Annotated in this window: 47 protein-coding genes (1 of these 47 only partly in view); 12 read left to right on the top strand and 35 right to left on the bottom strand. The window is 71.8% G+C overall.

All coding sequences use genetic code 11. From position 1 onward, the window contains the following. The 4 genes in view from ABD205_RS04935 to ABD205_RS04920 are tightly spaced (at most 8 nt apart) and all read right to left on the bottom strand, a layout consistent with a single transcriptional unit that may run on beyond the window. Positions 1-756: the 5' portion of an acyl-CoA dehydrogenase family protein gene (locus ABD205_RS04935; protein WP_344043000.1), read on the bottom strand. Its footprint begins 384 nt before the window's first position; only the first 756 of its 1,140 coding nucleotides appear in the window; the start codon lies at positions 754-756; its stop codon lies off the left edge, out of view. After that, a complete protein-coding gene (locus ABD205_RS04930) occupies positions 753-2,480 on the bottom strand; it encodes an acyclic terpene utilization AtuA family protein (protein ID WP_344042998.1) in 1,728 nt (575 codons plus the stop codon). The genes ABD205_RS04935 and ABD205_RS04930 overlap by 4 nt, the downstream gene beginning before the upstream one ends. A gap of 8 nt (positions 2,481-2,488) precedes the next feature. Continuing rightward, the gene (locus tag ABD205_RS04925; protein WP_344042996.1) at positions 2,489-3,277 is read right to left on the bottom strand and encodes a TIGR03084 family metal-binding protein; all 789 of its coding nucleotides are present in this window, start codon (positions 3,275-3,277) and stop codon (positions 2,489-2,491) included. Next, the gene (locus ABD205_RS04920) at positions 3,274-3,876 is read right to left on the bottom strand and encodes a TetR/AcrR family transcriptional regulator (protein WP_344042994.1); all 603 of its coding nucleotides are present in this window, start codon (positions 3,874-3,876) and stop codon (positions 3,274-3,276) included. Before ABD205_RS04920 ends, ABD205_RS04925 begins: the two co-directional genes overlap by 4 nt. Positions 3,877-4,034: 158 nt before the next feature. Here ABD205_RS04920 and ABD205_RS04915 point away from each other — a divergent pair, with 158 nt between their 5' ends. Genes ABD205_RS04915 through ABD205_RS04905 form a run of 3 tightly spaced genes read left to right on the top strand, consistent with a single transcriptional unit; the run spans position 4,035 to position 6,375 of the window. Beyond that, a complete protein-coding gene (locus ABD205_RS04915) occupies positions 4,035-4,352 on the top strand; it encodes an STAS domain-containing protein (protein WP_344042992.1) in 318 nt (105 codons plus the stop codon). Then, complete coding sequence (locus ABD205_RS04910; protein WP_344042990.1) at positions 4,349-6,001, top strand: PP2C family protein-serine/threonine phosphatase; 1,653 nt, start codon at positions 4,349-4,351, stop codon at positions 5,999-6,001. Before ABD205_RS04915 ends, ABD205_RS04910 begins: the two co-directional genes overlap by 4 nt. Continuing rightward, on the top strand, positions 5,998-6,375 hold the full coding sequence (locus ABD205_RS04905; RefSeq protein ID WP_344042988.1) for an ATP-binding protein: 378 nt from the start codon (positions 5,998-6,000) through the stop codon (positions 6,373-6,375). Before ABD205_RS04910 ends, ABD205_RS04905 begins: the two co-directional genes overlap by 4 nt. Before the next feature lie 18 nt (positions 6,376-6,393). Here the strand turns inward: ABD205_RS04905 and ABD205_RS04900 are convergent, their stop codons facing one another. From ABD205_RS04900 to ABD205_RS04855, 10 genes are all read right to left on the bottom strand, one after another. Next, on the bottom strand, positions 6,394-8,628 hold the full coding sequence (locus ABD205_RS04900; protein WP_344042986.1) for an SCO7613 C-terminal domain-containing membrane protein: 2,235 nt from the start codon (positions 8,626-8,628) through the stop codon (positions 6,394-6,396). A 78-nt stretch (positions 8,629-8,706) separates the two neighbouring features. Next, positions 8,707-11,397: an FtsX-like permease family protein gene (locus tag ABD205_RS04895; RefSeq protein WP_344042984.1), complete on the bottom strand. Its 2,691-nt coding sequence runs from the start codon at positions 11,395-11,397 to the stop codon at positions 8,707-8,709. Next, the gene (locus ABD205_RS04890; RefSeq protein WP_344042982.1) at positions 11,394-12,098 is read right to left on the bottom strand and encodes an ABC transporter ATP-binding protein; all 705 of its coding nucleotides are present in this window, start codon (positions 12,096-12,098) and stop codon (positions 11,394-11,396) included. Before ABD205_RS04890 ends, ABD205_RS04895 begins: the two co-directional genes overlap by 4 nt. Further along, a complete protein-coding gene (locus ABD205_RS04885; protein ID WP_344042980.1) occupies positions 12,095-12,241 on the bottom strand; it encodes a hypothetical protein in 147 nt (48 codons plus the stop codon). The genes ABD205_RS04890 and ABD205_RS04885 overlap by 4 nt, the downstream gene beginning before the upstream one ends. Continuing rightward, complete coding sequence (locus tag ABD205_RS04880; protein WP_344042978.1) at positions 12,238-12,768, bottom strand: PadR family transcriptional regulator; 531 nt, start codon at positions 12,766-12,768, stop codon at positions 12,238-12,240. The genes ABD205_RS04885 and ABD205_RS04880 overlap by 4 nt, the downstream gene beginning before the upstream one ends. A gap of 89 nt (positions 12,769-12,857) precedes the next feature. Next, entirely contained in the window at positions 12,858-14,408 is a 1,551-nt protein-coding gene (locus ABD205_RS04875; protein WP_344042976.1) for a hypothetical protein, read from the bottom strand. Next, positions 14,383-15,105: an ABC transporter ATP-binding protein gene (locus tag ABD205_RS04870; RefSeq protein ID WP_344042974.1), complete on the bottom strand. Its 723-nt coding sequence runs from the start codon at positions 15,103-15,105 to the stop codon at positions 14,383-14,385. Before ABD205_RS04870 ends, ABD205_RS04875 begins: the two co-directional genes overlap by 26 nt. A gap of 271 nt (positions 15,106-15,376) precedes the next feature. After that, positions 15,377-17,557, bottom strand: a complete 2,181-nt coding sequence (locus tag ABD205_RS04865; protein WP_344042972.1) for a 3-hydroxyacyl-CoA dehydrogenase NAD-binding domain-containing protein — start codon at positions 17,555-17,557, stop codon at positions 15,377-15,379. Positions 17,558-17,573: 16 nt separating this feature from the next. After that, entirely contained in the window at positions 17,574-18,785 is a 1,212-nt protein-coding gene (locus tag ABD205_RS04860; RefSeq protein ID WP_344042969.1) for an acetyl-CoA C-acetyltransferase, read from the bottom strand. 48 nt (positions 18,786-18,833) lie between these two features. Next, positions 18,834-19,967 carry an acyl-CoA dehydrogenase family protein gene (locus ABD205_RS04855; RefSeq protein ID WP_344042967.1) on the bottom strand — a complete coding sequence of 378 codons (1,134 nt, stop codon included), beginning with the start codon at positions 19,965-19,967 and terminating at the stop codon, positions 18,834-18,836. Positions 19,968-20,134: 167 nt separating this feature from the next. Here ABD205_RS04855 and ABD205_RS04850 point away from each other — a divergent pair, with 167 nt between their 5' ends. After that, positions 20,135-20,773: a TetR/AcrR family transcriptional regulator gene (locus ABD205_RS04850; protein WP_344042965.1), complete on the top strand. Its 639-nt coding sequence runs from the start codon at positions 20,135-20,137 to the stop codon at positions 20,771-20,773. Positions 20,774-20,836: 63 nt separating this feature from the next. On the opposite strand, the gene ABD205_RS04845 is transcribed toward ABD205_RS04850, so the two are convergent. The 3 genes from ABD205_RS04845 to ABD205_RS04835 all read right to left on the bottom strand — a co-directional run bounded on the left by ABD205_RS04845 (position 20,837) and on the right by ABD205_RS04835 (position 25,141). Continuing rightward, positions 20,837-22,147, bottom strand: a complete 1,311-nt coding sequence (locus ABD205_RS04845) for a DEAD/DEAH box helicase (RefSeq protein ID WP_344042963.1) — start codon at positions 22,145-22,147, stop codon at positions 20,837-20,839. Positions 22,148-22,339: 192 nt separating this feature from the next. Next, positions 22,340-23,875, bottom strand: coding sequence for a flavin-containing monooxygenase (locus ABD205_RS04840; RefSeq protein ID WP_344042961.1), 1,536 nt, complete (start codon positions 23,873-23,875; stop codon positions 22,340-22,342). Positions 23,876-23,977: 102 nt separating this feature from the next. Beyond that, positions 23,978-25,141: a CaiB/BaiF CoA transferase family protein gene (locus ABD205_RS04835; protein ID WP_344042959.1), complete on the bottom strand. Its 1,164-nt coding sequence runs from the start codon at positions 25,139-25,141 to the stop codon at positions 23,978-23,980. A gap of 85 nt (positions 25,142-25,226) precedes the next feature. On the opposite strand from ABD205_RS04835, the gene ABD205_RS04830 reads away from it, so the two are divergent. Further along, positions 25,227-28,559, top strand: a complete 3,333-nt coding sequence (locus ABD205_RS04830; protein ID WP_344042957.1) for an ATP-binding protein — start codon at positions 25,227-25,229, stop codon at positions 28,557-28,559. Between the two features lie 3 nt (positions 28,560-28,562). On the opposite strand, the gene ABD205_RS04825 is transcribed toward ABD205_RS04830, so the two are convergent. From ABD205_RS04825 to ABD205_RS04810, 4 genes are all read right to left on the bottom strand, one after another. After that, positions 28,563-29,306: an amino acid ABC transporter ATP-binding protein gene (locus tag ABD205_RS04825; RefSeq protein ID WP_425572777.1), complete on the bottom strand. Its 744-nt coding sequence runs from the start codon at positions 29,304-29,306 to the stop codon at positions 28,563-28,565. After that, entirely contained in the window at positions 29,303-30,160 is an 858-nt protein-coding gene (locus ABD205_RS04820; protein ID WP_344042955.1) for an amino acid ABC transporter permease, read from the bottom strand. Before ABD205_RS04820 ends, ABD205_RS04825 begins: the two co-directional genes overlap by 4 nt. Positions 30,161-30,167: 7 nt before the next feature. Then, entirely contained in the window at positions 30,168-31,049 is an 882-nt protein-coding gene (locus ABD205_RS04815) for an ABC transporter substrate-binding protein (protein WP_344042953.1), read from the bottom strand. Positions 31,050-31,210: 161 nt separating this feature from the next. Then, positions 31,211-33,313: an MMPL family transporter gene (locus tag ABD205_RS04810; RefSeq protein WP_344042951.1), complete on the bottom strand. Its 2,103-nt coding sequence runs from the start codon at positions 33,311-33,313 to the stop codon at positions 31,211-31,213. A 149-nt stretch (positions 33,314-33,462) separates the two neighbouring features. On the opposite strand from ABD205_RS04810, the gene ABD205_RS04805 reads away from it, so the two are divergent. After that, positions 33,463-35,502: an FAD-dependent oxidoreductase gene (locus ABD205_RS04805; protein WP_344042949.1), complete on the top strand. Its 2,040-nt coding sequence runs from the start codon at positions 33,463-33,465 to the stop codon at positions 35,500-35,502. 4 nt (positions 35,503-35,506) lie between these two features. Here ABD205_RS04805 and ABD205_RS04800 read toward each other — a convergent pair whose 3' ends face one another. Next, the gene (locus ABD205_RS04800; RefSeq protein ID WP_344042947.1) at positions 35,507-36,850 is read right to left on the bottom strand and encodes a GH1 family beta-glucosidase; all 1,344 of its coding nucleotides are present in this window, start codon (positions 36,848-36,850) and stop codon (positions 35,507-35,509) included. A gap of 15 nt (positions 36,851-36,865) precedes the next feature. On the opposite strand from ABD205_RS04800, the gene ABD205_RS04795 reads away from it, so the two are divergent. After that, entirely contained in the window at positions 36,866-37,549 is a 684-nt protein-coding gene (locus ABD205_RS04795) for a pirin family protein (protein WP_344042945.1), read from the top strand. A 56-nt stretch (positions 37,550-37,605) separates the two neighbouring features. Beyond that, positions 37,606-38,607, top strand: a complete 1,002-nt coding sequence (locus tag ABD205_RS04790; RefSeq protein ID WP_344042943.1) for a LuxR C-terminal-related transcriptional regulator — start codon at positions 37,606-37,608, stop codon at positions 38,605-38,607. A gap of 973 nt (positions 38,608-39,580) precedes the next feature. On the opposite strand, the gene ABD205_RS04785 is transcribed toward ABD205_RS04790, so the two are convergent. From ABD205_RS04785 to ABD205_RS04770, 4 genes are all read right to left on the bottom strand, one after another. Continuing rightward, positions 39,581-41,038, bottom strand: coding sequence for an NAD-dependent succinate-semialdehyde dehydrogenase (locus ABD205_RS04785; RefSeq protein WP_344042941.1), 1,458 nt, complete (start codon positions 41,036-41,038; stop codon positions 39,581-39,583). A gap of 336 nt (positions 41,039-41,374) precedes the next feature. Further along, a complete protein-coding gene (locus tag ABD205_RS04780) occupies positions 41,375-43,111 on the bottom strand; it encodes a DEAD/DEAH box helicase (RefSeq protein ID WP_344042938.1) in 1,737 nt (578 codons plus the stop codon). A gap of 117 nt (positions 43,112-43,228) precedes the next feature. Continuing rightward, a complete protein-coding gene (glmS, locus tag ABD205_RS04775) occupies positions 43,229-45,064 on the bottom strand; it encodes a glutamine--fructose-6-phosphate transaminase (isomerizing) (protein ID WP_344042936.1) in 1,836 nt (611 codons plus the stop codon). Positions 45,065-45,076: 12 nt separating this feature from the next. After that, positions 45,077-45,337: a hypothetical protein gene (locus ABD205_RS04770; protein WP_344042934.1), complete on the bottom strand. Its 261-nt coding sequence runs from the start codon at positions 45,335-45,337 to the stop codon at positions 45,077-45,079. A 557-nt stretch (positions 45,338-45,894) separates the two neighbouring features. Here ABD205_RS04770 and ABD205_RS04765 point away from each other — a divergent pair. Together ABD205_RS04765 and ABD205_RS04760 are read left to right on the top strand one after the other, a co-directional pair. Then, a complete protein-coding gene (locus ABD205_RS04765; RefSeq protein WP_344042932.1) occupies positions 45,895-46,479 on the top strand; it encodes a YceI family protein in 585 nt (194 codons plus the stop codon). Positions 46,480-46,587: 108 nt separating this feature from the next. Then, positions 46,588-47,520: a GNAT family N-acetyltransferase gene (locus ABD205_RS04760; RefSeq protein WP_344042930.1), complete on the top strand. Its 933-nt coding sequence runs from the start codon at positions 46,588-46,590 to the stop codon at positions 47,518-47,520. A 123-nt stretch (positions 47,521-47,643) separates the two neighbouring features. Here ABD205_RS04760 and mctP read toward each other — a convergent pair whose 3' ends face one another. The 8 genes from mctP to ABD205_RS04720 all read right to left on the bottom strand — a co-directional run bounded on the left by mctP (position 47,644) and on the right by ABD205_RS04720 (position 54,741). Further along, positions 47,644-49,272 (bottom strand): monocarboxylate uptake permease MctP, encoded by a 1,629-nt coding sequence (gene mctP, locus ABD205_RS04755; protein WP_344042928.1) that lies wholly within the window; start codon positions 49,270-49,272, stop codon positions 47,644-47,646. Then, on the bottom strand, positions 49,269-49,535 hold the full coding sequence (locus ABD205_RS04750; protein WP_344042926.1) for a DUF3311 domain-containing protein: 267 nt from the start codon (positions 49,533-49,535) through the stop codon (positions 49,269-49,271). Before ABD205_RS04750 ends, mctP begins: the two co-directional genes overlap by 4 nt. 88 nt (positions 49,536-49,623) lie before the next feature. Then, the gene (locus ABD205_RS04745; protein ID WP_344042924.1) at positions 49,624-50,010 is read right to left on the bottom strand and encodes a DUF1707 SHOCT-like domain-containing protein; all 387 of its coding nucleotides are present in this window, start codon (positions 50,008-50,010) and stop codon (positions 49,624-49,626) included. Next, the gene (locus ABD205_RS04740; protein WP_344042922.1) at positions 50,007-50,687 is read right to left on the bottom strand and encodes a PadR family transcriptional regulator; all 681 of its coding nucleotides are present in this window, start codon (positions 50,685-50,687) and stop codon (positions 50,007-50,009) included. The genes ABD205_RS04745 and ABD205_RS04740 overlap by 4 nt, the downstream gene beginning before the upstream one ends. Before the next feature lie 123 nt (positions 50,688-50,810). Continuing rightward, positions 50,811-52,718, bottom strand: coding sequence for a M3 family metallopeptidase (locus ABD205_RS04735; protein WP_344042920.1), 1,908 nt, complete (start codon positions 52,716-52,718; stop codon positions 50,811-50,813). Between the two features lie 49 nt (positions 52,719-52,767). Beyond that, complete coding sequence (locus tag ABD205_RS04730; RefSeq protein ID WP_344042918.1) at positions 52,768-53,988, bottom strand: RNA polymerase sigma factor; 1,221 nt, start codon at positions 53,986-53,988, stop codon at positions 52,768-52,770. 11 nt (positions 53,989-53,999) lie between these two features. Beyond that, positions 54,000-54,368: a YciI family protein gene (locus tag ABD205_RS04725; protein WP_344042916.1), complete on the bottom strand. Its 369-nt coding sequence runs from the start codon at positions 54,366-54,368 to the stop codon at positions 54,000-54,002. A gap of 1 nt (position 54,369) precedes the next feature. Continuing rightward, positions 54,370-54,741, bottom strand: coding sequence for a YciI family protein (locus ABD205_RS04720; RefSeq protein WP_344042915.1), 372 nt, complete (start codon positions 54,739-54,741; stop codon positions 54,370-54,372). A gap of 209 nt (positions 54,742-54,950) precedes the next feature. On the opposite strand from ABD205_RS04720, the gene ABD205_RS04715 reads away from it, so the two are divergent. Beyond that, positions 54,951-56,222 carry an MFS transporter gene (locus ABD205_RS04715; RefSeq protein ID WP_344042913.1) on the top strand — a complete coding sequence of 424 codons (1,272 nt, stop codon included), beginning with the start codon at positions 54,951-54,953 and terminating at the stop codon, positions 56,220-56,222. On the opposite strand, the gene ABD205_RS04710 is transcribed toward ABD205_RS04715, so the two are convergent. Next, the gene (locus tag ABD205_RS04710) at positions 56,198-56,698 is read right to left on the bottom strand and encodes a mycothiol transferase (RefSeq protein WP_344042911.1); all 501 of its coding nucleotides are present in this window, start codon (positions 56,696-56,698) and stop codon (positions 56,198-56,200) included. The genes ABD205_RS04715 and ABD205_RS04710 overlap by 25 nt on opposite strands. A gap of 30 nt (positions 56,699-56,728) precedes the next feature. Here ABD205_RS04710 and ABD205_RS04705 point away from each other — a divergent pair. Then, the coding region (locus tag ABD205_RS04705) for a TIGR03557 family F420-dependent LLM class oxidoreductase (protein ID WP_344042909.1) at positions 56,729-57,671 on the top strand (943 nt) is incomplete at its 3' end.

Raw genomic sequence — 57,671 nt, 5'->3', positions numbered from 1 at the left:
CCGCGCGGCGATGCCGTAGCCGTGCACCGCAAGGCCGATCCGCTCGGTCACGAACGCCTCGGCGATGTAGCCGAAGCCCGCGTTCTCCTCCCCGACCAGGTTCTCGACGGGGACGCGCACGTCGGCGAAGCCGAGCTCGGCGGTGTCGGAGCAGTGCCAGCCCATCTTGCGCAGCGACCGGTCGACGGTGAAGCCCGGCGTGCCCTTGTCGACGACGAGCAGGCTGATGCCACCGGCGCCACCACCGCCCGTCCGGACGGCGGTCGTGACGAAGTCGGCCCGCACGCCGCTGGTGATGAACGTCTTCGACCCGTTGACGACGTAGTGGTCGCCGTCGCGGACCGCGCGGGTGGTCAGGTGCGCGACGTCCGACCCGCCGCCGGGCTCGGTGACGGCGAGCGAGCCGATGGCCTCACCGGCGAGGGTCGGCCGGACGTAGCGGTCGACCAGCTCCGCCGACCCGTGGGCGGCGATGTGCGGCAGCGCGATGCCGTGGGTGAACAGCGCTGCCATCAGACCGGAGGAGGCGCCCTCGGCGTACATGCCCTCGTTCATGGCGACGACGTCGGCGAACGTGCCGCCCTCGCCGCCGACGGACTCCGGGAAGCCGAGACCGAGCAGGCCCTGCTTCGCGGCCTTCCCGTGCAGCTCGCGCGGGACCTCGCCGGCGTCCTCCCACTCCTGCAGGTGGGGGAAGACCTCACGGCGGGTGAACTCGGCGCCCAGGTCGCGCAGCTCGTTGCGGGGATCGTTCACAGCAGCTCTCCCTGCACGTGGACCATCCGGCTGCGGACCCACTCACCGAGGGCCTTCGCCTGCGGGTCGAACCGCCGACCCTCGGCCACGCCGGCGCCCAGCAGCCCGTGGATGACGACGTTGACGCCGCCGAGGTTCGGCAGCGGGTAGACCTCGATGTCGAGGTCGGCGGCCTCCGGGACCAGCTCGGCGACCTTGCGCGGGGTGATCAGCTTGGTCAGCCAGGTGACGCGCGCGTCGTAGGACTCGCTCGGCACGTCGCGCTCGACCCACAACCCGAGATTGGCGTCGCCGCCCTTGTCCCCCGAGCGGGCGTGCACGAACGTCCCGAGCGGGAGCCGCCGGTTGAGCGAGTCGGTCGGCGCCGGGTAGGGCGACGGGCGCTGGCCGGCCCGGTCGACGGGCTCGGCGTACGCCGGCGGGTCCGCGATCTGCTCCCGCGAGCCGTCCGCGTGGGTCACGGTGTGGGCGACGGCGCCGCGGTCGACGTACTCCGCGCGGTAGGCGCCGTACGGCGTGGGCCGGGACGGCGGTGCCGTGACGTGGAAGCCCGGGTACGACGCCAGGGCCAACCCGATGAGCGGCTCGGTGAAGGGCTTGCCCAGCGGGTCGGGCGTGGGCGCCCACGCGGTCAGCCGCAGCAGGCAGGCCGCGCCCTCCTCGGTCGGGGAGTCCGGCTCCGGCGCGCGGTACGTCGACCAGACGTGCTCGATGCCGTCCAGCGACGGTGCCACCTGGTCCTTGAGCCATGCGGCCTTGTCGTCGATGTCGAGGCCGGTCAGCACGAAGTCGGCCGTGTTGCGGAAGCCGCCGAGCTCGTTGACCGCCACCTTCAGCCGCGCGGGCGGCGGGGTGCCGCGCACGCCCGTGATCGCGACGCGGTCGGGCCCCTCCTGGGTGAGGGTGATCGACGTGAGGTCGGTCGTGACGTCGGGACCGAGGTAGGAGACGCCCTGGATCTCGTACATCAGCTGGGCCGTCACCGTGTCGACCGTGACCGCGCCGCCGCTGCCCCCGTGATCGGCCCCGTGATCCGCCCCGTGATCGGCCCCGTGCTTGGTGATGACCGCCGTGCCGTCCTCGGCGATCTCGGCGATCGGGAAGCCCAGCGGCCGGCTCCTGTCCAGTCGCGTGAAGCCGCTGAAGTTGCCCCCGGTCGCCTGCGTGCCGCACTCCAGGACGTGCCCGGCGACGACCGCGGCCGCCAGCCGGTCCCAGTCGTCGGCGGCCCAGCCGAAGTGGGCGACCGCCGGCCCGACGACGAGCGACGCGTCGGTGACCCGGCCGGTCACGACGACGTCCGCGCCGGCGGCCAGCGCGCGGGCGATGCCGAAGCCGCCGAGGTAGGCGTTGGCGGTGAGGGCGCCGGGCACCTCGACGCGGTCGCCGTCGACGTACGCGATCCTGGCGTCGATGCCGAGCCCCTGCGCGATCTCCCGCAGCCGCTCGGCGAGCCCGGCCGGGTTGAGGCCGCCGGCGTTGCTGACGATCCGCACGCCCTTCTCGAGCGCCAGGCCCAGGCACTCCTCGGCCTGGCGGACGAACGTCTTGGCGTAGCCCAGCGAGGCGTCCTTGAGCTGCTCGCGCCCGAGGATGAGCATGGTGAGCTCGGCGAGGTAGTCACCGGTCAGGTAGTCCAGCGGTCCGCCCTCGAGCTGCTCGCGCATCGCGGAGAGCCGGTCGCCGTAGAAGCCGGAGCAGTTGCCGATCCTGACGCTGTTCACAGCGCTGTTCACAGTGCCGCCCGCCCGGGTCCGGGCGGGCCGGCGAAGGCCTGGGCGATGTCGAGCCAGCGCTCGGCATCAGGGCCGACGGCTTCGAGCGCCGTGTCGGAGCGGTGGATGCGCTGCGTGACCAGCCGCGCGAAGTCGTACGCCGCCCCGGTGACGCTCTGCGCCGCGTCCTCCGGCCCCCACGACCAGACGTCGCCGCCCGGGGAGACGAGGTCGATGCGGAACTCCCCTGCCGGTGGCTCCAGGCCGTGCGAGCGGAACGCCCAGTCGCGGGTGCGGATGCCGAGGTGGCAGACGTGTCGGATGCCGTCGGTGACGACGGGCCGGATGCCGAGCGCCTCGTAGACGTCCAACGCGTGCGCCCACGTCTCCATGAAGCGGGCGGTGGCCATCGAGGCCGCCGACATCGGCGGCCCGAACCACGGCAGCTTGCCGTCGACCTCCCTGAGCGCGTCGGCCAGTCCGGCACGCGCCGCGTCCCAGCGGGCCACGAGGTCCTCGGGGAGGGCTTCGGCGATCGCGTGGGCACCCTTGTCGACGAAGCCGTCGGGGTCCTCGAGCGCGCCGAGCACGAGCGCGTCCCACTCCTCCTTGTCGCCGCGGGCCGCGCGGGCGGCGAGGACGGCGGCCTCGTCGGTCCAGGTCAGGTGCGCGATCTGGGTCGCCACGTCCCAGCCCTCCGCAGGTGTCGGCGTGTGCCATCCCGCGTCGTCCAGGGGCGCGACCGCAGCGCGGAGCCGGTCGCTCTCCGCCCCGAGGTCCTTCAGCAGGTCGTCGAGCATCGTCATGCCAGTTGCTCCTCCAGGATCTCGGCCCACCGGTCGAGGATCCTCATCCGTCGCCGCGTGTCGTCGGTGATGGTGCTGGCCAGGCCGAGGCCGCGGACCAGGTCGAGCGTCGCCTGCACCAGCTCGCGTACGCCGGGCAACGACTCGTCCGCGCCCAGCAGCTCGACGGTCAGCCGGTGGGTGTCGCGCCCGACCCGCTGCTCCAGGGGCGCCACCTCGGCGAGCAGGTCGGCGTCCGTCCGGGCGGCGACCCAGAGCTCGAGCGCGGCGGTGAAGACCGGGGACGTGAAGTGGTCGGCGAGCATCTCGAGCACGGCCCTGGTGCGCCTCGTGCCACCGGGCAGTCGTGAGGCCGCCGCCGCGAGCTCGTCACCCCGGACGTTCGTGACGTGCTCGACGGCGGCGAAGACCAGGTCGTTCTTCGACGGGAAGTGGTGCAGCTGCGCACCGCGACTCACGCCGGCCCGCTCGGACACCAGCGTGGTCGTCGTGCCGGCGAAGCCACGCTCCACCAGCAGCTCCACGCATGCCTCGAGCAGCCGCGCCCGCATGGCGCGGCTGCGCTCCTCCTGCGGCACGCGGGCGGTCGTCTGGGTCACCCGCCCAGACTGGCGGAAACAACAACAAACAGTCAAGCCTGTCTGTTTATCGGTCCGACTTCCCCTGGCGCGTTGAAGGCCGAAGATCTCCCACGCAGGCGCCCCTGACGCTAGGTTTCTTCCACTCTCCCTTCACGCTCGGAAACAGGGTAAAAGGCATGGCTGCGTTCGTGACCACGACCAGCCAGGACAGTGCACCCGTCCTGGCGGTCTCCGGCGACCTCGACATCTCCGGGGTGGACGAGTTCCTGGCGCACGCCGACCGTCTGCTCGCCCTCGACGCGGACGCGATCGAGGTCGACCTCTCCGGCGTGACGTTCATCGACTCCAGCGGCCTTGGCGCACTCGTGCGACTGCACAACACGGCGGCCGACGCCGGCAGGGAGCTGCGGCTCACGAACGTCCCCCGTCCCGTCACGCGCATCCTCGAGCTGACCGGGCTGACAGATCTCTTCGCAGAGCGGCCGGAGAGTTGACCGAGCCGGCGGTCCGCACAGCGGCCGAGACCCACGGGCCGCGCCAGGTGGTGCGCAACCCGAGGTGGATCGGGGCACTCATCGCCGTCGTCGGCATCCTCCTCACCGGCGTGGCGAGCTGGACCACGGCACGGGTCGACGAGAACAGCGAGGAGCGACTGCTCTCCCAGCAGACCAAGCAGGCGGCCGCGGTGCTGTCGACGGCCATCCTCCTGGTCGAGGAGCCGTTGAGCACCGCCCTGACGCTTCAGAAGGAGGGCGGCCCGGCGGCCGGCAGCGCGGCGTTCACGCGGTTCATGACGTCGTACGTCGGCACCGGCAAGCCCTTCGTCTCCGCGTCACTGTGGCAGCGTCAGGGCGACGGGGTGGTGCCGCTCGCGACCACGGGCGTGGCCCCGGCGCTCGCTCCGAGCAGCGCCGCTGCGCACGCCTACGTGCTGCGTGCGCTCGACTCCAAGACGACCGTCACCCAGCGGGTCTCCGCCGGGGCCCAGAGCCGCATCGCCTGGGCCAAGGCGGACCCGAAGACCGGCCTCGCCGTCTACGCCGAGCGAGCCATCCCGGCCGACCGGCGTTCGCCGGTCGACCGCAACTCGGCGTTCGCCAGCCTGCACTACGCCATCTACATCGGGCCGCACATCACCGACGCCGCGCTCTCGACCACCGACGTCGACCCGGCCTCGCTTCCGCTGGGAGGCACCACCGCACGCGCAGCGATCCCGTTCGGCGACACGGTCCTGACCCTGGTGACCACGCCGCACGCCCACCTCGGATCGCCGCTGAGCAGGTGGCTCCCGCTGCTGATCCTGGTGTGCGGCCTGCTCCTCACGCTCATCGCGACCATCGCCGGCCTGTGGCTGGTCCGCGGACGCCGCGAGGCCGAGCAGGACGCCTCGACGATCACGACCCTCTACGAGCAGGTCGAGTCGCTGTACGGGCAGCAGCGCGACCTCTTCGAGCGGCTGCAGCGCGCACTGCTGCCGCACGCACACCCGGACATGCCCGAGCTCGAGTTCGCCTCCAAGTACGTCGCCGGGGCGCACGGCATCGAGATCGGCGGCGACTGGTTCAGCGTCGTCGCACTCGACGAGCACCGCTTCGCCTTCGTCGTCGGCGACGTCTCCGGCCGCGGTGTGGACACCGTCGCCGTGATGGCGCAGGCCCGTTTCACGATCCGCGCCTACCTGCTCGACGGCCAGCAGCCGGCCGCCGCCCTCGAGAAGTGCTCGCGACAGTTCGACATCGCCACGGATGGGCACCTGACGACCGTGATCGCGGGCATCGGTGACGTACGCACCGGCGAGGTGACCATCGCGAACGCCGGTCACCCGGCGCCGCTGCTGCTCAACGGAGACGTCCGGCCCGTCCAGGCTCCACCCGGCCGACCGCTGGGCACCGGCCCGGCGCTCTACCGGCAGACCACCTTCCACCTGTCGCCGGGCGCGACGATGTTCTGCTTCACCGACGGGCTCGTCGAGCGCCGCGGAGAGGACATCGACGTCGGGCTCGGTCGGCTCGCGACCACCCTGCTCGAGGCGGACGGCCGGTCGGTCGACGAGCTGGTGTCCTACGCCGTCACGACACTGCGCAACCCGGACGCGTCGGACGACATCGCCGCGCTCGCTATCCGACGGGTGGACGTGCGATGAGGATCGAGTTCCCCGGTGACCTCCGCGCCCCGGCTGCGGCACGTCGGTTCGTCGACGCCCCGCTCCGCGACCTCCTCGACCGCACCACGAGGCCCACGGCCGAGGACGTCGTCCTGGTCGTGAGCGAGCTGGTCACCAACGCCGTACGCGCCAGCGCCGACGTCATCAGCCTCTCGCTGCGCGTCGACGAGGAGCGGGTCGAGATCGAGATCTCCGACGACGCGGCCGGCTGGCCGACACCCCGCGAGGCCGACTGGGAGGACCCCACCGGCCGCGGCCTGGCGATCGTCGACGAGCTCTCCGACCGGTGGCACACCACCGAGCTCTACCCCGGCAAGCGGATCACCGTCACGTGGTTCCGCAACGCGGGCTGAGCGGTCGGCCCGGAATCGTCAGCCCAGCGCTGAGAACCAGGCCGTGCTCCGGCGTCCGGCCACCACGGCCTGCTCCCAGGAGACGCCCACGGCCAGGAGAAGGGCGCCGGCGGCGCCGATGGTGACCCAGCCGGGCACGTACGACAGGTAGGGCCCGCCCTCCGTGACGGCCACGAGGCAGAGCGCCGCCGTGCCCGCCAGGACCGGCGCCTTCAACCGCGCGACGAACCCGCCGACGACGCACACGAGTCCCGCCGCGACGACGAGGACGACACGCAGGACGCCGCCGTCCGTCACCCCGACCAGCGTGCTCGGGCCGAGCGCGACCGCGAGCGCCGGTCCCATCGTCAGCATCGAGCCGGCCACCCGCCCTTCACGCCGGGCCTGGAGGTGGGTCGCGGCGCCGACGAGGCCGAGCAGCGCGGCCAGCGGAAGGGTGTACGCCTCCACGACCGTCACCCCGCCCTGACCGAGCAGCGTCCAGGTCCCGGCTGTGCTCAGCGCGGAGCCCAGGTAGGCGAAGCCGAGCCGGTGACGCTGGCCGGCGTACACGAAGACGAGGACGGCGGCCGCGTAGCACGCCAGTGCCGTCAGGTCCGCCCGGCTCGGGCCGACCTCGGCGGCGGCCGGCATCGCCTGGTCGCATGCCGCCACGAAGTAGCCCGCCGCCGCCACCAGTGCGACACGGTCGAGCACGGCGCGGTTGAGCACGGCGCCGACACCCGCACGCCCCGACGACAGGAGCCACTCGAGCGGGCGCGCGGCACGCACGGCGGCGACCGCCACCACCATCTCGAAGGACATGAGGAGCAGCAGGACGCCGAAGGCCACGACAGCCGGTGCCTCCCGCAGCGCGGACCAGGCCGTCACGGCCACCGCCGCCTGGACGGCCAGCACCCACTCGGCCCTGCGGAACAGTCCGAGCCCCCAGCCGCTCACGGCCAGCAGCGCGGCCGCAGGCAGCACGGGCGCCCACCACCACACGGTCACCGTCTCGTCGGTGAGGACCGCGGCGGTCGACTGTTCGGCGGCGTACGCCACCGCCACCCACAGGACCACCTGGATCCAGAGGAGGCAGACGGTGAGGGAGACGCGCCACGTCGAGTCCGCACGCCAGGAGCGCAGCAGTGCGATGCAAGCCCCGGCCACGACGAGCGAGGCCGCGGTGTTGAGCTCGTACGGCGCCTCGAGCACCAGTGCCGGCGCCAGGATCCCGGCCGTCGTCGCCAGGGCGGCGGGCATCACGCGGACGTCCGGCACCCAGCGGCTCGCCGCGGCGGCGCCGAGCAGCAGTGCGGCGGCGACGTAGCGATCGACCGTCGGCTGGCCGCCGTCGTAGGCCAGTGCGACACCCAGGACGACGAACAGCGCCGTCGCCGCGAGAGCGACCAGTCCGGCCAACGCCGCGGCCACCCGGGCGCATGTCCGCCGGGCGGAGAGCCAGGCCACCAGCGCGCCGGCGCCGAGGACGACACCGGCGATCCCGACGCAGACCTGCAGCGTCAGGCCCGGCTCGTCGAAGGCGCCCAGGTCGAGCGCGCTCAGCGCGAACCACGGGGCGGCGGAGAGCGCGGCCGATGCGGCCGGCAGGTACGTCCACACGCCACGGTCGTCCGGACCCGACGGCACGGCCCGGTCGAACCCGACGAAGAGGCAGCCGCAGACGACGAGGGCGACGGCCCAGTACCAGTCGAACGGGACCCGGTCGAGGCCGGCGAGCCCGCGCGCATGTGCAGCGTTCGCACCGACGAGGGTGAGACCGACGGCGATGACGGCCGCGGCCTCCGCCGCCGCCGGGAGCGCGCGCCGGGCCGCGAGCCTGCTCGCGGTGACCGCCGCCGCGGTGAGCGCGACCAGGATCGCCGCCTGCCCGACGAGGCCGACCACCAGCCAGACGACGACGGTGAACAGTGCTGCGGCCGAGATCAGCAGGAGGGCGCCGAGACCCAGGATGACCTGCTGGCCCGAGAGCGAGCGGCGGTGCCACTCGGGGTCGGCGGCGGGCCCCGGCACCGGGTAGCGCGGGTAGGGGGCGGGTGCCGCCGAGCCCTGCTCGCGAAGACGCGCGAGCAGCTCGACGCGCTCCGCACGCAGGGCGGTGAGCTGCTGGTCGACCTGCCACAGGCGGCCGGCCACCGGGCCGGTGAGGCTGAGACCGCAGGCGGGGCACGCGTGCCCCGGAGCAGGGACCGTCCGTCCGCAGGAGGGGCACGGCACCGGCGCGTACGTCGTGGGCTCGCTCTGACTGTTCACAGGATCACCGTGGCCTGTCGCGACCCCGGTCCGCATGAGCACACCTACTCATCCGGCCCTGCCGAACGTCCGAGACCGCTACGTCAGCCGAGACACCATGGGCAGCCGCGACCGGGTGAGGAGCGCCACCACCAGCGCGGTCAGGATCGGCAGCCCCACGACGACCACGGCGATCATCAGCCACGGGATCTCGATGAACGGGCCCGCACCCAGCTCGGTGCACCCCGAGACCCCGCAGGTGGCGCCGCTGTTGGCCGTGAGTGGGTAGGTGACCGCGATGCCGGGCACGAAACCGACCAGCATGCCGAGCACCGCTCCCACGAAGCCGACCACGAACGTGTACGCCGCCCCGACGCCGCGTCTCGTCCTCGGTGCCGCCCCGACGGCCGCCAGCGTGGCGAGGTCGGGCCGCGCGTCGGAGAGCGCCAGGAACGTGGCCGTGAGGGTGCCGCCGAGCATGAGGATCGCTCCCAGGGCGGCGAGCACCCACTTGAGGATCGCGTCGGCGGCGGGCGCCTGGTAGCCGCGCTCGACGTAGATGCCCGCGGGCGAGGACAGGTCCTGCAGGGCGGCGTCGAGGTCCTTCTCCTGCGCCTTCGACAGGTGAGGGCCACCGACCGCGAGGGCGACGGTCTCCGGGTGGAGACCCACGCGCTCGGCCACCGCGCTCGGCAGCACCGCGCGGGCGGGGACGGCGAGGTTCGGGTCGACGTACACGAGCGTCGCCGGCACGGTCGCCGAGTGCTGGTCGGTCACGGTGCCCTGGTCGTCGGACTTCTGGACCTGCACCTCGACCTTGTCCAGCGCGGTCCGGGTCCGGTCGCTGGTGAACACCACGGCCCGCCCGGCGCCGAGCGCGTCGGCCAGACCGGCGGTCGGGACGGAGGCCTCCAGCTGACGCGGGAGCGCGCCGTCCGAGATCAGGATGTCGGTGCCGAGCGCCGAGCCCGAGCTGCCGGGGCCGATCCAGTCGTCGTCGGTGCTGGCTCCCGGTGCCATGAACTCCACGTCCACCCAGCCTGCCCCGGGGCCGGCCTGCTCAGAGCCGACGACGGGCGTCAGGCTCGCTCGTGGGGCGCTCTCGCGCACCAGGGCTTCGACCCGGTCCCAGTCGACCGGGGACGTCGTGCCGGCGTCGAACGAGTAGTCGTTCATCGACGTGACGACGGCGTCACCCATGAGAAGCCGCGGCTGGTAGGTCTCGCGGTTCTGCTTGGCGTCGCTCGACGTGGAGATGCCGAGGGCGACGACGCCGGCGACGGTCGCGGCCACTGCGGCGACAGCGGGCGTCGTGCGCGTCCGGTGCCGGACGGCGTCGCGCGCGGCGAAGCGGACCGGCAGCGGCAGGCGCCCGGCGAGCCGGGCGACCAGCCCGACCACGACGGGGACCAGCAGCACCATGCCGAGCACGCAGACGACGGCCGACCAGGCCACCAACAGGTCGCCGCGGCCGTGGGCGCCGGCGACCGCCATCAGCACGCCGATCGCGAACAGCACCACGCCGAGGACGGGGAAGGCTCGCACCGGCTTCGCATCGCCGCGCCGGCCGGCGAGGACGGCGACGACGTTCTGCCGGGACGCGATCCAGGCCGGCACCAGGCAGGCCACGAGGGCGCTGACCAGACCGAACGCGGCGACGGCGGCCAGGTGCGGCCACGGGACGTCGAACGGCCCGAGCCAGTCCCCGCTGAAGCGCTGGACCAGCGGCTGGAGCAGCCAGGCCGCGCCGATCCCCGCGACGACACCGACGACCGCGGAGGAGACGCCGAGCAGCACCCCACCGGCCAGGATGACGCGCCGCGACTGGGTCGGCGTACCCCCCGAGGCGACCAGGAGCGCCAGCGAACGCTGCTGCTTGCGCGCGCCGACCGCGAAGGCGGGGCCGGCGAGCAGGACGACCTCGATGAGCGCCATCACGATGATCAGAGCGGCGATCTGCACCGTCGTGTTGTCGACGCCGCGGTCGACGGCGTTCGGGTCGGGGTAGTCGCCGGCGTGGGTCGCGAGGTAGCGGTCGGTGACCAGCACCCCGATCGCGTTGAGCTGCTGGACCTGCGACCACGTGATGGGGGCACCGTCGACGAGCCAGGCCGGGCCGGCCTCGCCCAGCGAGGCCGCCGACGACGCCGGGAACGCTCCCGGGAGGCCGAGGACCGTCTCGGTGCTGCGCGTGGTCGCGTCGCGGAACATGCCGACGATCGTGTACGCCGTCGTCGCCCCGTTGTGCCCGACGACGGTGAGGGTGTCGTCGACGCCGCGGTCGCGGACCGCCTGGTTGACGACGACCTCGTCGGTGGAGGTCGGCCAGCGGCCGGACTCGAGGCGATACAGCCCGCGGGCGAGCGGAGCCGCCGCGTCGACCTGGTGGGCGACCACCACCTCGCGCCCGTGTGACGTCTCGGCGAGCACCTCGGAGCGCTGGGGTGCGGGGACGCTCGCGCGGTGCCCGATCACCCGCTCGACGTCGGCCAGCGTCGCCGCGTGCGGCAGCTCCGCCCCGGTCGAGCCCCAGGACGTGAGCGGGTCGCCACCCTGCTGGATGGGAGCCGACGTCGCCTCCAGCTCGGCGGTCGCGTCCGTGCCCAGCCGCCGGCTGATGCCCTCGCTCGTCGAGACGGTCGTGGTCTGGATGAGGATGTCGGCCGTCACGACGGCCAGGACCGGGAGGGTCACCATGACGAGCGCGATGATCGCGCGCGCCCGGTGCTTGAGGAGATCGCGCCGGGCGAGCCGGAGCGCGAGCCGCCAGCTCGTGACGTAGCCGCTCACGACCTCACCGCCAGCGGCTCGCCGGCCTCGTCGACGACCGCGCCGTCGCGCAGGAACACCACGCGGTCGGCCCATGCCGCGTGCCGGGGCTCGTGCGTGACGAGGACGCCCGCGGCGCCGGCGTCGCACCGGGCGCGCAGCAGTTGGAGGATGTCCTCCCCGGTGACGGAGTCGAGCGCGCCGGTCGGCTCGTCGGCGAGGATCAGCCGACGCTCGCCCACGATGGCCCGCGCGATCGCGACGCGCTGCTGCTGACCGCCCGACATCTCGTCGGGGAACCGGTCCGCCAGGTCGAGGATGCCGAGCTCGTCGAGCGCTGTCGCGGCAGCCGCGCGGGCGGATCGCGCCGCGACACCGTCGAGCTCGAGCGGCAGGCTGACGTTCTCGCCGGCCGTGAGCGCCGGGATGAGGTTGAAGTCCTGGAACACGTAGCCGATCGCCGTACGGCGCAGGCGGGCGCGGGCCGCGTTGCCCACCGCGGTGACGTCGGTGCCCTCGACCAGCACGCTGCCGGACGTCGGCAGGTCGAGACCGCCGGCCAGCGTGAGCAGCGTGGACTTGCCCGAGCCCGACGGGCCCATCACGGCGACCAGCTCGCCGGCGTACGCCTCGAAGGAGACCTCGCGCAGGGCGTGGACCGCGAGCTCTCCCGAGCCGTGGATGCGGGAGACGTGGTCGAGGTGGAGCACGGGGGCGTTCATCGGTCGGACTCCTCGGTGTCGGCGGTGGGTGCTGGACGGGTCAGGCGGGCAGGTCGGTGCAGTCGCTCGCGGGCCTGCTCGAGCCAGCGCCGCTCAGCGCGCAGCAGGCGGTCGACGTCGCGGGGCGCGAGCCGGTCGCTCATGGCGCACCGCCCTCGGGCTGCGCGGCCACGCGTCGCAGCCGGGCGTCGCAGTGGTCGAGCCAGCGGACCTCGGCCTCCGCCGCGAAGATGAGCGAGTCGAGGACGAGGCCGTAGGCGAGGTCGGCCGTCCCGCGCTTGAGCCGGTTGTAGCCCTGCAGGGCGGTCATCGTGGCGGCCCGCTGGCGCTGGATCACGGCACCGGCGTCGAGCCCGGGTGCGCTGACGGCGAGGGCCACCTTGATCGCGAGCTCGTCGCGCGCCGGCTGGCTGCGCGGCACGGCGCCGCCGAACCACTCGGTCAGCTCGCCGTGGCCGGCCTCGGTCAGCTTGTAGATCTGATGGCCGTCGTCGTCGGTGTCGCCGCCCTCGACGAGCCCGTCACGCTCCAGGCGGGACAGGGTCGTGTAGACCTGCCCGATGTTGAGCGGCCACGTCGACGCGGTGCGCTCCTCGAACGCGGCCCGGAGCTGGTAGCCGTACATCGGCTCCTCGTCCAGGAGCGCGAGCAGCGCGTGCTTGACGGACATTCCTCACCTCTCGCCGGTTGTATACCGAGTATGCACATACTCAGTATGGTGCGCAAGCATCGAGCGCGACCGCGTGTCGCGAGCGGGTCTCAGCCCGCGACGGTCATCACGACGCGCGCCCTGGCGGCGGGCTCGACCCAGCCGTCGCGGGCGCCCAGCAGCCTGAGCACCGACCACGCGACGAACGGCGACGCGACCAGGATCGAGAGCGGCCAGGCATCCACCTGCGCGAGGCCGGAGAAGACCAGGCTGGTGATGGTCGTGCTCGCGGCGAGCTTCGTGGAGTAGCCGACCATCGCCAGCGGCGGAGCGGGGGTCGCGCGAGCCGAGCGCAGGTCCACGGCGTACGGCGATCGCAGCGACCACCGCATCGAGGCGCTGAGCACCTGCAGCACCACCACGAGCCACGTGCAGAGCAGCGCCGAGAGCTCGGCGGCGGTCGGCACACCGGCCCGGAGGACGGCGAGAGCCAGCGTGATCCCGGAGGCGACGACGAGGAACTCGAGCAGCACCCACGCGCGTGCGGCGAAGACCGTCGCGGGAGTCACCGGCAGCGACTCCCGCCAGAGCGCGCCGCGCGTCTCGAGGCTCCACGCGTTGACGCCGAAGAGCAGCGCACCGCCCGAGGCGACCAGACCCGGCAGGATCGTGAGCTGGTTCCACGGCAGGTTGCCGGCGAGCGAGACGAGGCCGGGGCCGACCGCCAGCACGGCGAGGCCGCGGCGCATCGGCACCGCCCGCCAGACCGACGCCCGGTCGACCCGCAGCAGCGCCGCGAAGTCGGAAGACGTCGTCGGGCGCGCCCGGTAGCGCCCGCTCTCCACCCGCAGCTCCTCGCGCGGCTGCAGGCGAGCGGTCAGGTGCGCCGGCAGCGCGCCGACCGCGACGGCCACGAGGAAGACGGCGACGATGACGACCAGGGTCAGCGCCCAGCGCCAGCCGAAGCCGCTGAGCAGGCCGACCACCAGCCAGCGAGTGGGCAGCGCGTCCAGGGCGTTGCCCAGGTGGTTCGTCAGCTGCAGGGCGGCCACCGTGGCGAGACCGGCCAGGCCGACCACGCGCACGACGGCGAGGCCGTACGCCGTCCGGCGCAGCGCCTCGACCACCCACGCGACGACCTGTCCGATCGCCGTCGCGGCCAGCACCCACAGGAACGCACCGACCACGACGGGGACCGATCCGCCGGAGCCGCGCGCGTAGGCCGCGGAGCCGAGGAGCAGCCAGCACTGGAGGAGCCACGCGATGTTGAGCGGCGCCAGCAGGAGGGCACCGAGGTGGTCGGTCGTCGGGCTCACCGGGTAGGCGACCATCTGGTCGCGCGGCACCAGCTCCCGGCCGCCGCCGGACGCGACGGCCGAGGCCAGCGTGAGCATCAGGAAGCCGGCGAAGGCCGTCGGCATCAGCAGCAGCAGGTTGAAGGCGTAGTCGCCGCTGCCGGCGCCGGGGAGGTACGCCGGCACGACCGCCGCCCCGAGGGTGATGAGGACGAAGACGGTCGCTCCGATGACGGTGCGGCGCCGGCGTACGGTGCTGGCGCGCAGGTGCAGCACGTGGCCGACGTCCTGGACCGCCCACCACTCGTCGCGCAGGCGCGCGCGCAGCCGGGATCGCAGGTCAGTCGAGGAGGCCGCGGTAGGCACGTGCCCCCTCCTCGCCGGCCATCTCGTGCGCGGTCACGGTCGCGACGCGGGCGCCGCCGCGCAGCACCAGCACCGAGGAGCACGCCTCGATGGCCAGCTCGCGCAGGTGGGTCGAGACGAGCACGCACGCGCCGCGCGCGCGAGCGTCGTTGACGACGTCGAGGGTCGCGTCGACGCCGATCGGGTCGACGCCGTCGAAGGGCTCGTCGAGGAGCAGCACATCGGGCTCGTGGAACGCCGCGAGCACGACCGACAGCCGTCGGCCCATGCCGTGCGAGAACCCGCTCGTGACCCGGTGCGCGACGTCGCCGAGCTCGAAGCGCTCCAGCAGGTCGCGGGCGCGGTCCTCCCAGCCCGGGCCCATCCGCCGCAGCTTCGCGGAGAGCTGCAGGTGCTCCCACGGGGTCGCCCTCGGCACGAGTCCGCCGACGTCGGGGCAGTAGCCCACGGAACGCTTGACCGCGATCGGCTCGGCACGTACGTCGTGACCGGCGACCAGCACGCGACCCTGGGTCGGCGGCACGACACCGGCGACGACCCGCATCGTGGTGGACTTGCCGGCACCGTTCCTGCCCAGCAGGGCGGTGCTGTGGCCGGCGTACGCCACGAGGTCGACGCCGTTGACCGCCTCCACCTCGCCGAAGCGCACATGGAGGCCCTGCACGTCCACGACAGGCCGGGGGACTTGCTCGCTCACTGCCCGATCCTCCCCGCCGCACCGCTGCTGGCGCCAGGGTCGCACGGCCCGATGTCCCCGGGCGAGGTGGGCTACCCCGCCTGACCGAAAGGACGAGTCCCGAGATCCGGGTTGTGGCTCGCCCAGATCCGGGTTGTGGCTTGCCGAGATCCGGGTTCTGGCCCGCCGAGATCCGGGTCGCGGCCCGCCGAACATGGCCGTGGCCCCCGCCAGCCGTGCTGGCGAGGGCCACAACCCGGATCTGGGCGGACCACAACCCGGATCTCGGCGGTCAGGCGGGGAAGGACTCGCCCTTCGCCGCCATGTCGCGGAGGTACTGCGTCGGGCGCAGCTGCTCGCCGTACGTGTCGGCGAGCTCGTCACCGCGCCTGATGAACGCCTCGAGCCCGATGGACCCGTCGGCGGCCTCGTAGCCGGTCATGAACTGGGCGGCTCCACCGGTGGCCGGCGGGAAGCCGATGCCGAAGATCGAGCCGATGTTCGCGTGGGCGGCCGAGGTCAGGACGCCCTCCTCGAAGCACTTCGCGGTCTCGATCGCCTCGCGGAAGAGCATCCGCTCGCGGGCGTCCTCGATGGGGATCTGCTGCTCGGCCACCGGGAAGATCTCGCCGAGACCGGCCCAGATCGAGCCACGCTTGCCGTCGACGTACTCGTAGAAGCCCGCGCCCTTGAGCTTGCTCGGACGGCCCGCCTCGATCATCGCGCCGCACACCTGCTCGGTCACGGTGAGCTCCTCGATGCCGGCCGCGTCGCGCGTGGTCCGAGCGATCTTGACCATGAGCTCCATGTTGAGCTCGTCGGCGATCTGGAGCGGGCCGACCGGGAAGCCGGCCGAGGTCGCGGCGCGCTCGAGGGAGTACGGCGCGAAGCCCTCCTGGAGCAGCGCCAGGCCCTCCTCGATCTGGGTGCCGATGACGCGCGACGTGTAGAAGCCACGCGCGTCGTTGACGACGATCGGCGTCTTCTTGATGGCGAGCACGATGTCGTACGCCTTGGCGAGCGCCTCGTCCGAGGTCTCGGCACCGCGGATGATCTCGACGAGCGGCATCTTGTCGACGGGCGAGAAGAAGTGCAGGCCGATGAAGTCGGCGGGACGGTCGACCCCCTTCGCCAGGTCCGTGATCGGCAGCGTCGAGGTGTTGGAGCACAGCAGCGCGCCGGGAGCGAGATGCGGTGCGATCTCCGCGAACACGTTCTGCTTCAGCGAGACGTCCTCGAACACCGCCTCGACGACGAGGTCGGCACCGGCGGCGTCGGCCGGGTCGGACGTCGCGGTGATCCGGCCGAGGATCTCGTCGGCCTTCTCCTGCGTGAGCTTGCCGCGGGAGACGCCCTTGTCGTTGAGGGTGGCGGTGTACGCCCGCCCCTTCTCCGCCGCCTCGGCCGACACGTCCTTGAGCACGACCTCCACGCCCGCACGGGCCAGCACGTAGGCGATTCCGGCACCCATCATGCCGGCGCCCAGCACGACGGCCTTCGTCGGCCGGTAGGTGTCGAAGCCGTCCGGACGCAGCGCGCCGGAGTTGATCGAGCCGAGGTCGAAGAAGAAGGCCTGGATCATGTTCTTCGACTGCTGGCCGGTGACCAGGTGGGTGAAGTAGCGCGACTCGATGCGCGACGCGGTGTCGAAGTCGACCTGGGCGCCCTCGACGGCCGCGGACAGGATCGCCTTGGGAGCGCGCATGTCGGACTGCTTGAGCTGGCGGCGCAGGATCGGCGGGAACGCCGGGAGGAACGCGGCCAGGGCGGGCGAGGTCGGCTTGCCGCCCGGCATCTTGTAGCCCGGCTTGTCCCACGGCTGCTGCGACGCCTCGGGGTTGGCCTTGATCCACGCCTTCGCGGCCGGGATGAGCTCGTCCTGGGTCGCGACGACGTCGTCGACGAGGCCCTTCTCCTTCGCGCCCGCGACCTTGAAGCGGGTGCCCTGGCCGAGGATGTCGGTGAGCGCGGTCATGATGCCGAACATGCGGACCGTGCGGGTCACGCCGCCACCGCCGGGCAGCAGTCCGAGGGTGACCTCGGGCAGGCCGATCTCGTAACGGCCGTCGACCGCGATCCGGTGGTTGGTGGCGAGCGCGATCTCGAGCCCACCGCCGAGAGCGGCGCCGTTGATGGCGGCGACGACCGGCTTCGGGAAGGTCTCGAGTCGGCGCAGGGTCGCCTTGATGCCCTCGACCTCGGCGAACAGCTCGGCGGCATCCTCCTGGCGGATGGGCAGCATCCGCTTGAGGTCACCGCCGGCGAAGAAGGTCTTCTTCGCCGAGGTGACCACGACGCCGGTGACACGGTGCTCGTCCTCGGCCTGCTCGGCGTAGAGGCGGTCGACCGCAGCCTTCATCGAGCTCGCGTAGAGCTCGTTCATGGTGTTGGCGGACTGGTTGGGGTCGTCGAGGGTCAGGGTGACGATGCCGTCCGCGTCGATGTCGTAGGTGACGGCGCTGATGTCAGTCATGTGGGTTCCTTGGTGGTCAGACGAGCTCGACGATGGTGGCGATCCCCATGCCGCCGCCGACGCAGAGCGTGGCGAGGCCGCGGCGCTTGCCCTGGCGCTGCAGCTCGTCGACGAGGGTGCCCAGGATGATGGCGCCGGTGGCACCGAGCGGGTGGCCCATGGCGATCGCGCCACCGTTGACGTTCGTGACGTCGTGGCTGATGCCCATGTCCTTCATGAAGCGCATCGCGACGGCCGCGAACGCCTCATTGATCTCCCACAGGTCGATGTCCTCGACACCCAGACCCGCCCTGGCGAGCGCCTTGCGCGCTGCGGGGGCCGGGCCGGTCAGCATGATCGTCGGGTCGGCGCCGGAGACGGCCGCCGAGACGATCTTGGCCTTCGGGGTGAGGCCGAGGTCCTGGCCGACCTGCTCGGTGCCGATGAGCATCAGCGCCGAGCCGTCGACGATCCCGGAGGAGTTGCCCGCGTGGTGGACGTGGTCGATCTTCTCGATCCAGTGGTACTTCGACAGGGCGACGTCGTCGAAGCCGGCCTCCTGGCCGTGCTGGAGGAACGACGGCTTCAGGCCGGCGAGGCTCTCGGTCGTCGTACCCGGTCGGATGAGCTCGTCGCGGTCCAGGACGACCTGGCCGTTGACATCGACGACGGGGATGACGGCGTCCTTGAAGTAGCCCGCCTCCCAGGCGGCCGCGGCACGGCGGTGCGACTCCGCGGCGTACGCGTCGACGTCGGTGCGGCTGAAGCCCTCGATCGTCGCGATCAGGTCGGCGCCGATGCCCTGCGGCACGAAGTCGGTCTCCAGCGCGGTCGCGGGGTCCATCGCCCAGGCGCCGCCGTCGGAGCCCATCGGCACCCGGCTCATCGACTCGACGCCGCCGGCGAGGATGAGGTCCTCGAACCCGCCGCGGACGCGGGAGGCCGCCTGGTTGACGGCCTCGAGGCCGGAGGCGCAGAAGCGGTTGAGCTGTACGCCGGCGGTCGTCTCGGGCAGGCCGGCCTTGAGCGCGGCCGCCTTGGCGATGTCGCCGCCCTGGTCGCCGATCGGGCTGACCACGCCGAGCACGACGTCGTCGATGCGGGACGTGTCGAGCGAGGGGTTGCGCTTGCGCAGCTCGTCGATGAGGCCGACGACGAGGTCGATCGGCTTCGTCTCGTGCAGCCCGCCGCTCGCCTTGCCGCGGCCGCGCGGGGTGCGCAGGTGGTCGTAGATGAATGCTTCAGCCATCAGATTTCCTGTCCGGGTGATGAGGTGCAGCGAGGGGATGGATCGGGGTCAGGCGGGTGCGGCGAGGGAGCGCGAGATGATCTCCTTCATGATCTCGCTGGTCCCCGCGTAGATCTGTGAGACCCGGAGGTCGGCCCAGGCGCGGGCGATCGGGTACTCGTTCATGTAGCCGTAGCCGCCGTGCAGCTGCAGGCACTTGTCGGCGACCTTCTGGGCACGCTCCGAGCACCAGAGCTTCACCATCGCGACGGTGGGGATGTCGAGCTCCCTGTCGAGGTGCAGGCCGATGCACTCGTCGAGGAACGAGCGGGCGACGCGCGCCTCGGTGGCGATCTCGGCCATCTTGAACTTGGTGTTCTGGAAGGCCCAGATCGGCCGGTTGAAGGCGTGCCGCTCGTGCACGTAGCGCAGCGTCTCGTCGAAGCACATCTCCATCGCGGCCACGTTGGCGACGGCGACGAGGAGTCGCTCCTGCGGCAGCTGCTCCATCAGCTGGACGAAGCCCTGACCCTCCTCGGCGCCGAGCAGGTTGGCGACGGGGATGCGGACGTCCTCGTAGATGAGCTCGGAGGTGTCCTGGCCCTTCATCCCGATCTTGTCGAGCACCTTCCCGCGGGAGAAGCCGGGGGTGTCGGTCGGGACGATGACCAGGGAGATGCCGGAGGCGGCCTGCTCGGGGTTGGTCTTCACGACGGTCACGACGACGTCGGCCTGCGAGCCGTTGGTGATGAAGATCTTGGTGCCGTTGACGACGTACTCGTCGCCCTCGCGGATCGCTCGGGTCGTGACGTTCTGCAGGTCGGACCCGGTGCCGGGCTCGGTCATCGCGATCGCGCCGACGACCTCGCCGCTGGCCATCTTGGGCAGCCAGTGGAGCTTCTGCTCCTCGGTGCCGTAGGCGAGGATGTAGTGGGCGACGATGCCGTTGTGGAGCGAGACGCCCCACGAGCTGTCGGTCGCCCGGGCCTGCTCCTCGATGAGGATCGCCTCGTGGGCGAACGTGCCGCCGCCACCGCCGTACTCCTCCGGGATGGAGAGGCACAGCAGACCGACCTCGCCGGCCTTGTTCCACAGGTCGCGGTCGACATGCTTGTTCGCGATGTACTTGTCGACGTTCGGCTTGATCTCCTTCTCGCAGAACGTGCGGGCGAGATCGCGGAAGTCGTCGAGGTCCTGGTCCATCCAGGGTGATCGACGTGGCGGCATCAGTTCCTCCGGTCCGGACGGCACGCCGGTGGACACCGGGAGCCTGGTGGTACAACCTGTACCAGGTACAAGGTGTACCACCGGCGCCCGGACGGCGACAAGAGGACACCCGGTAGCGTGATGCCGCTCACAGGAGGCACGACATGGCTCAGACGCCACGGACAGGCACGGCGCGGCGCGACGCCCTCGTCGCCGCCGCCGTCTCGTGCATCGAGGAGCTCGGGCCCGGCGTCGGCATGGCGCAGATCGCCGAGCGGGCCGGTGTCCCGCGGCCGCACGTCTACCGCGTGATCGCGAGCAAGGAGGAGCTGGACGCCGAGGTCGGCCGGCTCGCCGCGGACAGCTTCTTGGAGCAGGTCCGGCCGGCAGTGGCACATCCGGCGAACCTGCGCGACACCGCGCACGACGCCGTCGAGGCCGCCGTCGCCTGGGCTGCCGAGCACCCGCACCTCTACCGCTTCCTCGCCGCACGCCAGCACGCGCGCGCGGCGAGCGGGCCGCGCCAGGGCCGCGGTCGGTTCCTCGAGATGCTGGTCGCCTCGAGCAGCGAGTACCTCCGCCGCAACGGCGGCGACGTCCCGGCCATCCCCGCGGCCGACGGGGTGTACGCCGGCATCATGGGCCTGATCGACGCCAGCATCATCTGGTGGCTCGACCACCAGGACGAGACGCAGCAGCAGGTCGTCGAGCGCGTCGCCCGTCAGGTCACGCTGATCCAGCAGGACCTGCTGGCGCAGCTGGGGATCAGCGCGGACGACTACGCGGTGTTCGGCGCGCTCTAGTCAGCGAGCCTCGAGTGTCTCGGCCACCCAGGGGTGGCCGAGACACTCAACGGTCGGAGCAGGTCAGCCGCGGCGGCGGCGCTGGCCCGAGCTGCCGGAGCGGGCAGGGGCGCCGGCCGAGCGCGAGCCCGTACGCCGACGGGCCGGCGCGCCGGAGCGCGGCCGTCCGGCCGGGGCGGCCTCGATCGTCTCGGCGACGTACCCGCCGTCGATGAAGGTCCGCTTGCCCGGCGCGAGCTGGGCGAGGACGGGGTGACGCGCGTCCTGGATGCGGGTGATGGTGGGCTTGATGCCCGCGGCGCGGGTCAGCGCGCGGACGTCCTTGACCTGCTCGTCGAGCATCAGCGTGATGACCGTGCCCGCGGCACCGGCCCGCGCGGTGCGGCCGGAGCGGTGCAGGTAGGCCTTGTGCTCGGCCGGCGGGTCGGCGTGGACGACGAGCGCGACGTCGTCGACGTGGATGCCGCGCGCGGCGATGTCCGTGGCGACGAGCGTGCTGGCCTTGCCCGAGTGGAACGCCTCGAGGTTGCGCGTGCGAGCGCCCTGCGAGAGGTTGCCGTGCAGCTCGACGGCCGGGGCGCCCGACTTGTTGAGCTGCCGGGCGAGCGCCTTGGCGCCGTGCTTGGTGCGGGCGAAGACGACCGTGCGGCCGGGTGCGCTGGCGAGGTCGACGAGGACCGCCAGACGGTGCTCGCGGTTGAGGTGCAGCACGTGGTGGTCCATCGCGGAGACCGGCGACTGCGCCGAGTCGGCCTCGTGCGTGACCGGCTTGACGAGGAACTGCTTGACGAGCACGTCGATGCCCTGGTCGAGGGTCGCGGAGAACAGCAGGCGCTGGCTGCCGCGCGGGGTCTTCTGCAGCAGGCGGCGCACGGCCGGCAGGAAGCCGAGGTCGGCCATGTGGTCGGCCTCGTCGAGGACGGTGATCTGGACCGCGGAGAGGTCGGCGTGACCCTGGCTGATCAGGTCCTCGAGCCGGCCGGGGCAGGCGAGCACGATGTCGGCGCCGTTGCGCAGGCCCTGGACCTGCGGGTTCTGCCCGACGCCGCCGAAGACCGTCTGCACGGTGAGTCCGGCCTCGGAGGCGAACGGGTCGAGCGCCTCCTTGATCTGGGCGACGAGCTCGCGCGTCGGGGCGAGGATCAGCGCGCGGGGCTTGCGCGCGGTGGCCCGGGGCCCGTCGAGCAGGCGGGTGACGAGCGGCAGGAGGAACGCGTACGTCTTGCCGGAGCCGGTGCGGCCGCGGCCGAGCACGTCACGGCCGGCGAGGCTGTCGGGCAGCGTCGCGGCCTGGATGGGGGTCGGGGTGGTGATGCCGCGCTGCTCGAGCAGTGCGGACAGGCGTGCGGGCACGCCCAGGTCGGTGAACGACAAGGGTTTCTCAACTCTCGCGGGGTTGTCTCGCCAGAGGAAGGAAGCGGCCACGAAACGGGCCGAAGCAGGCGGGCCGGGGCAAGACTGGAACGGCCACCGCCACGTCAGAGACTACGCGGCCGGGCCGCCGTACGACGATTCCGCGCGGGACGTCATGCGCGGTGGCTGTCATAGCAGCCACCTCGTATGACGTCAGCCGAAGGTCAGGTGGTCGTCGTCGTACTCGCCGGACGCGAGCACCTTGAGGTCGGCCAGGTAGTTCTGCTTCGCCTCGAACGGGAAGCTGTCGCCCTGCTTCGGCATGTGGGGTGCGCCGCGCAGCAGGTAGCCCGACTTCATGTCCATCAGCGGACGCGAGCCCGGCACGTCGGGCTCCGCGACGACGAAGCGGTGGGCGCCGCGACGGTCCATCTCGGCGATCAGCCCGCTGAACCACGACGAGACCAGGTCGGCCTTGAGCGTCCACGAAGCGTTGATGTAGCCGATGGTGAACGCGAAGTTCGGCACCCCGGCGAGCAGCGCCCCGCGGTAGGCCGTGGTGTTGCCCGGCGAGAGCGGCTCACCGTCGACGGTGACGTCGATGCCTCCGAAGATCTTGACGTTGAGCCCGGTCGCGCTGACGATGACGTCCGCCTCGAGCGACCCGCCGGACTCCAGCTCGACCCCGGTGCGCGTGATCGTCCGGATCCGGTCGGTGACGATGTCGGCCCGGCGCTCGCGCAGCACCTTCCACAGGTCGCCGTCGGGGACGGCGCAGAGCCGCTGGTCCCAGGGGTCGTACGGCGGGGTGAGGTGCTGGTCGACGTACGCCTCTGCCTCCGCCTTGGTGAAGCCGGCGCCCCCGTCGCGCGCGGTCAGCGAGGCGATCTGGTGGTTGCGGATGATCTTCTTCGCCATCCGCGGAGCACGCTGGACGAGGTGGTAGACGCCGACGCTCAGGCCGATGTTCTCCCAGCGCAGCGCTTCGTAGTAGGACGCGGCGCGCAGCTTCTTGAACGGTAGGCGCGCGCGGAACGGCACCCGTCGCAGGCCCTGTCCGAGCGGGTCCTTCCCGGGTCGGGACAGGATGTACGACGGCGTCCGCTGCAGCATCGTCACGTGCTCGGCCCCCGACTCGGCGAGCGCGGGCACCAGCGTCACGGCCGTGGCGCCGGATCCGATGACGACGATCCGCTTGCCGGTGTGGTCGAGGTCCTCGGGCCAGAACTGCGGGTGGATGAACGTGCCCTCGAAGTCGGCTGCGCCCGGGAACTCGGGCTGGAAGCCCTGCTCGTAGTCGTAGTAGCCGGTGCAGCTCCACAGGAACTGCGCGGTCAGCGTGACCGGCAGCCCGTCGCTCTCGGCCTGGATGGTCCACGTGTCGGTGCCGCTGTCCCACGCGACCGACCGCACCCGGTGGCCGTAGCGGATCAGCTTGTCGACACCCTCGTCGGCGGCCACCGACTCGAGGTAGTCCTTGATCAGCGGGCCGTCGGCGAGCGTGTTCGTCGACTCCCACGGCCGCCACTTGTAGGCGAACGTGAACATGTCGGAGTCGGACCGGATCCCCGGGTAGCGGAAGAGGTCCCACGTGCCACCGAGGTGGTCGCGCTGCTCGAGCACGACGATCGTCCTGTCCGGGTGCGCACGGCGCAGGTGGGCGGCGGCGTCGATGCCGGAGAGGCCGGCTCCGATGATGACGACGTCGGCGTGCTCGGTGCCGGACGGTGCGGAGGGCGTGGCGACCATGCGCACAAACTACCTGCTCGCGGCTGTTAGTGCGACACCTGTATCAGTAACAATGATCGTCGCCCGGCGCCACCGCAGAGGCGTCGCGCGGCCCGCCGCTCCTCAGGCCTGGACCGCGACGCCGTCCGCGATGAGGGCGTCCACGCCCTCGATGCCCCACGCCGCAAGGGCGTCTCGGGTGTGCGCGCCGGGCACTGCGGCGGGCGGGGCGCCGAGCGTGGCCGCCGTACGGCTGAAGCGGGGAGCGGGCGCCGGCTGGAGTCTCCCCTCGTGCTCGACCAGCGTGCCGCGCGCGGCGAGGTGCGGGTGGTCGGCGGCCTCGGTCATGGTGACGATCGGCGCGACGCACGCGTCCGTGCCCTCGAAGGTCTCCGCCCACGCGGCCATCGTCCGGCTCGCGAAGGCGGCGGCCAGCGTCTCGCGCATCTCGGCGAACCGCGCGACGTCGTACTGCTCCGGCATCGCCCGATCGCCGAGGTACGGCGCCAGCCGCTCGCAGAGCTCGCCGTAGAACTTGCCCTCCAGCGGGCCGACCGCGACGTGCCGACCGTCGGAGGTCCCGTAGACGTCGTAGAACGGGATCCCGCCGTCCAGGAGCCCGCCCGCCCGTCGGTCGGGGTGGTGCGCTCCCGCCGCGATCTGTCCGTAGGCCATGGTCTGCAGGTGCGCCGTGCCGTCGACGATCGCCGCGTCGACGACCTGCCCCGCGCCACTCGCGCGCGCCTCGAGGAGGGCGGCCAGGATCCCGATGACGAGGTACGTCGACCCGCCGCCGAAGTCGCCGAGCAGGTTCATCGGGAAGTGCGGACGGGCGGGGTCCTGCCCGAGGCCGAACAGCGCACCCGCCGTCGCGATGTAGGTGATGTCGTGGCCGGCCGCCTCGGCCAGCGGGCCGCTCTGCCCCCAGCCCGTCATCCGCGCGTACACCAGTCGCGGGTTGCGGCCGCGGCAGGCGTCGGGCCCCAGCCCGAGCCGCTCGGCGACGCCGGGTCGCATCCCCTCGACGAGCACGTCGGCGGTCTCGACGAGCCGCAGCACCGTCTCCACCGCCTCCGGACGCTTGAGGTCGAGCGCGACACTCGGCCGACCGCGCGTGGTCAGGTCGTCCGGGCCGCCGCCGAGCCCACCCCCGCCCGGCCTCTCGACGCGGATGACGTCGGCACCCAGGTCCGCCAGGATCTGGCAGCCGTGCGGCCCCGGCCCGATGCCGGCGATCTCGACGACGCGGACGCCCTTCAGCGGGCCTGTGCCCTCTCCCAGCTGCATGCCCGCCATGGTGACAGAGCGCGACGGAGCACGACGGAGGCGGTGTTTCGGGACGCCGGGCGTCCGGCGCGCTTAGGATCCCCGCGTGGAGGTCGGCGTCCTCGGCCCCGTGGAGGCTCGACTCGGCGACCACCTTCTCGATCTGGGCACACCCAAGCAGCGCGCGGTGCTGACCGTGCTCGCGCTGGAGCGCCGTCGCGCCGTCTCCGTCGACACGATCGTCGACCTCCTGTGGGGCGACCACCCGCCGCCGGGCGTGACGGCGACGCTGCAGGCCTACATCTCCGGACTGCGACGTGTCCTCGAGCCGCAGCGCGAACGCCGGGCACCCGCCACGGTGCTGGTGACGGTCGCGCCCGGCTACGCGCTCCAGGTCGACGAGACGGTCCTCGACGCCGGCCGCTTCGAGCGTGCCGTCAACGAGGAGGACCAGCGGCTGCGGGACCCCGGCTCCCTGTCGACGGACGAGCTCACCGCCGCGCTGGAGCGTCTCGACCGGGCGCTCGCGCTCTGGCGGGGGACGGCCTACGCCGAGCTGGAGGACGCACCCGCCGCCGTCGCCGAACGTGGGCGCCTGGAGGAGCTGCGGCTGGCGGCTCTCGAGCAGCGTGTCTCGGTCTCGCTCGCGCTCGGGCGCCACGCGACGCTGACCGGCGAGCTGGAGGCGCTCACGGCGACGTATCCCCTGCGCGAGCGGCTGTGGGGCATGCGCGCCGTCGCCCTGTTCCGCTCGGGCCGGCAGGCGGAGGCGCTCGACGCGATCTCGACGGTCCGCACCCTGCTCGACGAGGAGCTCGGGCTCGAGCCCTCGCGCGAGCTGCGTGAGCTGCAGACCGCCCTGCTGCGCCAGGACGACTCGCTGCTCTGGAAGCCACCGGCCGGGCGCGTCGGGGTGCCGCGGCAGAGGACGGAGCCGGCGCCCGCACCACCGACCGCGCCTCCGGCTCCGAGCTCACCGGCCGCGCCCGCAGCGTGGCGGATCGTCGGCCGGGAGCGCGAGCTCGCGACGTTGACCGGGGCGCTGTCGAGCGCGACGGCCGGCGTGCCCAGCTTCGCGGTGCTCACCGGTGACGCCGGGATCGGCAAGAGCCGGCTCGCCGGCGAGATCGTCGAGCTCGCCCGCACGCTGGGCGCCCGCGTGCTCACCGGACGCGGGTCGCAGGACGACGGCGCGCCTCCGCTGTGGCCGTGGTCGACGGTCCTCGAGGGCCTCGGGGAGCCGTTGCCCGAGATCGACGTGCGTGACGACGACGGCAGCCAGTTCCGGGTGTGGGAGCAGATCACCCGGTCCGTACGCCGGGCGGCGGCCGCCCAGCCCACCGTGCTGTGGCTCGACGACCTGCACTGGGCGGACTCCTCCAGCCTGCGCGTGCTCCGGCTCCTGGTGGAGACGGCCGAGGCGGAGCGGCTGCTGCTGCTCTCCACCTGGCGGCGTCAGTCCGAGGCCGGCCCCGCGCTGGCCGACCTGGCCGAGGCCCTCGCCCGCAGGCACGCGGCGCGGCTGGAGCTCGGCGGCCTCAGCGCCGAGGAGTCGGCCGAGGTGTTCGCCGAGGTCGGCGGCACGGCGCCGTCGCCCGCCCAGGCCGAGGCGATCCGAGCACGCACGTCCGGCAACCCGTTCTTCCTCGTCGAGTACGCCCGGCTCGCCGGCGCCCGCGGCGACATCGAGCGGTTGCTCCAGGAGAGCCCGCCGACGGCCGTCCAGGAGGTCATCGCCCGTCGGATGGCCCGGCTGCCGGTGGCGACCGTGGCTGCGCTGCGCACCGGCGCCGTCATCGGGCAGGCTTTCGACACCGCCACGCTGGCGCGGGCGACCGGCGTCGACGAGGACGACCTGCTCGACGTCATCGACCCCGCGCAGGCCGCCGGGCTGGTGGCCGAGCAGGGCGTCGACCGCTACGCCTTCGAGCACGCACTGGTCCGAGACGTGCTCTACACCGGCCTGACGGCATCGCGCCGGGCCCGCGAGCACGCGAGGATCGCCGCCGCGATGGAGCAGGCGGGCGGCCGGGAGACGGAGCTGGCGATGCACTGGCTCGCCGCCGGGCCGGCGTACGCCACCAAGGCACGGGTGGCCTGCCTCGAGGCCGCCGAGGTCGCCCGCCGGCTGCAGGCGCGTGAGGATCGTGCGGTGCTGCTCGAGTCGGCGATCGGGCTGATGGGCAGCGACGCGTCGGCGACGGCGGAGGACCGGTACGACGCGCTGATGCAGCTGGCCGACGCCTACCGGTGGCTGGTCCGCTGGAACGAGCTCGCCGCGACGGTCGTCAAGGCGATCGAGGTCGCGCGGCAGATCGACGACCCGGTCCGGCTGGCCCGCGCGTCCGCGAGCCTGACCGAGGGCGCGCTGTGGGAGCCGGAGTCGCACGGCACGTTCACCCGGACGGTCATCGACGCGCTCCGCGACAGCCTGGCCCGGCTGCCCGGCGAAGACTCACCGCTGCGGTGCCGGGTGCTCGTCGCGCTCGCGATGGAGCTCTACGAGGTGGCGGCGTACGACGAGCGCCGGGCCCTCGTCGACGAGGCCCTCGCAATGGCGCGTCGGATCGGCGACGACGAGCTGCTGCTGCACACGCTGCTGGTCGCCACCCCGGCGCTGTGGAAGCCCAGCACGATGGCGGACCGGCTCGCGTTCAGCACCGAGGCGGCCGCGCTCGCGGATCGCACCGGCAACCGCGTCGCGCTCGTCTCGGCGTCGGCCCAGCGGGCGATCGCGCTCAACGAGCTCGGGCGCCGCGCGGAGACCGACGCGGCCCGGGACGCCGCGCGCGGGCCGGCCGACGAGCTGCGGCTGCACTACCCGCGGATGGTCGTCGAGGCGCTCGGCATCCCGTGGCTGAGCCTGGGCGGTCACGCCGAGGAGGCCCGCGAGCTGACGGCGCTGATCACCGAGCTGAGCAGTCGGGTCTCGCTGCCCGGGGCGAACGCGCTCGTCGTGGGTTGCGGCATCTCGATCGCGGTCTGGTCCGGGCAGTACGACGAGGCCGCCCGCACGGTGATGGAGCTGCCGAGCACGCTGCCGGTGTCCTCGAGCGTCGCGGCCCTGCTGTGCCGCGCCGGTGAGGTCGAGGAGGCGAGGGAGTATCGCGTCTCGCACCCCTTCGAGCTCGACGTCGACGACTGGTTCTCGCTGCTCAACTGGTGCCACGCGGCCGAGGCCGCCGCCTACCTGGGCGATCCGGAGCTCGGCTCGGCGATGTACGACCGCCTGCTGCCGTACGCCGGCTGCAACTCGTGCGCCGGCTCCGGCAACACCACCGGGCCGGTCGACCGCTACCTCGCGCTGGCGGCGTACGTCCGCGGGGACCTCGCCGCCGCGACCGCGCACGCCCGCGAGGCCGACCGGCTCTGCCGCGAGTGGCAGATCCCGGTGCTGCTGAAGCTGCTCGACGACCAGCGGCACCTGTTCGGGTTCTGAGCCCTAGAGGATGCGCGCCAGGAACTCCTTCGTCCGCTCCTCACGCGGGTCCCCGAACAGCTGGTCCGGGGCGCCCTGCTCGAGGATCCGGCCGCCGTCGAGGAAGCAGACCGAGGTGGCGACCTCGCGTGCGAAGGCCATCTCGTGGGTGGCCAGGATCATCGTCATCCCGGCGGCCGCCTCGGCGCGGACGATCTCGAGCACCTCACCGACGAGGATCGGGTCGAGTGCGGCCGTGATCTCGTCGAGGAGGAGCAGCCGCGGCCGGGTGCAGAGGGCCCGGACCAGGGCGGCGCGCTGCTGCTGCCCACCGGAGAGCGAGTCGGGATGCGCCGAGGAGTGGGCGGCCAGCCCGAAGCGGGTGAGCAGCTCCTCGGCCCGAGCGCGCGCCTCGTCCTTCTCCATCCCGTGCACCTTGACCGGTGCCAGGACACAGTTCTCCAGGACGGTCAGGTGCGGGAAGAGGTTGTAGGCCTGGAAGACCATGCCGATCTCGCGGCGCACCTCGCGCGGGTCGATCAGCGGGTCGGAGATCTCGCGGCCGTCGAAGGTGATCACACCGTCGTCGATCGGCTCGAGCAGGTTGAGGCAGCGCAGCAGGGTCGACTTGCCCGAGCCGGAGGCCCCGATCAGGCACACCACGTCGTGCGTCGAGATCGACAGGTCGATGTCGGCCAGGACCACCCGGTCGCCGTACGACTTGCGGAGGCCGGCGACGGAGAGCAGCTCGCTCATCGGGGTGGTCATGAGCGACCCCACTCGCGGCGGCGGGCGCGGGCACTGAGCCAGTCGGTGAGTCGTGCGACCGGGATGGTGACCACCAGGAAGAAGACTCCGGCGAGGACCATCGGCGAGTAGTTGAAGTGGTAGTTGCCGTAGTCGGAGGCCGCCTTCAGCGCCTCGAAGACGCCGACCACCGAGATCAGCGCGGTGTCCTTCTGCAGTGACACGAAGTCGTTGACGAGCGGCGGCACGACACGGCGCAGCGCCTGCGGCAGGATCACGTGCCACATCGCCTGGGCGCGGGAGAGGGCGAGTGCCTCGGCTGACGCGAGCTGTGTCGGGTGGACGGAGTCGATGCCGGCGCGGATCACCTCGGCGACGTACGCGCCGTAGCAGAGCACGAGTGCGACCAGGGTGAGCCAGAAGAGCGAGTTGGTGACGCCGGTGAGCTGCAGCGCCGGGATGCCGAGCCCGAAGAGCGTGACGACGAGGATCGTCGGCAGGCCGCGGAACAGGTCGGTGTAGACGACCGCCAGGATCCGCAACGGCGTCAGCCACGGCGACACGGTGTGCCGGGTGACCGCCACCGCGATGCCCACGAGCAGGATCAGCGGCTCAGCGATCAGGAACATCGCGACGTTGTACTTCAGGAACCCGTGGAGGACGTCGGGGAACGCGGCCTTCATGTCCGGCCAGGAGAAGAAGGTCTCCTTCACCCGGTCCCAGCCCGGCGACGACGTGACGGCGACGACGATGACGGCGAAGACGACCAGCGTCACCACGAGTGCGACCAGCGCCCGCTGATGGCGCCGGCGGCGCTCGACCGACTCGCGCTCGAGCTGGCGGACGCTCGGCGTCCAGGCCTCGACCGCGCTCATCTGCGCGTCACTGCAGGACCGGGACGTTGACCACGTCCGAGAGCCACTGCTTCTCCAGGGCCGCGAGCGTCCCGTCCGACGTCAGCTCGGCGATGGCCCGGTCGACGCAGTCGCGCAGCGCGTTGCCCTTCTCGAAGAGCATGCCGAACTGGTCGCCCTCGGCACCCTGGCCGGAGAACTGCCCGGTGATGGTCGAGCCCTCGATCTCCGCGGAGGTGATGTAGAAGGCCGTCGGCAGGTCGAAGACGACGGCGTCGACCTGGCCGTTGAGCAGCGCCTGCTTGGGGGCGTTGCTGTCGTTGAAGACGAGCGGCTCCTGCTCCGGCTTCACGATCTCCCGGATGGCGGTGAGCGACGTGGTGCCGGTCTGCGCGCCGAGCTTGAGCTTCTTGAGGTCGGCCAGCGACGTCGCCTTGCCGGCGTTCTTCTTCAGGGTCACGACGGCCTGGGTGGCGGTGTAGTACGGCTTGGAGAAGTCGACGACCTTCTGACGGTCCGGCGTGATCGAGATCTGGTTGATGTCGAAGTCGAACGCCTTCGCGCCCGGGGCGTAGGAGTTGTTGAACGGGACCTTCACCCAGCTGACGTGGCCCTTGTCGAAGCCCAGCTTGTCGGCGACGGCGTACGCGACGGCCGACTCGAAGCCCTTGCCGTTGCTCGGGTCGTTGTCGGAGAACCACGGCTCGTAGGCCGGGGAGTCGGTGGCGACGGTCAGCTTGCCGGCCGTCTTGGTCGGGAGGCTGCCGCTGGCGCAGGCGTCGGTGCTGCTGCTGCCGCTGGCCGACGTGCTCGGCTCCGAGGCCGCCTTGCCGTCGCTGCCCGCGGGAGCACACCCCGCGGCAGCGACCATGAGAACAGGGACGATCAGAGCGGTACGACGCAGACGCATGGCCCGAATCGTAGACCGGATCACTCGACATTGATTCCTCGCCTGTCGGCTGTGGACAGGCGGCCGAGCACGGGGGTAACTCGGTGTTCGCCGAGGTGGACGACCGTTGGAACGGACGCCTACCCCGGCGAACAGTGAGTTACCCCAGACGAGCGGCCCCCTCAGGCGCGGACCGGCTCCTCGAGCTCGGCGGGGTCGTCCTCGACGGACACGGTCGGCAGGAGGCGGTCCAGCCAGGCCGGGAGCCACCAGTTCCAGCGACCGAGCAGCGACATCGTGGCCGGCACCAGCACCATCCGGACCAGCGTCGCGTCGAGGAAGACGGCGACCGCCATGCCGATGCCGAGCTGCTTGACGGTCCAGTCGACCTCGCTCGCGAAGCCGAGGAAGACGGCCACCATGATCGCCGCCGCGGCGCTGATGACGCGGCCGGTGTCGGTCAGTCCGGCGACCACGCTGCCGCGGGCGTCACCGCTGTCCAGCCACCGCTCGCGCACCCGGGAGAGCAGGAAGACCTCGTAGTCCATCGACAGCCCGAACAGCACCGCGAAGATCAGCACCGGCATCCACGCCGAGACCGGGAACGAGTGGTCGACTCCGAGCAGCCCGGCCCCCCAACCCCACTGGAACACGGCCACCATGACGCCGTACGACGCGGCGACGGACAGCAGGTTCATCGCGGCGGCCTTCACCGGGAGCAGCACGGACCGGAACACCATGGCCAGCAGCAGCATCGACACCGACACCACGAAGGCGATGACGATCCACAGGCGCGCGCCGAGCATGCCCGTGATGTCGGAGAAGTACGGCGTCCGCCCGGTCAGCTCCACGCCGGACGGCAGCTCCGCCCGGATGTCGGCGACCAGCCCACCGGTGCGCGCGTCGGAGTCGCCGAACCTCGGCACGACCCGGAAGACGTGCAGCGCGCCGTCGGGCGAGGCGGTGACGGGGCCGACCTCGGCCACGCCGGGCAGTGCCGCGACGGCGGCGTGAGCCTGCTCGACACCCGCGTCGGAGACCGACGGCCCCGCAACGACGGTGTAGTCGGTGTTGGCCCCGACGCCGAACTCCGCGGCGATCAAGTCGTGCGCCCGCCGGGTCGTCACGCTCTGCGACTGGTCTCCGGGGTCGCCGGGCCAGGTCCGCAGGTCGAGCACCGGCAGCGCGAGCATCACCATCACGAGCGCCGCACCGATCGCCCACGGCAGCGGGCGACGGCCGACCCGGGCGGCCCAACGAGCGGTGAACGGCTCGCGGGAGCGGGTCCGCTCACGACGTACGCCGCGCGGCAGCACGCGCCGACCGGCCAGTCGGCAGAGCACCGGGACGACGGTGAGCGAGGCCGCGGCGACACCGACGACAGCGATCGCGGTCGCGAAGCCGAAGGAGGTGTACGTCGGCAGCCCGGCCAGCCGGAGCCCCATCAGCGAGACCAGCACGGTGCCGGCGGCGAACACCACCGACCGTCCGGCCGTCGCGGTCGCCCGGCCCGCGGCCTCGACCGGGGTGAAGCCGGCCCGCAGGAACTCGGCGTGACGCGTGACGAGGAGCAGCGCGTAGTCGATGCCGACGCCGAGACCGACCATGGTCGCCACGGTCGGGGCCATCGTGCTCACGTCGGTCAGCCCGGCGAGCACCGTCAGGCCGCCCGCGCCGACGCCGAGGCCGACCAGTGCCGAGCCGATCGGCAACCCGGCGCTGACGACGGACCCGAAGGCGAACAGCAGGATGAGCAGCGCGGCGATGATCCCGATGAGCTCGCCCCGGCCCTGCATGGGAGAGGTGGCGTTCTCCGGGACGTCGCCGTTGAGCTCGACCTGGTAGCCGGCGTCTTTCATGGGCTCGACCGCGCTGTCGAGGGCGCCGATCTTCCCGAACAGCTCGGGGTCGGTGACCGGCACGTCGTAGCCGACCTCGAGGACGGCCGTGTCACCGTCGGTCGAGAGCCGCGGCTCGCTGACCGTCGCAGCGTGCGGCATGGTCGCGAGCCGGTGTGTGAGCGTGGTCAGGTCGGCCGGAGCGACCGGTCGGTCGCCGTGCAGCACCACGCGGGCGGTGGCGTTGCCGGCACCCGGCACGTGCTGGCGCAGCAGGTCGATGCCGTGCTGCGCGCGGGCGCCGGGGACGTCCCAGTTCTCCTGGGTCGGTCCACCGACGGTGCCGGCGAGGGTGAAGACGGTGGCGAAGACGAGCAGCCAGCCGGCGAGCACACGCCACGGGTGGGCGGCGCAGCCGCGGCCGAGTCGGTAGAGCAGTCGGGTCATGATCGTGTCCTAGGTCGGGAAGGGGCCTTGTTGACCTGAGCGTCGGGCCCGGCCCTTGGCGCCCGCTTGGGCCGGACTTGGGACTCACCCGCGGAGCCGGGGCGAGGGGGACACGACACGGCGGGTTACCTGTGAGTAACATCCCCCGCATGGCTCCGACGACCAGCCCCTACCCGCACCTGCTCGCGCCGATCACCCTCGGGTCGGGCGCGGGCGCCGTCACGCTCCGCAACCGGGTCGTGATGGGCTCGATGCACACCGGGCTGGAGGACAGCCGCTTCGACATGAGCAAGCTGGCGGCGTACTTCGCCGAGCGCGCCCGTGGCGGCACCGGCCTGATCATCACCGGCGGCTACGCCCCCAGCAAGCGCGGCTGGCTCAAGCCGTTCGCCTCCGAGATGACCACGCGCCTGCACGCGATGCGCCACCGCGAGATCACCGACGCGGTGCACGACGAGGGCGGCGCGATCGCGCTGCAGGTGCTGCACGCGGGGCGCTACGGCTACACGCCGTTCTCGGTCTCGGCCAGCCCGGGCAAGAGCCCGATCACGCCGTTCCGGCCCTCGGCCCTGTCGACCAAGGGCGTCGACCGCACGGTGACCGAGTTCGCGAGGTCCGTCGCCCTCGCCAGGAAGGCGGGGTACGACGCCGTCGAGATCATGGGCTCCGAGGGCTACCTCATCAACCAGTTCCTCGCCGAGCGCACCAACCACCGCACCGACAGGTGGGGCGGGTCGGCGTGCAACCGGATGCGGTTCCCCGTCGAGGTCGTACGCCGCTCGCGCGAGCTGGTCGGCGAGGACTTCCCGATCGTCTACCGGATCTCGCTGCTCGACCTCGTCGACGGCGGCCAGACCTGGGACGAGGTCGTCGACCTGGCCCGCGCGCTGGAGGAGGCCGGCGTGACCGTGCTCAACACCGGCATCGGGTGGCACGAGGCCCGGGTGCCGACGATCCTCACGCAGGTGCCCCGAGGCATCTGGGTCGGCCACACCGCTCGGCTGCGAGCCGAGGTGTCGGTGCCGGTCTGCGCCTCCAACCGCATCAACACCCCCGAGCTCGCGGAGTCGCTCCTCGCCGACGGCCACGCGGACCTCGTGTCGATGGCACGTCCGCTCCTCGCCGACCCGGAATTCGTCCACAAGGCCGCCGCTGGCCGCTCCGACGAGATCAACACCTGCATCGCCTGCAACCAGGCCTGCCTGGACCACGTCTTCAGCAACCGGAAGGCGTCCTGCCTGGTCAACCCGCGTGCCGGCAACGAGACGACGCTGGTGCTCGCGCCCACCCGCCGCAAGCGCACGGTCGCCGTCGTCGGGGCCGGTCCGGCCGGGCTGTCCGCGGCCGTCTCGGCCGCCGAGCGCGGGCTGGACGTGACCCTGTTCGAGCGGCGCACCGAGATCGGCGGCCAGTTCCGGCTCGCGATGGCGGTGCCGGGCAAGGAGGACTTCGCCGAGACGCTGCGCTACTTCGGCCGCCGCCTCGAGGTGCTCGGCGTCGACGTACGCCTGGGCAGCACGCCGACGGCGCCCGACCTGCAGAGCTTCGACGAGGTCGTCGTGGCGACGGGCGTGGCGCCTCGCGTCCCCACCATCGACGGGCTGGAGCACGCAGCCGTGGTGACGTACGCCGACGTGCTGGGCGGCCGCGTCGTGCCGGGCCGCCGCGTCGCCGTGATCGGGGCAGGCGGCATCGGCGTCGACGTGTCGGTGGCGCTGACCCACGAGGAGGAGACGCCCGAGGAGTGGCTCGCCCACTGGGGCGTCGGCGACCCGGCGTTCGACCGCGGCGGCCTCACCGAGCCCAAGCCGCGGACCCCGGCACGCGAGGTCACGCTGCTGCAGCGCAAGACCACCCCGATCGGGGTCGGCCTCGGCAAGACCTCCGGCTGGGCGCACCGGGCGGTGCTCAAGCAGTCGGGCGTGCGGCTGGTCAGCGGAGCGACGTACGACTCCGTCGACGGTCCCACTGACGCGCCCGTCCTGCACTACACCGTCGACGGCCAGCCGCACACCCTCGAGGTGGACACCATCGTGCTCTGCACCGGCCAGGAGTCGGTGCGCGACCTCTACGACGAGCTCGTCGCGCTCGGGGTGCCGGCCCACCTGATCGGCGGCGCCGACGTCGCCTCCGAGCTGGACGCCAAGCGGGCGATCGGTCAGGGCACCCGCGTGGCGGCTGCGCTCTGAGGGTTCACTCCGAGGTCGCGGCGGCCTGGGCGGCGATCAGGTCGGCGTACCAGTCGAACGAGCGCTTCGGCGTGCGCGCCAGGGTGTCGCGGTCCACGTGCACCAGGCCGTACGGCGTCGTGTAGCCGTGCGACCACTCGAAGCTGTCCAGGAGCGACCACACGTAGTAGCCCCTGACGTCGACACCCCGCTCGACCGCGGCGAGCACGGCCTCCAGGTGTGACTGCAGGTAGGCGATCCGCCGCTCGTCGTCGACCACGCCGTCGGCACCGGGGCGTTCGGCGAAGGACGCGCCCGACTCGGTGATCACCAACGGCGGAAGGCCGGCGCGGAACCGGGCTCGGGTCAGGATCAGCCACTCGCGCAGGGCGTGCGGCACCACGGACCAGCCGGTGGCGGTCTGCTCGTGGCCGAGCAGCGGCACGAACCGGAACGGGTTCTCCGCGCCCTCCTCGGCCGCGGCGACGCGGATCGGGCTGTAGTAGTTCACGCCGTAGAAGTCGAGCGGCTGCCGGATCGTGGCCAGGTCGCCCGGCCGGACGACGTCCTCCAGGAGCGGCGCGATGTCGGCCGGGTAGCGGCCCAGCAGCATGGGCTCGAGGAAGAGCCCGTTCCACAGCGCGTCGAAGAGCTTGGTCGCCCCGACGTCGGCCTCGTCGTCGCTGGCCGGCCACATCGGCGCGTGGTTGTTGGCGCAGCCGACGCTGGTCGCGCCCGCCGCGCGCAGCTCGATGGCGGCCCGGCCGTGGGCGAGGAGCAGGTCGTGCGCGACCGCGAGCGCCTCGAAGGAGAGCTTGCGCCCGGGTGCGTGCTCGCCGGTGCCGTAGCCCATCATCGACGCGACGGCCGGCTCGCTGACCGGGACCCAGTGCGTGACGCGGTCGGCGTACCGGCGGCCGATCAGCGCGGCGAACTCCGCGAAGGCGTCGACCGTGGTGCGGTTGAGCCAGCCGCCGTCGTCCTCGAGGTGCTGGGGCAGGTCGAAGTGGTAGAGCGTCACCATCGGCTCGATGCCGGCCTCGACCAGGCCGTCGATCAGCCGGTCGTAGAAGGCCAGACCGAGGGGGTTCGGAGCGCCGCGTCCGTTCGGGAGCACGCGCGACCAGGAGATGGAGAAGCGGTAGCCGCGCGCCCCGAGGCGACGGAGCAGCGCGAGGTCCTCATCGAGCCGGTGGTAGTGGTCGGCCGCCACGACGCCGTCCGATCCGTCCACGACCGCGCCCTCGCGAGCGGCGAAGGTGTCCCAGATGCTCGGCCCGCGGCCGTCCTCGGCCACAGCACCCTCGATCTGGTACGCCGAGGTGCTCGTTCCGAAGACGAAGCCCTCCGGAAGCTGCGGAACGGACACGGGACAATTGTGCTCATGACTGTCGAGATCCGCAGGGGAACCGCCCGTTTCACCGAGCGTGACGTGGGTCGCGCCACACGGCACGCGTTCTCGTTCGGCGCCGACTACGACCCCGCTCGCATCTCGTTCGGGCCGATGATCTGCCACGACGAGCACCTGCTCGGCGCCGGCCGCGGGTTCGATGCCCACCGGCACGCAGGCCTCGACATCGTCACCTGGGTGGTCTCGGGGGCGCTCACCCACGCCGACTCGCTCGACGGCTCCTCGGGAGGCTCACACACCTTGGTCCCGGGCGAGGTGGGTCACCTCCACGCCGGCGCCGGAGTCGAGCACAGCGAGATCGCGGCGGCGCCCCAGACCCGGTTCGTACAGGTCTGGCTCAGGTCCGACGACGACAGCGAGCCGTCGTACGACGTCCACGCGGTGAGCCCCGGCCCGCTGACCGAGGCGCTCACCGTCGGCGGCTCGACGCTCTGGGTCTCGCGGCTGGCGGCGGGCGAGTCCGTGACGCTTCCCGAGGCTGGCCCGCTCCACGTCTACGTGGCCTCAGGCGCGCTGCTGCGCAACTCTCTCGCCGAGCCTCTCGCGGCCGGCGACGCGCTGCTCGTCGCCGACGGGACGGGGCCGCTCTCCGTGACCGCAGCCATCGACACCGAGCTCTTGAGCTGGCGTCTATCGGCAGCGGACCAGACCACCTGAGCAAAATCGTGGAAACCCGTCCGCGACGATCTGGCGCGGCCCTACTGTCAGGTCACATGGCCCTGACGCTCCCACAGCCGCGGCCGACCTCCTCCTTCTCGGGCAGGCTCATGGAGAGCTGGTGGCTGGTGCGGTCGGGTCGCATCCGTCGTGCCGCGAGCGAGCTCGCCGGCGCGTCCCGACGCGACCTCACCGGGGCCGAGCGGGCCGAGCACGCCGCGCTGCTGCTCACCTGCCGACTGGCGGTCGGAGACGTCTCGGCGGCCTCGACGGCCGCAGGGAGCCTCGAGTCCCGGCTGGCCGGCACCGGTCCGGTCGCCGTCCTCGCCCACCTCGGCCACGGTGAGCTCGCCGCTGCACTCGGCGACCACGAGCGCGCCCTGGGCCACTACCGTCGAGTGGGTGCCCTGGCGGACGGCGACGACCCCGCGCTGACGCCGTGGCGGGCGGGCGCGTCCCTCAGCCTCGTGCGTCTCGGTCAGCGCGCCGCTGCGGCGACGCTCGCGCACGAACTGCTGCGCATCGCCGAGCAGTCGGCCGATCCCTGGCAGATTGCGATCGCGCTGCGCACCGTGGCGACGGTCGACGCCACCGTCGACGCGCTCACGGCACTCGACCGCGCCCGTGGCCTGGCGCTCGCGGCCAGCGACCTGCGCCTCGCGGCCCAGGTCGAGACCGACCTGGCCGGGCTGCTGCTCCTCGTCCCCTCGGCCGCTGCCGGGCAGGCGCTCGGTCTGCTGCGCGCCGCCGAGGACTACGCGGCCGGCGAGGCCCTCTGGCCGCTCCACGCGCGTATCTCCCGGCTGCTCGAGCGCGCCGGCGAGCGGGCCCGTCCGTGCCGTGGCGAGGCCGTCGCGCTGCTCACCCAGGCCGAGCAGCGGGTCGCCCGCCTGGCGGCCCGTGGCCTCACCAACCGGCAGATCGCCGAGCAGCTGAGCGTCACCGTCAAGGGTGTCGAGTGGCACCTGTCGCGGGTCTACCGCAAGCTCGGCATCGGCTCCCGCGACGACCTGCTGCCCCTGATCGACGTACCGAGCCCGGAGTCGGCCACGGCCTGACCTGCCGAGTCGGCGCATCCTCGCAGCTCAGAAGGGTCGAGTCGGCGCATCCTCGCAGCTCAGGGGCGTCGAGTCGGCGCATCCTCGCAGCTCGCTGGAGCTCGCTGGCACCCCCGTGGGGAGTTCCGCCGACTCGACGCCCTGACCACTCGTCATCGTCGGCCGATCGGGACCTCGAACTCGTAGCGGAAGGCGCCGGCCTGGACCTCGGGGAGCAGAACAGCCCGCCGGGGAGCCGCCGACCGACATTCGATCGCGTATCGGCTGGTCGCGTTGCTCGGCATGTCTGCCCGTGGCGTCAGACCGCGCACTTCATCGGTGACCGTGCAGGGGGCGACCGTCCCGGCATTGCGGATCCGGAAGGTGGCTCCGGCCGGACCGATGAGGCGCAGGCGTAGCGGATGCTCACCACGGATGGAGATCACCTTGACGGACTCCGGGCCGTACACCACCGAATCGTCGGTCGCAGCATGCGTCGGCGTCCCCGATTGGCGCGCAGCCGTCGCATCGGGGGTGCTCGGACCCGCGCTTGGCGACGACGAGATCGTGGGGGCCGTCTCCCCCGTCCGATCGGCCGCCGGCGAGCACGCGGCCATCGACGTGATCGCACATGCGCACACGAGTGCCACCAGGGCCGCCCTCACGGCTCCAGGACCCAGCTGTCGTTGCGCACCTTGCGGGGTGCGTTCACCTTGCTGTTCGAATACAGGGGGACGTACCTGCATGTGCCCTCGTCGAAGGCCTTCTTCGTCACCAAGAAGGTCCTCGACTCCTGCATCAGGCGCATGCGTCGCTTGAGACCCTGAACCTGGTCCAGAACCACGCATGAGGGCGCTTCAACTCCATCGAACCTCCCGAGAGACTTCGCCACCTGGCGGGCAGCGGTCACGACGGAGGTGACGGTACAACATATTGTGCCATGAATGGACAGTGGTCTCACCACCATCGGCGCACGCCCGGACGACGGCGCCGGTCAGCCCGCCGGCAGAGCGACGTACGTCGTCTCCAGGTACTCCTCGATGCCCTCGAAGCCACCCTCGCGGCCGAAGCCCGACGCCTTCACCCCGCCGAAGGGCGCGGCGGCGTTGGAGATGAGGCCCGTGTTGATGCCGACCATCCCGTAGTCGAGTGCCTCCGCGAGCCGGATCGTGCGGGCCAGGTCGCGCGTGTAGGCGTAGGAGGCGAGACCGTACTCGGTCGCGTTGGCGCGGGTGACCGCCTCCTCCTCGGTCGTGAACGTGACGATCGGGGCCACCGGACCGAAGATCTCCTGCGAGTTGATCTCCGACTCCGGGTCGACGTCGAGCAGGACGGTGGGGTTGTAGAAGAAGCCCGGTCCGTCGGGCGAGCCGCCACCGGTCAGCACGCGTGCGCCGTCGTGCACCGCGTCGGTCACCAGCTGGTGGACCGACTCGACCGCCTTCTCCTCGATGAGCGGCCCGACGTCGACGCCGGCGTCCTGCCCGCGACCGACGACCAGCTTGCCCATCCGGGTCGCGAGCTTCTCGGCGAACTCCTCCGCCACGTCGGCGTGCACGAGGAAGCGGTTGGCGGCCGTGCAGGCCTCGCCCATGTTGCGCATCTTGGCGATCATCGCCCCGTCCACAGCCGCGTCGATGTCGGCGTCCTCGAAGACGAGGAACGGCGCGTTGCCGCCCAGCTCCATGCTGATGCGCTGCAGCTGGTCCGCGGACTGCCTCACGAGCACGCGGCCGACCTCGGTCGACCCGGTGAAGGAGACCTTGCGCAGCCGGTCGTCGGCCATCAACGCCTTCGACATGTCGGCCGAGTGGTGGGTGGGCACGACGTTGAGGACGCCGTCGGGAAGGCCGGCCTCGGCGAGGATGCTCGCGAGCGCCAGCATCGACAGCGGGGTGAGCTCGGCCGGCTTGACGACCATCGTGCATCCGGCGGCGACCGCCGGGCCGATCTTGCGGGTGCCCATGGCGAGCGGGAAGTTCCACGGGGTGACGAAGAAGCACGGCCCGACCGGCTTCTTGATGGTGAGCAGACGGGAGTTGCCGGCGGGGTTCTGCATCCAGCGGCCATGGATCCGCACGGCCTCCTCCGAGAACCAGCGGAAGAACTCGTTGGCGTAGGTCACCTCGCCCTTCGCCTCGGCGACGGTCTTGCCCATCTCGAGGCTCATCAGCTCGGCGAGGTCGTCGGCCCGCGCGTTGATCAGCTCGAAGGCTCGGCGCAGGATCTCGCCGCGCTCGCGTGGCGGCGTACGCGCCCAGTCGGCCTGCGCGGCGGCGGCCGCGTCGAGCGCGTCCATCGCGTCGTTGGTCGTCGCGGACGCGACGCGAGCGAGCACCGAGCCGTCGGCCGGGTCGTAGACCGCGAACGTCTCGCCCCCCTCCGCGTCGCGCCAGCTGCCGCCGATGAAGAGGCCCCGTTGGTCGGGGCCGAGGAGGTCCAGTCCACTCATGGGCCCAGCGTGCCACTTCGCCCGAACATTTCGACACACACGACGGCGGAGTCTTATGCTGACCGGGTCGATTTGAGGAGGGAGCACTCCGCTTTCGACCGCGCCCCTCGCTGACCCCATGCAGAGAGGGGCGCGCACCTCTTGCAGCGTCGGATCCCCCCTCCGGCGTACGCAGGGAGAGTTGAGTGACGAGGGCCCGGCATGCCGGGCCCTCGTTCCACGTGGTCCTCTCGCCCCTCCGCCGAGCCGTCGATCCGTCGTGGCCGAGGCGTCAATCGGTCGCGTGTGCTGCGAACGGATCGACGTCTCGGACCGGATGGATCGACGTCTCGCGGATCACTTGTGGCGGGGCTTGCGCTCCTTGGCGGGAGCACTGCGGAAGCTCGACGGGCCGCGGTCGGCCTGGAGCTCGATGAGCTTGCCGCTGATACGGGTGTTCTCGAGCGCGGCCCAGGTCTCCGGCGCGAGGTCGGCGGGCAGCTCGACGAGCGAGAAGTCGGGGCGGATCGAGATGTTGCCGAAGTCGCCGCGACGCAGGCCGCCCTCGTTGGCGATCGCGCCGACGATCTGGCGGGGCTCGACCTTGTGCCGACGCCCGACGCTGATGCGGTACGTCGCCAGGGGCTGGTCGGTCGACCGGGACCGGCCCGACTCCCGCGGACGGTCGCCACGGTCACCGCGCTCGGGGCGCTCACCGCGCTCCGGGCGCTGACGGCGGGCCGGCTCGGGCTGCTCCTCGAGGAGCAGCGGCTGCTCACCGTGCATCACGGTGGCCAGGGCCGCCGCGACGTCGATCTCCGGGACGTCGTACTCCTTGACGTAGTGGGCCACCACGTCGCGGAAGAAGCCGACCTTGCCACTGTCGGCGAGCGCCGCGGTGATCCCGTCGTCGAAACGGGACAGCCGGGTCGCGTTGACCTCGTCGACCGACGGCAGGTCCATCTGCTGCAGGGTCGAGCGGGTGGCCTTCTCGATGGCCTTGAGCAGGTAGCGCTCGCGCGGGGTGATGAACGAGATCGCATCGCCCGCGCGGCCCGCGCGCCCGGTGCGGCCGATCCGGTGCACGTAGGCCTCGGTGTCGGTCGGGATGTCGTAGTTGACGACGTGGCTGATCCGCTCGACGTCGAGGCCACGTGCGGCGACGTCGGTGGCGACCAGGATGTCGAGCGTGCCGTCCTTGAGCTGGTTGACGGTGCGCTCCCGGACGTTCTGCACGACGTCGCCGTTGATCGCGGCGGCGGCGAAGCCACGGGCGCGCAGCTTCTCGGCCAGCGACTCGGTCTCGGACTTGGTCCGGACGAAGACGATCATTCCCTCGAAGTTCTCGACCTCGAGGATGCGGGTGAGGGCGTCCACCTTCTGCGGGTAGGACACCGTCAGGTAGCGCTGGGTGATGTTCGCTGCGGTCGCGGTCTTCGAGCGGACCTGCACCTCCTTGGGGTCGCGGAGGTACTGACCGGTGAGCGCCTTGATCTGGCGCGGCATCGTCGCCGAGAAGAGCGCGACCTGCTTGTCGGTCGGCGTGTCGGCGAGGATCGTCTCGATGTCCTCGGCGAAGCCCATCGACAGCATCTCGTCGGCCTCGTCGAGCACGAGGAACTTCAGCTCGGACAGGTCGAGGGTGCCCTTGTCGAGGTGGTCCATGATCCGGCCCGGAGTGCCGACGACGACGTGGACGCCACGGCGCAGCGCGGTCAGCTGGGGGCCGTAGCCCTGGCCGCCGTACACGGGCAGGACGCGGATGCCGGGCAGGTTCGCGGCGTACCGCTCGAAGGCCTCGCAGACCTGGAGCGCCAGCTCGCGGGTCGGCGCGAGGACCAGCGCCTGCGGCTTCTTCGTGTCGTAGGGGTCGAGGTTGGAGAGGACGGGCAGCGCGAACGCGGCCGTCTTGCCCGTGCCGGTCTGGGCCAGGCCGACGACGTCGCGGCCCTCGAGCAGGAGCGGGATGGTAGCGGCCTGGATCGCCGATGGCGTCTCGTAACCGAGGCCCTTGATCGCCTCGAGCACGCCGGCGGACAGGCCCAGGTCGTCGAAAGTGGGGCCGGTCGGTTCGGAAGACGTATCGCTACTCACCCGACAACGGTAGTGGCTTCGTCCATACCACGGAGATTCCTCGGAGCGGTGCGCTGGGTCACGCGTCATACGAGGTGGCTGCCGAAGCAGCCAGATCGTATGACGTCCGGCGGGGGTTCACTCGACGGTGACGGACTTCGCCAGGTTGCGGGGCTTGTCGATGTCGAGCCCGAGCGACTGGGCGGCGTGGAAGGCCAGCAGCTGCAGCGGGACGGTGAGCAGGATGGGGTCCAGCTCGCGCTCGAGGCGAGGTACGTCGATCCTGCGCACGTCCAGCTCGCCGAGGTCGACGCCCTCGTGGGTGACGACCACCAGCGGCCCGCCCCGAGCCGCGATCTCGTGGAGCGCGGCGACGTTGCGCTCGGTCAGCTCGTCGTCGGGCACGATCGCGATCGAGGGCACGTCGGGCGAGATCAGCGCGAGCGGGCCGTGCTTGAGCTCGGAGGTCTGGTACGCCTCGGCGTGCCGGTAGGAGATCTCCTTCAGCTTCTGGGCGCCCTCGCGGGCGACCGGGTAGCCGCGCACCCGGCCGACGAAGAACATCGACTCCGCCCCGGCCAGGTCGCCCGCGATCTCGGCGATCCGGTCCTCGAGCTTCAGCACCTCGTCGATCTTCGCCGGCAGCGCGGCCAGCGCGTTGACCAGTCGCTTGCCGTCGGCGATCGACAGGTCGCGCACGCGCCCGAGCTGGAGAGCGAGGAGCGCGAAGGCGACGTACATGTTGGTGAGCGCCTTGGTGGAGGCGACGGCGACCTCCGGCCCGGCGTGCAGGTAGATGCCCCCGTCGCACGCCCGGGCGATCGCGCTGCCGACCACGTTGACCAGGCCGATGACGCGTCCGCCCTTGCGCCTGATCTCCTCGACCGCGAGCAGCGTGTCGATGGTCTCGCCCGACTGCGAGACGGCGACGTAGAGCGTGTCAGGCTCGATGATCGGGTTGCGGTAGCGGAACTCCGAGGCGGGCTCCGCGTCGGCGGGGACGCGCGCGAGCTCCTCGACGAGGGCCGCGCCCATCTGCCCGACGTAGTACGCCGACCCGCAGCCGAGCATCTTGACCCGCCGGATCGCGCGCAGCTCGCGCGCGTCGAGGTTGAGCCCGCCCAGGTGGGCGGTGCCGAAGCGGTCGTCGAGGCGGCCCCGCAGGGCACGCTCCACGGCGGCCGGCTGCTCCAGCATCTCGACGTACATCCGTGGCACGCTCGACCCGTCGCCGGCCTCGAGGTGCGCGTACGCCTCCGGGTCGACGTCCAGCGTCGTCGCGGTCGTCGCGGAGCGGGTCAGGTCCTGCCGGAAGGTCGTGAACCCGCCTGCGGTGACCGTCGCGAGCTCACCGTCCTCGAGGTGCGCCACGGTGGTCGTGTGGCGGACGATCGCGGCCAGGTCGGAGGCCACGAACATCTCCTTCTCCCCCACCCCGACGATCAGCGGGCTGCCGTTGCGCGCGACCACGATCCGGTCGGGGAAGTCGGCGTGCACGACCGCCAGGCCGTAGGTGCCCTCCACGGCGGCGAGCGCCTCGACGACCTTGCCCTCGAGGGTGTCGGCCGTGCTGCGCCCGACGAGGTGGGCGAAGACCTCGGTGTCGGTGTCGCTCGACAGCTCGACACCGTCGTCGGTGAGCCGCTGCCGGAGCACCGCGGCGTTGTCGATGATGCCGTTGTGCACCACCGCGACGGCGCCGGTGGCGTCGGTGTGCGGATGCGCGTTGGCGTCGGTGGCCGGGCCGTGCGTCGCCCAGCGGGTGTGGCCGATGCCCAGCTTGCCGGCGAAGCGCTTCGGGAGACCCTCGCTCAGGTCGCGGACGCGGCCGGCCCGCTTGGCGACACGTACGCCGCTCGGCCCGGTCACCGCGACGCCGGCTGAGTCATACCCCCGGTGCTCCAGCCTGGCCAGACCCTCCAGCAGCAGCGGCGCGGCCTGCTGCGACCCGACGTACCCCACGATCCCGCACATGCTCCGGCCCTCTCATCCGTAGATCATCCGGCGCAGCTGACGCTCGCTGAGCTGTGGCGCGGCCACGACACGACCGGCCAGCTCCTGGGTGATCCGGGCGAAGATCTCGTCGTTCTTCGCGCCGTACGTCTTCAGCTGCGCATGCCTGCGCCTCACGAACTCCTCGACGGACTCCGTGTGGAAGGCGAGTACGTCGTCGATGACGCGGGCCGCCTCCGCGGGCGTGAGCCCTGTGGAGGCGACGACGTGGTCGACGAGCATCTGCTCCGGCACGGGTCCACTCTGGAGCGGATTCCGAGGGATTCGCAAGTTTCTGCCCGAATTCGGGCAAATATCCAGTCGGATTCCCCGGTAGCGAGACGAGCAAAGAGCCGTTGATCGACCCCGAATCGCCCCAGGTGGAGCGGGTGATCGGTCCGACACCCACCGGACGTCACGGGGTGGAGCATCCGACACGACATTTTGCGATATCTGGCATGCCAGGTGGAGATGCGATAAGTTAGATGAACACAAGGTGAACGGGAGGTGTCGGATGAAGGTCTCGCAGATGTCTGAGCAGTTGGTGCTCCATTGGGTCCCGATCGTCGACGCGGCCGGCGAGACCCGGCTGGAGGGCGTCTGGTCGACGTCTCCCGTTGCGGTGCCGACCGGCCACGCCGCCTGACGACGTACTCACTCGAACGCCCGGCCCGACCCTCTCGACGAGGGTCGGGCCGGGCGTTCTCCGTCGTCTGGAGAAAGCTGTGAGGGGAACCGGGAATGAATCCGGACATCGGATGCTTGATAGTGATTGAAGGTTCTACCACCTAGTCTTCAGGAGCACATCAGCCATGGGCATCTTCAACAAGGGCGACGACTTCGACGCCCCGACCACCGTCGTCGAGGACCTCACCGGCGACTGGACGCTCGACCCGTCGCACACCCGCATCGGTTTCAGCGCCCGACACGCGATGGTCACCACCGTCCGCGGCCAGTTCACGAAGTTCGAGGGCACCGCGCACATCGACAGTGCGAACCCCGCCAGCTCGACCGTCTCGGTGACGATCAAGGGCGACAGCATCGACACCGGCAACGCCGACCGCGACGCGCACCTGCGCTCCGGCGACTTCTTCGAGAACGAGGCCTACCCCGACGTCACGTTCGTGTCCACCCGCGTCGAGCGCGACGGCGACGACTGGGCCGTCACCGGCGACCTGACGATCAAGAACGTCAGCAAGCCCGTCACGATCGTCTTCGAGCCCACCGGCTCGGCCAAGGACCCGTTCGGCAACACCCGCGCCGGCTTCGAGGGCACCGCGACCATCAACCGCAAGGACTGGGGCATCACCTGGAACGCCGCGCTCGAGACCGGCGGCGTGCTCGTCTCCGACAAGATCAAGCTCGAGTTCGACGTCTCGGCGATCAAGAACGCCTGATCGACGCCTGACTCCCGCAAGCGGGGCCGCCGGAACTTCCGGTGGCCCCGCTTTCGCGTGCGCCCGGGCTCCAAGACTTCTCCAAGTCGCGGGTGCTTCGATCGGTCCATGGCTGAAGCACTGACCCTTCCCGAGGGCTACACCCATCGCCCGCTCACGCTCGCCGATGCCGACCGGATCGCGTTCGTGATGGGGGCCGAGGAGCTCGCTGACACCGGGGAGGTCGCCATCGAGGCGGCCGACCTGATCGCCGACTGGTCCGAGCCGTCGTACGACCTGGCGGCGCACAGCGTGGGCGTGCTCGCGCCGGCCGGCGAGCTCGTCGGCTATGCCGAGGCGTACGGCGCCGACCGCGGCGACGCATCTGTGCACCCCGACCACCACGGACTCGGCATCGGCACCGCGCTGGCGCGCTGGATCGTCGCCCGGGCCGGCGAGCTCGGCGCGGAGCGGATCGGCATGCCGAAGCCCGTCGGCTCACCCGGCGACAGGCTGCTCGGCGGTCTCGGCTGGGAGGCCCGGTGGACCTCCTGGGTGCTCGAGCTGCCGGAGGGTCGCACGATCCCCGAGCGGCCGTTGCCCGAGGGCTACGCGATCCGGGAGGCGACGGGCGGCGACTACGAGCAGGCGTGGGACGTCGTCGAGACGGCCTTCCTCGAGTGGTCGGTCCGCGAGCGGCAGCCCTTCGACAAGTGGCTGCACCGCGTCGTCGCGCGCCCCGGTTTCGAGCCGTGGAACCTCCGCGTGGTCACCGACCCGGCGGGCGCGGTCGTGGGAGCAGTCATCGTCCAGCTCGCGGACGAGGGCCGCGAGGGCTACATCGACAAGGTCGCCGTACGGCGTGACCACCGCGGCCTCGGCCTCGGCCAGGCGCTGCTCGCCGAGTCGTTCGCGACGACCCGGTCGCACGGCGCCGTACGGGCCCGACTCGCCACCGACTCCCGGACCGGGGCCCTGTCGCTCTACGAGAAGGTCGGGATGCAGGTCGTCCAGGAGTGGGTGAACCGGGCGGCTGCGACGCGGGGCGGAGTACCCGGTTAACCGGTGACTCCGGAACTTCCGGGGTGTCATGACACCCCGGAAGTTCCGCAGTTCCCTCGGTAACGTCCGGAGTACCCGGTTAACCGGGTACTCCGCCCGACACCTCAGTGCAGGCCCGACACCTCAGTGCAGGGGCGTCTCCGGCGTCAGCTCGGCCTCGACGCCCGTGTCGCCGGCGTCGACGCTGTAGTCCTCGAGTCGGGTCACGTCGACGCCGTCAGCGACCTTGAGCGCCCTGAGCACGAGCGTCCCGACGACGGCCACGATGAGGTTGAGCCCGAAGGCGATCAGCGCGATGTAGACCTTCGTCTGGGTCCCGGGGAAGTTCGTGAGCGGTCCGCCGAAGTGCGCCTGCGTCGGCGAAGCGACGTCGTAGGCGAGCCACGTGCCCCAGATCATCGCCGCCGCCCACCCGGCGAGCAGCGCCCACCGGTGGAACCAGCGCGTGTAGAGGCCGCCCACGATCGCCGGGAGCGTCTGCAGTATCCAGACGCCACCGAGCAGCTGCAGGTTGATGGCGAAGTCCTTCGACAGCGCGAGCACGAAGATCAGCGCACCGAACTTCACCACCAGCGAGATCAGCTTGGACTGCTGCGCCTCCTGCGCGGGGGTGGCATCGGGCTTGATGAACGCCTTGTAGATGTTGCGCGTCCACAGGTTCGCCGCCGCGATCGACATGATCGCCGCCGGCACGAGCGCCCCGATCACGATGGCGGCGTACGCCACCCCGGCGAACCACGGGGAGAACTCGTTCTCGAACAGCTGCGGCACCGCCTGCTGCGGGTTGGTGACCTTCACGCCGGCCGCGATCGCGACGAAGCCGAGCAGTGCGAGCAGCCCCAGCAGGAAGGAGTACGCCGGCAGCAGCGACGCGTTGCGTCGGATGACGTTGCGGCTCCTCGTCGAGAGGACACCCGTGACCGAGTGCGGATACATGAAGAGCGCCAGGGCGCTGCCCAGGGCGAGCGAGGCGTAGGCCCAGTGCGCCGCGGGCGGCGGGATGATGCCCTTGCCCTGAGCCTTGCCGGCCGCGATCGCGTCCGCGTTGGTGGTGTTGAAGTCGGAGAAGCTGCTCTTGGCGGTGTCGAAGATGTGAGCCCAGCCGCCGATGTGGTGCGGGATGTAGATGACCGCCACGATGATGACGATGTAGATCAGCGTGTCCTTCACGAACGCGATCAGCGCGGGCGCCCGGAGGCCGCTGGAGTAGGTGTAGGCCGCCAGGATCACGAACGCGATGAAGAGCGGCAGGTCCTTGACGAACCAGTTGTCGCTCGAGCTCTGCAGGCCCATCACCTGGAGCACCACCTGCATGCCGACGAGCTGCAGGGCGATGTACGGCATCGTCGCGACGATGCCGGTCACGGCCACGGCGAGACCGAGGCCCTTCGAGCCGTAGCGCCCCTGGACGAAGTCGGCGGGAGTGACGAAGCCGTGCCGGTGGCTGACCGACCACAGCCGCGGTAGGAACGCGAAGATGATCGGGTAGACGACGATCGTGTACGGCACCGCGAAGAAGCCGACCACGCTGCCGGCGTACAGCGTCGCGGGCACGGCGATGAACGTGTAGGCGGTGTAGATGTCACCACCGATGAGGAACCAGGCGATGAAGGTGCCGAAGCCCCGGCCGCCGAGGCCCCACTCGTCGAGGTTGTCGAGCGCCTCCGCACGACGCCAACGGGCAGCCGCGAAGCCCATCACCGTGACGAGCAGGAACAGGAACGCGAAGACGGTGACGGCGACGGCGTTCATCGGCGCTCACCCCGCGCGTCGAGATCCGGCAGTCCCTTCGCCGCGCGGTCCCGGCGCACTGCCTCCTTGGCGAGGTAGTAGGCGGTCACCGTGAAGGCCGCCGCACAGGGGATGAGCAGGAACTGGAACCAGTAGTAGAAGGGGAAGCCCCACAGGGTGGGGTCCTCCTTGGCGTACAGGCCTACGAGGAGCGGTACGACGATCGGCGGGAGCAACAAGATCCCCACCACGATCCACAGTGCTCGCGAGCTTCTTGCCGGCATTGAGTGCCCACCTTCCGAGATGTGAGGCAAGTAAAAACCCCCGGCGGCGACCTTAGTCACTACCGGGGGCCTTCGTCACGGAGGGCGGCTACCAGCGGCCGGCGGTACGTCTCCCCTGCCACGACCGGGCGCTCGCGCACCCGCGGTGCCTGCTCATCTTCACGACGAGCACGACCCCGAGCACGAGCAGGACCACCGGGAGGTGGGTGATCACCAGGCCGCCGACGACGAGCACGAGCAGCGCGACCACCGGCAGCGGCCACCGGCCCCGGCGGCGGGCCGGCGGCTCGGGCTGCGCCACGCGGGGCAGGTCGTGGAACAGCATGTCGAGATCGGCCTGGGTGCGGGCTGTCCAGATGGCGTCCAGGCGCTCGGAGTATTCGCTGTGGTCGAGCCGGCCGGCGGCGTAGTGGTCGCCGAGCGTCGCCGCAGCCCGCTCGCGCTCGACGTCGCCGATCCTGATGTCGCCGCTCACGACTCCTCCTCGTCCCCCGGGTCCGGCACGGCGTGGCCCTCGGGTCCGTCGGCGAGGATCCCGTAGAGCTTGCGGCGGGTCTCGACCAGCACCTCCAGCGCGGCCGAGCGCTGCTCCTCGGAGCCCTGGGTCGCCAGCTGCCAGACGGCGCCGGCGACCCGGCCGATCTCCGACTTCAGGGTCCGACCGAAGTCTCCGCCCCGGCCCGCGGCCTCGCGGTCCTCGAACGGACGCCACACCGCGTCCAGCTCGGAGGCGTGAGCGGCGACCCACGCGTCGCCCTCGGCGGTCAGCCGGATCGCACGACGCCCGCCCGCCTCGTCGGTCTCGATGAGACCCTCGTCCTCGAGCTGCTGGATCGTCGGGTAGACCGAGCCGGGGCTCGGGCGCCACTCGCCCTTGCTGCGGTCCGCGATCTGCTGGATGACCTGGTAGCCGTTGATGTGCTCCCCCGTCGCCTTGGCCTGCGCCAGCACGCCGAGGATCGCGGAGCGTACGTCGCCACGGCGCACGCGCGGGCCGCGCCGCTGCTCCGTCTGCTGGAAGCCGAAGAGCGCCGTGGCCCAGGGCGGCGGCCCGCCCCGGTGACCGCGGTTGCCCCACGGCTGGTCGGTCCACTCGCCCCACGGGCCACGGCCGCCCGTGTGGTGGGAAGAGCCGCCTCTGAAGTCATCCATGATGGTCCTCCGTCAAGATTCGAAGAGTGTCGTCGCACAGTCGCGATATATCGCGATCGTACGACTGTCGAACGACGGAGTGAAGGGGTTGGTTCCCGGTCGTGGGCTGCCCGGCGGGCCGACCTAGGTGGCGAGCCAGGCGGCGTACGCGTCGAAGGTGGAGGGACGGCCCAGGAAGTCGGCGACCAGGTCGGCGGCGTCCTTCGCCCCACCCGGGACGAGCACCCGGTCGCGGTAGCGGCCGGCCACGTCGGGTGCGAACAGGTCGGCGGCGTCGAAGGCGCTGAACATGTCCTTCGCGATGACCAGCGACCACATGTAGGTGTAGTACGCCGACGAGTAGCCACCCAGGTGGCCGAAGTTCGCGAACATGTGCGTGCCCTCGACCCACGACGTGGGGGCGTAGCGGTCCTGGAGCTCGACCATCCGCGCGGTCAGGTCGTCCGGCCGCTCGGCGTGGAAGCGGTAGGACATCGCCGCGTAGAACATCTGCTGCCGGGCCTGGATGCCCTTGCCGAAGTCGTCGGCCGCGCGCATCTTCTCGACGAGTCCCTCCGGGATCGGCTCTCCCGCAGCGTTGCTGGCGAAGCTCTGCAGGACCGAGGCGTCCCACGCCCACTCCTCCAGCATCTGCGAGGGCGCCTCGACGAAGTCCCACTCGGTCGCGACCCCGGCGAACCGGACCCACTCGCCGTGGCCGGCCAGCACGTGGTGGAGCAGGTGACCGAACTCGTGGAAGAGGGTCACGACGTGGTCGTGCTCCATCAGGCCGCGCGAGAAGTTGCAGACCAGCACGCCCTCGGGCAGCTGCCGCCCGGCGACGCCGTCGGTGAGGGTGAACTGCGCGGCGTGCTTGTACTTCCCGTCCCGGGGGTGCAGGTCCAGGTGGACCCGGCCGAGGTGCTGACCGTCGGACACGCGGAAGACGTCGTACGACGTCACGTCCTCGTGCCACGTCGTCGCCCCGACCGGCTCGTAGCGCAGGCCGAACAGCCGCCCCGTGACCTCCAGCAGGCCCTCCCGGACCTTCCCGAAGTCGAAGTAGGTCCGCACCAGCTGGGCGTCCACCTCCAGCTGCTCCTTGCGGACGAGCTCCTGGTAGTAGCTCAAGTCGGAGGAGGTGATCGCCATCCCGCCGGGAGCGTCCTGACGGTAGCGCTCGAGCACGACGTCGAGGTCGCGGCGCATCGGTCCGTCGGCGGCGTCGGAGATCTTGTCGATGAACTCGGCGATCGCCGGTCCCGAGCCGATCATCTTCACCTCGGCGTCGTACGACGGCCAGTCCTCGTGCCCGACCAGGCCGGCCAGCTCGTGGCGCAGGCCGAACATCTCCCGCAGCACCGCGTCGTTGTGGGGCCAGCCCCGCTCGAAGCACGCGACCGTCACGTCGCGCCGCACGCCGGCGTCGTACACGAACATGCGCGCCGGCACCGAGTCGGGGTAGTCCGTCGAGACGGCGACCAGCCCGTCGTCGCCGGCCGGGTGGGCGTCGAGCCAGTCCTCGGGCATCCCGGCGAGCCGACCGGGTGCGACCCGGACCTCCCGGACGTCGTCGCGGATGACCCGGGAGAACTCCTGGCCGAGCTCGGTGAGTCGCTCGTTGATCTCCTTCAGCCGCGCCCGGACCTCCTCGGGTCGGTCGACCCCGGCACGCCGGAAGTCGCGCAGCGTCTTCTCGAGCAGTCGGGCGGCGAGCGGGTCCTCCGGCGCGGCCAGCCCGGCGAAGGCGTCGTAGAGCGCCCGGTCCTGGTTGAGCTCGGTGACGAGCTTGTCCACCTCGACCTCGGCCGCCTCGCAGGCGGTGCGCACGTCCTCGAGCGGATGGACGTTGGCCAGCAGGGACGCCGCGGCCGCGACGTTGCCGAGCTCGAGGGACAGCTCGTCCCAGATCCTCAACGCCTCGATCGTGTCGTCGGGCGCGTCGGTGCGCATGCCGTCGGCGAGCTCGCGGGCACGAGCCAGGCCGCGGGCGGTGCGCTCCTGCATCCACGCGAGGGTGTCGGAAGGGCCGGGAAGCTCGATGGGCGTCACCTCCCGAACACTAGGAGGTCCTGCCGACAGGTGTCGCCCCCGAGCGCGATCACACCAGCTGCTCGCGGCGACGGCCCAGGTAGGCCCGCTCGGCAGCGTTGCCGGTCGCCTCGATGGCGGCGTCGTACTCCTGCCGGGCCTCGGTCGTCCGGCCGACCCGGCGGAGCAGGTCGGCGCGGGTCGCGTGCCAGGCGTGGTACGACGTCAGGGGCAGTCGGTCCACGATCGCGAGCGCCACGTCGGGACCGTCGAGCTCGGCCACCGCGACCGCCCGGTTCAGGGCGACGACGGGGCCTGGGTCGATCCGCTGCAGCTGGTCGTAGAGAGCGAGCACCTGCGACCAGTCGGTGTCCGCGGCCCTCGCCGCGTCCGTGTGGACGGCGTTGATCGCCGCGAGCAGCTGGTAGCGGCCCGGCCGACCCTCGCCCCGGGCGACCCGGGCCAGGCACTCCCGCACGAGCGCGTGCCCCTCCTCGATCAGCGAGCGGTCCCAGCCGGCCCTGTCCTGCTCGGAGAGCGGGACGAGCTCGCCGCCGGCGAACCGCGAGGAGCGCCGCGCGTCGGTCAGCAGGAGCAGCGCGAGCAGGCCGGCGACCTCCGCCTCGTCCGGCAGCAGGACCCGCATCACCCGCGCCAGCCGGATCGCCTCGTCGGAGAGGTCGACCCGGGTCGGGCTCTCGCCCTCACCGGCGAGGTAGCCCTCGTTGAAGACGAGGTAGACCACCGCCAGCACGGCGTCGAGGCGCGCCGGCAGGTCCTCGACCTCGGGGACCTTGAAGGGGATGTTCGCCGCCTTGATCTTCGCCTTGGCGCGGGTGATCCGCTGGCCCATGGTCGGCTCGGCGACGAAGAACGCGCGGGCGATCTCCGGGACGGTCAGCCCGCCCAGCAGGCGCAGGGTCAACGCGACCCGGGCCTCCGGCGCGAGGGCCGGGTGGCAGCAGGTGAAGACCAGCCGGAGCCGGTCGTCCTCGACCGGGCCGGTGGGCTCGGGAGGAGTGTCGTCAGCAAGCATGAAGGCCGCCTGGTGCTTGGCGTCGCGCCGCGACTCTCGGCGGAGTCGGTCGAGCGCCTTGTTGCCGGCCGTCGTGGTCAGCCAGCCGCCCGGGTTGGGCGGGATCCCGTCCGCCGTCCACTTCTCGACGGCGACGACGAGGGCCTCGCTGGCCGCCTCCTCGGCGAGGTCGAGATCGCCGAATCGGCGGGCCAGCGAGGCCACCACACGTCCGTACTCGTCACGGAAGATCCGCTCGAGCACAGCGTCGTCCATGGGTGGCAGGACTACTCCGACTCGAACGGCCGGACCTCGACCTTGCCCTGGCAGGCCTTCGAGGCCTCCGCGGCGAGGGCGAGAGCGGTCGCGGAGTCGGGCGCCTCGATGATCCAGAAGCCACCTAGGTGCTCCTTGGACTCCAGGTACGGGCCGTCGGTCACGACCGGCGAGCCGCCCTGGCCGTCGACGACCGAGGCGGTGGACGGTGCCTTGAGGCCCCCGGCGAAGACCCAGTAGCCCTCGTCGCGGAGCTTCTGGTTGTACCGCTCGGTCTCCTCCATCGCCGCGATCATGGCCTCGCGGGAGCCGTAGCCGCCGCCCGTCTCCATGTCGTGGTCGGCCTCACTGCCGTGCACCGACATCAGGAACTGCGTCATCTCACACACCTGCTTCCGTGTTCGCCGGCTCGTCCATGAACGGCCGGACCTCCTGGGGGCAGCGGCACGCCGCCGAGAGCCGGCCGGCCCACGCCAGCGCGGCATCGAGGTCAGGCACGTCGATGATCGAGAACCCGCCCATCTGCTCCTTCGTCTCGGCGTACGGGCCGTCCGTGACGATCGGGGCGCCGCTGGTCGCGTCGACGACGGTCGTCGCCTCGGACCCGTGCAGCCCGCCGCCGAAGACGAAGATCCCCGCGGACCTGGCGTCGGCCACGACCGCGTCGACGTCGGTCATGACCTGCTGGAGGTCCTCGGGGGGCATCGTGTCGTAGTCGGGCTCGCCGACCACGGCGATCAGGTACTGCGTCATCTCGGTCTCCTCTCGGCGAGCAGCGCTGCGTCATCTGATGTGTCGCGTTGTCGGCGGCTGCTCTCACCCGGTCCACGAACGGACCCGCGCCGATCCGACAGCCGTCCCCACATCTTCGACGGAACATCTCGGATTGGGGAAGCAAAACCCCACCGCACTAGGTTGACGCTCGCAGCGCAGAGAGGCGAGCAGTGGGGCTGAGAGATCTGGTGACGGACACGCGTCCGTTGCGCAACGACCACTTCCGCCGCCTGTGGATCGCCGAGATCGTCACGGTCATCGGCGCCCAGCTGACCGTCGTCGCCATCCCCGCCCAGATCTACGCACAGACCGGCTCCTCGGCGTACGTCGGGCTGACGGGCGTCTTCGGCCTGGTGCCGCTCGTCGTGTTCGGACTGTACGGCGGCTCGCTGGCCGACGCCTTCGACAGGCGGACCATCCTGCAGGTCACCACGGCCGGCCTCATCGTGACCAGCGGCCTCTTCTGGCTGCAGGCGGCCGCCGGGGGCATGGACGTCTGGGCGCTGCTCGTGCTCTTCGCCGTGCAGCAGGCGTTCTTCGCGGTCAACATGCCGACCCGCGGTGCCGTGCTGCCGCGACTGCTCAGCCCCGAGGAGCTGCCCTCGGCGAACTCGCTGCACTACACCGTGGCCATGGCCGGCGGCATCGTCGGACCGCTCGTAGCGGGCATCCTCATCCCGATCACCGGCTTCTCCTGGCTGTACTTCGCCGACACGGTCTGCCTGTTCGCGACGCTGTACGCCGTCGTACGGCTCCCGCGGCTGCCGGTCGAGGGCGTCACCCAGAACCCCGGCCTGAAGTCGGTGATCGACGGGTTCGTCTACCTGCGCGGCCAGCCGGTGCTCCTGATGAGCTTCCTCGTCGACATCATCGCCATGGTCTTCGGCATGCCGCGGGCGCTCTTCCCCGAGATGGCCCACGTCGACTTCAACGGCCCCGCGGAGGGCGGACTCGCCTTCGCGCTGCTCTTCGCGGCCATCCCGGCCGGCTCCGTCATCGGTGGCGTCTTCTCCGGGTGGGTCTCCCGCGTCTCCCGGCAGGGGCTCGCGGTCGTGTGGTGCATCGTTGTCTGGGGCGTCTCGATCACCGTGTTCGGCGTCGCGGTCGGCCTGGCCGAGCATGCCCAGGCCGCCATGCTGCTCGTCGCCGTCGTCGCGCTGGCCGTCGGCGGCGCCGCCGACATGGCGTCGGCCGCGATGCGCACCTCGATGCTGCAGTCCGCGGCCGACGACTCGGTGCGCGGCCGGCTGCAGGGCGTCTTCACCGTGGTGGTCGCGGGCGGTCCGCGGATCGCGGACACGCTCCACGGTGCCGTGGCCGTCTACATCGGCGCGGCCGCGACGGCCGCGGGCGGTGGTGTGCTGGTGATCGTCGGCGTCGTGATCGCGTCGCTCGCGGTGCCGTCGTTCGTGCGCTACCGGGTCGTGACGGCCGCTCAGGCGAGCAGCCCGCGCACGTAGGCCGCCTGCCCGACGTGCTGGCTGTCGTCGTTGACGACGCTCACCAGCCGCACGCCGAGGGTCACCGGCGGGTCCCAGCGGGAGTCGACGACCCGGTCGAGGTCCTCCGCGGTCACCTTGTCGAGGAACGTCAGGGTCTGGTCGTGGACGCTCCGCAGGTACGCCGTGAGCAGCTCCGCGCTCGTGCGGACCTGCGCGACGGCCTCGCTGGACTGGCCGTAGCCGGTCGCCGCCGCGTCGAAGGGCAGGCCGAAGCGGTCGGCGTACCCCTGTGACGTCCAGACCTGCTCGACGCCGGCGACGTCGGCGACGTGGTCGTCCTGGACGCGCGCGAGGTGCCAGACCAGCCACCCGATCGAGTTGGCGTCGGGCCCCGGCCTGATGGCGAGCTCGTCCTCGGAGAGGCCGTCGACCACGACCTCGGCGCTCTCGACGATCCGGGTGAACGCGTCCTTCAGGAGCTCGGTGGGGGTCATGTCCCGAAACTAACGCGGTTACCGAAACCCATGACCAGGTTCGGCTACACCCTCATGACCGAGCAGAGCGGGCCGCGAGAGCTCGTCTCGTACGCCGTCGGTGCCGAGCGCGCCGGCTTCGACTTCGAGGTCTGCAGCGACCACTACTCGCCCTGGCTGACCGAGCAGGGCCACGCGCCGTACGCGTGGTCGGTGCTCGGGGCCGTCGCGCAGGCGACCGACCGGGTCGGGCTGATGACGTACGTGACCTGCCCGACGCTGCGCTACCACCCCGCCGTCGTCGCCCAGAAGGCGGCGACGCTCGGCCTGCTCAGCGACGGCCGGTTCACCATCGGGCTCGGCAGCGGCGAGAACCTCAACGAGCACACCGTCGGCAGCGGCTGGCCGGGGCTCGAGACCCGCCACGAGATGCTGGCCGAGGCGATCGAGATCATCCGGGAGCTTCATCGCGGCGAGCTCGTGACCTTCCGCGGGGAGCACTTCGACGTCGACTCCTCCCGGGTCTGGGACCTGCCCGACGAGCCGGTGCGGCTCGCGGTGGCGGTGGCCGGCGAACGCGCGGTCGAGCGGTTCGCGCCGCTGGCCGACGACCTGATCGCCGTCGAGCCGAAGCCCGACGTCATCAGTGCCTGGAACGGCGCGGCCGGGGCTCGCACGATCGGCGAGGACGCCCGGGCGATCGGCCAGCTGCCGATCTCCTGGGATCCGGACGAGAAGGTCGCGGTGGCGCGCGCGCACCAGCAGTTCCGCTGGTTCGGCGGTGGGTGGAACGTCAACGCGGACCTGCCGACGACCGCCGGCTTCGCCGCCGCCTCGCAGTTCGTGCGGACCGAGGACGTGGCGGAGTCGATCCCCTGCGGTCCTGACCTCGACAGGATCGTCGAGGCCGTGTCCGCGTACTGGGAGGCCGGCTTCACCGACGTCGCGCTCGTCCAGGTCGGGGACGAGGGGCAGCAGCGCTTCCTCGACGAGG

The organism is Nocardioides panacihumi (assembly GCF_039530925.1).
GTDB lineage: Bacteria > Actinomycetota > Actinomycetes > Propionibacteriales > Nocardioidaceae > Nocardioides > Nocardioides panacihumi.
The sequence above is the reverse complement of the archived record's forward strand: the minus strand, read 5'-3'. Positions and strand labels throughout refer to the sequence as shown.

What these genes read in the sequence shown, in the direction of transcription:
- ABD205_RS04795 (WP_344042945.1), top strand. Translation starts at nt 36,866, where the DNA reads ATGACTGTCGAGATCCGCAGGGGAACCGCCCGTTTCACCGAGCGTGAC.
- ABD205_RS04810 (WP_344042951.1), bottom strand. Translation starts at nt 33,313, where the DNA reads ATGACCCGACTGCTCTACCGACTCGGCCGCGGCTGCGCCGCCCACCCG.
- ABD205_RS04825 (WP_425572777.1), bottom strand. Translation starts at nt 29,306, where the DNA reads ATGACCACCCCGATGAGCGAGCTGCTCTCCGTCGCCGGCCTCCGCAAG.
- ABD205_RS04820 (WP_344042955.1), bottom strand. Translation starts at nt 30,160, where the DNA reads ATGAGCGCGGTCGAGGCCTGGACGCCGAGCGTCCGCCAGCTCGAGCGC.
- ABD205_RS04840 (WP_344042961.1), bottom strand. Translation starts at nt 23,875, where the DNA reads ATGGTCGCCACGCCCTCCGCACCGTCCGGCACCGAGCACGCCGACGTC.
- ABD205_RS04880 (WP_344042978.1), bottom strand. Translation starts at nt 12,768, where the DNA reads ATGTCCGTCAAGCACGCGCTGCTCGCGCTCCTGGACGAGGAGCCGATG.
- ABD205_RS04785 (WP_344042941.1), bottom strand. Translation starts at nt 41,038, where the DNA reads ATGAGTGGACTGGACCTCCTCGGCCCCGACCAACGGGGCCTCTTCATC.
- ABD205_RS04860 (WP_344042969.1), bottom strand. Translation starts at nt 18,785, where the DNA reads ATGGCTGAAGCATTCATCTACGACCACCTGCGCACCCCGCGCGGCCGC.
- ABD205_RS04925 (WP_344042996.1), bottom strand. Translation starts at nt 3,277, where the DNA reads ATGACGATGCTCGACGACCTGCTGAAGGACCTCGGGGCGGAGAGCGAC.
- ABD205_RS04730 (WP_344042918.1), bottom strand. Translation starts at nt 53,988, where the DNA reads ATGGACGACGCTGTGCTCGAGCGGATCTTCCGTGACGAGTACGGACGT.
- ABD205_RS04865 (WP_344042972.1), bottom strand. Translation starts at nt 17,557, where the DNA reads ATGACTGACATCAGCGCCGTCACCTACGACATCGACGCGGACGGCATC.
- ABD205_RS04760 (WP_344042930.1), top strand. Translation starts at nt 46,588, where the DNA reads ATGGCTGAAGCACTGACCCTTCCCGAGGGCTACACCCATCGCCCGCTC.
- mctP (WP_344042928.1), bottom strand. Translation starts at nt 49,272, where the DNA reads ATGAACGCCGTCGCCGTCACCGTCTTCGCGTTCCTGTTCCTGCTCGTC.
- ABD205_RS04915 (WP_344042992.1), top strand. Translation starts at nt 4,035, where the DNA reads ATGGCTGCGTTCGTGACCACGACCAGCCAGGACAGTGCACCCGTCCTG.
- ABD205_RS04850 (WP_344042965.1), top strand. Translation starts at nt 20,135, where the DNA reads ATGGCTCAGACGCCACGGACAGGCACGGCGCGGCGCGACGCCCTCGTC.
- ABD205_RS04905 (WP_344042988.1), top strand. Translation starts at nt 5,998, where the DNA reads ATGAGGATCGAGTTCCCCGGTGACCTCCGCGCCCCGGCTGCGGCACGT.
- ABD205_RS04805 (WP_344042949.1), top strand. Translation starts at nt 33,463, where the DNA reads ATGGCTCCGACGACCAGCCCCTACCCGCACCTGCTCGCGCCGATCACC.
- ABD205_RS04720 (WP_344042915.1), bottom strand. Translation starts at nt 54,741, where the DNA reads ATGACGCAGTACCTGATCGCCGTGGTCGGCGAGCCCGACTACGACACG.
- ABD205_RS04710 (WP_344042911.1), bottom strand. Translation starts at nt 56,698, where the DNA reads ATGACCCCCACCGAGCTCCTGAAGGACGCGTTCACCCGGATCGTCGAG.
- ABD205_RS04725 (WP_344042916.1), bottom strand. Translation starts at nt 54,368, where the DNA reads ATGACGCAGTTCCTGATGTCGGTGCACGGCAGTGAGGCCGACCACGAC.
- ABD205_RS04790 (WP_344042943.1), top strand. Translation starts at nt 37,606, where the DNA reads ATGGCCCTGACGCTCCCACAGCCGCGGCCGACCTCCTCCTTCTCGGGC.
- ABD205_RS04885 (WP_344042980.1), bottom strand. Translation starts at nt 12,241, where the DNA reads ATGAGCGACCGGCTCGCGCCCCGCGACGTCGACCGCCTGCTGCGCGCT.
- ABD205_RS04815 (WP_344042953.1), bottom strand. Translation starts at nt 31,049, where the DNA reads ATGCGTCTGCGTCGTACCGCTCTGATCGTCCCTGTTCTCATGGTCGCT.
- ABD205_RS04750 (WP_344042926.1), bottom strand. Translation starts at nt 49,535, where the DNA reads ATGCCGGCAAGAAGCTCGCGAGCACTGTGGATCGTGGTGGGGATCTTG.
- ABD205_RS04740 (WP_344042922.1), bottom strand. Translation starts at nt 50,687, where the DNA reads ATGGATGACTTCAGAGGCGGCTCTTCCCACCACACGGGCGGCCGTGGC.
- ABD205_RS04855 (WP_344042967.1), bottom strand. Translation starts at nt 19,967, where the DNA reads ATGGACCAGGACCTCGACGACTTCCGCGATCTCGCCCGCACGTTCTGC.
- glmS (WP_344042936.1), bottom strand. Translation starts at nt 45,064, where the DNA reads ATGTGCGGGATCGTGGGGTACGTCGGGTCGCAGCAGGCCGCGCCGCTG.
- ABD205_RS04765 (WP_344042932.1), top strand. Translation starts at nt 45,895, where the DNA reads ATGGGCATCTTCAACAAGGGCGACGACTTCGACGCCCCGACCACCGTC.
- ABD205_RS04835 (WP_344042959.1), bottom strand. Translation starts at nt 25,141, where the DNA reads ATGCAGCTGGGAGAGGGCACAGGCCCGCTGAAGGGCGTCCGCGTCGTC.
- ABD205_RS04890 (WP_344042982.1), bottom strand. Translation starts at nt 12,098, where the DNA reads ATGAACGCCCCCGTGCTCCACCTCGACCACGTCTCCCGCATCCACGGC.